Here is a 44,042-nt window from a genome sequence, read left to right on the forward strand (position 1 = left end):
GCGCCTCGGCCTCGACCGTCGCCGCGACGAGCCCGCGCCCGTCGTCGGCGGCCAGCCGGCTGCGCAGCACGCGCGCCGGACAGCCGCCGACGATGCTGTACGGCGGCACGTCCTTCGTCACGACCGCCCCGGCCGCCAGGATCGAATGCGCGCCGATCTTCACGCCGTCGACGACTACAACACCGGCGCCGATCCAGACGTCATCGGCGATCTCAATGCCGACCGTCGTGCAAGGCTGCCGGTAAATCGGGATCTCCACGGATGCATAGCCGTGGTTGAAGCCGTACAGGCTTGCATGCGAGGCGATCCGCACGCCTTCGCCGATCCTCACCTTGCCGGCGATGACGGCGTATGAGTTCACGGTGCTGTTCGCTCCGATCTCGACATCCGCCCCGCGGACGATGGCGCCGGCGGCGATATAGGAGTGGTCGCCCATCGCCAAGCGGCTGGAGAATACCGCCGCGAGCGGCGAGACGAATGTGTTCGCTCCGAAATGGCATTCCCCTTGTTTCTGCAGATCCTCCTGTACTTTTCGCTGCTCCTCACGCTGCTCCTCATTCATGCCGATCCAAGGCATATAGTCGATGTCGCGCATGCGAAATTCCATCTAGTCGTCACCCTTTCTCATCTCTTTTACCCGTAGTGTATCACCCTCGGAATTCGGGGAACATGGAGGTTTAGCCGGAATACTTGTCAAAAACGCCGCTATAGGTCTATGCTAGAGATACTGAAATCAGAAGGGCGGCGCCAAGATGAATCATTTATACGGCAGGCTGTGGATGGGTATACACTGGATTATGGAGTTGCGTACGGAGCCGGACTGGCGAGACATTCGGCGCAATGTGAATGGGCATACGTTTTACTGGGTTCGATGCGGCAAAGGCCGATTCATCGTGAACGGGGAGCGGGAGCTGGCGGTAATCGGGGGCATGCTCTTTTACTTGAAGCCGGGGCTCAAGCTGCAGATGGAGAGCGATCCGGACGACCCTCTGGTCATTACGATGGTGCTGCTCATGTTGCAGGAGCTCAGTCCGGAGCCAGCCCCTGAGGATAACGCGGGGAAGGAAGAGGCGGCCCCGAATCTCCAGAATGTCACGATGCGCGGAAAGCCGGTCGAAGAGCTGGAGCTGCCGTTCATGACGGAGCTCGAAGGCGAAGAGAGGCTGAAGTTCGACAGCCTGTTCGACCGGCTGCTCACCGCCTGGGTGCCGGGCCAGCCAGTCAGCGAGCTGCTGACCAAGGCGCATCTGCACCAGTTGTTGTACGACACCGCCCAGCTCGCCTACTCCGGGCATAGAAACGGGGAGGTCGGCCCTGATATTTTTCGCCGGATCAAGGAGGAGCTCGAACGGGAGTATGCGCATGATCTGGTGCTGCAGGAGGTCGCCGCGCGTCACGGGATCTCGGTGTCGTATCTCCGGGAGCTGTTCGTGCGTTACATGGAAATCAGCCCGAAGAGCTATCTGGATCAAGTGCGCAACGAACATGCCAAACGGATGCTGGCGTATACGATTAACCCGATAAAAGAAATCGGAGAGCGCTGCGGTTACAACGACGAGTACCATTTTAGCAAACGATTCAAGCAGATGAACGGCATGTCGCCGAGCGCGTATCGCGCGAAAATCCGGGCGGGCTTTATAGGATAGGCGAAAGCAAATTCGAAATCGACTCCATCAGCCGATGCCAGAGCGACCGGTTGTCGTATTCTTCGCGGGTGAGCTCCTTGCAGTCTTGCATGTCCCGTTCGAAAATCGCATGCAGCTCCCGTGAAGTTCCGGCATGATAGATGACCGCATTCGCCTCGAAGTTGAGCCGCAGGCTGCGCAGGTCGAAGTTGGCGGTTCCCACCGTAGACATCAGGCCGTCGACCGTCATCGTTTTGGCGTGCAGGAAGCCTTTGCGGTACAAGTAGCATTTGACCCCGGCCTCCAGCAGCTCCCCTACATAGTATAAGGATGCCCAGTGGACGAACAGATGGTCGGAATCGTTCGGGATCATCACCCTGACGTCGACGCCCGACAAGGCGGCTATGCGGAGCGCGTTCTGCAGGCTTTCATCCGGGATAAAATAAGGCGTCTGCAAGTAAATGCTCTTTTTGGCCGCGTTAATCATCTTGATGTATGTATTCTCGATGTGGCTCCATTTCTGGTTCGGCCCGCTGGCCACGATCTGCATCGGCACGTCTCCGGCCCCGGTGTGCGGCTCCCATTGCGGATAGTAGACCCGGTCCAGCTCGACCGGATTTTCCGAAGCGACGTTCCAGTCCCTCAGGAACAGCCTCTGCAAAGCATGCACGCTGCTGCCGCCGAGCCTCAGGTGCGTATCCCGCCAAAACCCGAACCGTTTGCTCCTGCCCATGTATTCGTTGCCAATGTTGAACCCGCCGAGAAAGCCGACTTTGCCGTCGATGACGACGATTTTGCGGTGATTGCGGTAGTTGACCCGCAGGTTGAAATAAGGAATACGCGATGGGAAAAAAGCCGCCTTCTGTCCGCCCGCCATTGTGTAGGTTCGGAAAAACCGATCGTTCAAGCGCCGCGACCCGATATCGTCATACAAGATGCGCACTTCGACGCCCGCCTGGGCTCGCTCGGTCAGCGCCTCCAGCACTTCCGCCGCAAGCTCGTCCCGGTTGATGATGTAATATTGCAGGTGGATGTGGTGCTTCGCTTCGCGGATGCTCTGGAGCAGCGCTTCGAATTTGGTGCGTCCTTCGGTAAAAATCTCGATGCCGTTGTTCTGCGTGAGGAGCGCCTGGTTGGCGACGACGTTCATGTAGATCGTATCTTTATACTGGCGCATTTCGGGATCCTTGTATTCCATCTGATCTTCCTGGATGCGGCGGGCTTGCGCTTGGGTGAGCGTCTGGCGAATTTCGGCCTCGCGTTTGCTCAGCTTGTACAGCTTGCGGCGGCTCAAGTTTTGGCCCAGGATGATGTAGAGCACGAACCCGAGAATCGGGATGAACAGCAGCACCATCAGCCAGGACCAGGTGGCGGCGACGTTGCGGCGTTCGAGGAAGACGACCGTCAGCGCGAGCAAAATATTGACGGCCAAGATGTAGGTCGATATGTCCTGCTGGAACAAAAACATAAGAGCACCTCGATCGATGCGGTATTAGGTATTAGGATATTAGGGAAGTAGGGCAGTAAGGCAGTAAGGCAGCTGGCTGGTTGCAAAATCAGTTTCTATTGTACACTTGTTGCGCGCTGGAATAAAGTTGAGACGCTTGACATGAAACCAAAAGGTTTCGTAATATGGAGGTAGGCCGGATGGACAAACTAGTTTATCGATAGGATGGACGTTCTGAGTGTAAGGAAGGAGAGATCAGGATGGATAATCGTACAACGGAAAATAAGCTGCCGCCGATCGTGCAAAAGGTGACGTTGAACGCGCCGATCGAGCGAGTGTGGAGTGTTGTTGCTACCTCGGAGGGAATCGCCTCCTGGTTTATGCCGAATGATTTTCAGCCCGAGCTTGGTTATGAGTTTCATCTGAATGCCGGACCGTTCGGGATGTCGCCATGCAAGGTGACGGAGCTTGACCCGCCGAATCGGCTTGCGTTCAGTTGGGACGAGGACTGGAGCGTTACGTTCGCGCTGGAGGAAAAGGACGGCGTGACCGAGTTCACGCTCATCCATGACGGTTGGCCGGCGGACGGGTCTACGCGTTTCGGTCAGCCCTACGCCGTCGTGCGCGAGACGATGTCGGGCGGATGGGTTGGCATCGTCGCCAAGCTGGCTCGTCTGTTCGAGGGTTAAGGCGATGGCTGCCCCTTTGTCCAAGCATGACGTGTTCCAGGCAATCGCCGATCCGACGCGCCGGGAGCTGCTGCATCTGCTGAGCGATCGGGAAATGCCGGTGACGGTGATCAGCAGTCACTTCCCGATGTCGCGGACGGCGGTGTCGAAGCATCTCCGCGTGCTGTCCGAGGCCGGGCTCGTCAAGGAGCGCAAGGTCGGGCGCGAGGTGCGGTTCCGGCTGGAGCCCGAGCCGCTGCAGGAGCTGAAGAGCTGGCTCACCTACTTCGAGCGCTATTGGGAGAACAAGCTGGCCGCGCTCAAACGTATCGTCGAAGCCGATCCGGAGGGTTCCTCGGACGCATCGGGCATAGCGCCGCCGCGGCAGCGGCTTGTGGCCGCCGCCGATCCGGCGGAGCGGACCGAGCCTCGATAGCGGGGGTGGCAGGTTGGCAGGTTTGTAGGTTGGCAGGTTGGCAGGTTTGACAAGTTTGACAAGTTTGACAAGTTTGGCAGGCTGGCAGGTTTAACAGGTTTGGCAGGCTGGTAGGTTTAACAGGTTGGCAGTTTGGCAGGTTTGGCAGTTTGGCAGGAAACCGCAGGAGCTCGCCTGTTTGGCGGCTGTTGCGGTGTTTTTGTGTTGTGTTGGCGGCGTGCGGTGTGATGAGCACATGTGAGGCTTAGACTGGGTGCGCTGTAAGGCGGATTTTGTTCGGACTACAGACTCCCGTGCCGCTTGTGCAGCACCATAGATGAGGATAAGGAGACGAATTTCCAGAGTAGCAGCAAGCGGCAGTCCGTAAAGCGTGGCTACTGGCCGGACAAACGACAAGGTTGTACAAAACTCGGAATCGTGCACGGGGTTACGATCGTGAACCCAACTAAACTTCTATCACCCCAATAAACGCCCTTTATCGCATTGAATTCATTTTATGATTTTACATTGCGCACATAATGAGGTAATTTGATACTATGTGTACAAAAAGCATAGGGAGACTGATACGAAAATGCCAACGCCAATCAACGTGCAGCTAGCGCCGCAGCTCAAAGCAAAACCGGATCAAACGAAGCTCGGGTTCGGGCAGCATTTTACCGACCATATGTTTGTTATGGATTACACGGAAGGCACAGGCTGGCACGATCCGCGCATCGTGCCGTACGGCAAGATCGAGCTCGATCCGGCTGCGATGGTGCTCCATTACGGACAAGCCGTGTTCGAAGGGCTGAAGGCGTTCCGCACGGAAGACGGCCGCCTGCTGCTGTTCCGTCCGGATCAGAACATGGCCCGCTTGAACCGGTCCAACGACCGCCTGAGCATTCCGCCGATCGACGGCGATTTTATTATTCACGCCATTAAAGAACTGGTCAACCTCGAGAAGGACTGGGTGCCTGCCGAGCCGGGGACCTCGCTCTATATCCGTCCTTACATTTTCGCTACCGAGGCTTGCCTAGGCGTTCGCGCGTCCTACCGCTACTTGTTCATGGTGATCCTGTCGCCGGTTGGCGCTTACTACGCCGAAGGCATCAAGCCAGTCCGCATCAATGTGGAGAACGACTATGTGCGCGCGGTGCGCGGCGGGACGGGCAACGCCAAGACGGCGGGCAACTACGCGGCGAGCATCAAGGCGCAAGAGGAAGCCAAGGAAGAAGGCTACGCACAAGTGCTCTGGCTGGACGGCGTCGAGAAAAAATATATCGAGGAAGTCGGCAGCATGAACGTCTTCTTCAAGGTGAACGGCGAAGTCGTCACACCGGAGCTGAACGGCAGCATCCTGCAAGGCGTGACCCGCGCTTCAGTCATCGAAGTGCTGAAGTCGTGGGACTTGACGGTGACGGAGCGCCGCATCTCCATCGAGGAGCTGTACGAGGCTTCGCTGAACGGGACGCTCGAGGAAGCGTTCGGCACCGGGACGGCAGCCGTTATTTCTCCGGTCGGCGAGCTGAACTGGGGCGACAAGAAGATCCTCATCAATAACGGCCAAATCGGCGAAATCGCGCAAAAGCTGTACAACACGATTACCGGCATCCAAAACGGCAGCGTAGCGGACACGTTCGGCTGGACCGTACAAGTAGAGACCGTCAAAGCCTAACGAACTGCTGCATCACCACTACCACCAGATAGATAGAAGAGGAGAATCGGAGCCATGAGCGAGTTTCAATACACATGCCGGCGTTTGACGGCGGATGGCAAGCTGTCGCTACCGCTGGACCCGGTCCAATGGGAATCGGCACAAGAAGTCGAGCTGCGCGAAGTTGTAACAGGGGACAAACCCCGGTTAGCGACCGTCGTACGCGCCGCTTGGAACGACTGGGGCGTCTATTACCGATTCGTCTGCGAGGACGATGAGATCGTAAGCAACATGACGCAGCGGGACGATCCGATCTACGACGAGGACGTAGTCGAGGTGTTCATGTCCGTGGACGGCGATTTGTCGCGCTACTTCGAATTCGAGTTCAGCCCGACGAACGTGCAGTTCGATGCTAAGATCGTCAACAACCTCCAAGATCCGAAAGGCTCGCAATTGACGGTTGATACGTCTTGGGACAGCGCTGAGCTCACTTCCTGGGTCGAAGTGGACTTGGGCAACCGCCGGACGGTGTTCGAGATCGCCATTCCGGCCGCCGATCTGCTGGACGGGAAGTCGATTCAAGCCGGCGATACGTGGCGTACGAACCTGTACCGCATCGACCGCAAGCCAGAGGGACAGGATGAATATACAGCCTGGTCGCCTACCGGAATTGTTCGGTTCCACATCCCGTGGCGGTTTGGCACATTCGTATTTGAATAGAAATGACTGGCGGGCTGCCCGGATTTCCGGTGCGGCCCGTTTCCATTTTTTATGCGTTGCCGGTGGGACTTGCCCTATGATAGCCTTTATTCTTAAGGAATTCTTAATATTTGCCGAATCCGGGCGTACAGAGCGCTCGGTACGGGGGACTACAGGATCGTAATTGGGGTGAATGCTTGCGCAGTAGGGCGAGCTAGGGAAACTCTCTTCCCGAACCCGACAACTAACCTCGGAGGCTCCTGGAGGGAACAACGAATTGAAGCGACTGGTCAAAACGGTTGCAGGGCTGCTCGCCGCTGGCGGTATAGCTGCTGTGCTGATGACGGCTGCCCCGAATCAAGCCGACGCCTATGAGGCGGAATACGGCGTGAAGGTGCAGATCAACGATGCGTTAGTGGCGTTTTCGGAGGCGGGGCCGTTCATCGATTCTACAGGGACGCTGCAAGTGCCGATCCGTCAGGTGGCGGAGAAAATGGGCTACAACGTCAGCTATGCGATGCAGGACGAGCAAGTGAGCGTTACGCTGAATGACGGGAAAAGCACGATCTCGTTGAAAACGGGAACTCAGGCAGCGAAGTTGAGCGAGAAGGCGATTAAGCTGACGGCCGCACCGCTTTTCCAGAACAGCACGACATACGTGCCGCTCCGATTCGTGACCGAAAGCTTCGGGTACATCGTGCAGTGGGACGACGAGAACGGCGTGGCGATAATTTGTCAAGACGGTCAGTATCACGCTCCGGCCTGGTACGTGCCGCCGAAGAAGACGACCGCCGATTGGATCGCCGACACCGCCCAGCAATACATAGGCATTCGTTACATGTACGGCGGCACGACGCCAAGCGGATTCGACTGCTCGGGTTTCGTGAACTATGTGTTCGACAAGTACGGCATCGATTTGCCGCGGACGTCGCGAGGGATGTACGATACGGTCGGCGCCCGCACGGTGGGGTTGGAGAAAGGCGATCTCGTCTTTTTCACGATCGGGAAGTCTACGACGCATGTCGGGATTTATTTGGGCGACCAGCTGTTCATTTCCTCGACATCGTCGGGCGGGATCAAGATCGACAGTATTGTCGACAGCTACTGGGGACCGAAGTTTATCGGCGCCAAGCGGGTTTTGTAATCGGATGGATGCAAGAGAGCTGTAGCCGCCATAGGCGCGCATACGGCTCTTTTTTATACATAAAAGTCCAAAAAACCACATAGTCCGCTCCCCGGGTCGTCCGGTAACATGAAGATGGGAAAGTGTTGCTACTAGACGGCAATCGGGAGGAGAACGGTGTGAATCGAATAGTAAAGCTTGGCGTCGTCGGCTGCGGAGCCATCGCGCAGCATCATCTCAAGCACGCGACGGGGAACGAAGGCATCGAGGTGGTGGCCGTCGCGGACGTAAGGGAGGAAGCGGCCCGAGCGACCGCCGCCAAATTCGGGATCGCTCATGCATACACGGATGCGGAGGAGCTGTTCGACAATCCGGAGGTCGAAGGCGTCATTTTGGCGTTGCAGACGCGGTTCCGGACCGAGCTCGCGCTGCGCGCGTTCGCGAAGGGCAAACACGTCCTGCTGGAGAAGCCGGCAGCGATGAACGCGGACGAGGTGCGGCGGATGATCGCAGGCCGAGGGGCGTTGTCGGCGGGCTGCTGCTCGTCGCGGTTCCGCTTCTTCGCCTCGGCGGTGGCGGCGGCCGAGTTTGTGCGCTCCGGCGCGCTCGGCGAGCTGCGCCTTCTGCGCAGCCGGAACTTGGCGCCTGCAACGCCGCCTAAGGATCCGCCGCTCGCCTGGCAATACAGCCGGGAGGCGAACGGCGGCGGCGTGCTCGCGGATTGGGGCGTGTACGATCTCGATTATTTGCTTGGCATCACGGGTTGGACGCTGCGGCCGGAACACGTTTTCGCTCGCGTGTGGTATGTGCCGCCGGCATTCGAGAGCTTCATCGCAGCCGGCTCCGACGGGGAGACGCATGTGTCCGCGACGATCGCCTGTCAGGGCGGACCGCTTATCAGTTATGAGCGGGGCGCCTTGCAGGCGGCGAAGCGCGAGCATGCGTGGCAGCTCGTCGGGACGAACGGCTCGCTTGATCTGTACCTGCTGCCGCAGGAAGAGAAGGAAATCGTGTTCCACGCCGCCTCCAAGGCGGAAGGTGTCGTGAGCCGCACGATTTGGAAGGGCACGGAGTCTTGGGCAGCGGTGCATGCAGGGCCGGTGGTTGATTTTGCGGCGAGCATCCGCGAGGGGCGGCAGCCGAGCACGAGCCTCGAGCATGCTCTCACCGTGCAGGAGATTGTGGATGCGATCTATATGTCGTCTGAGAGCGGCGGGCTGATTGCCGTTCGACCTGTGGACTATGTGGATGAGGAGGTGCGTACGCAGTGATCATACACGGCTATTCCTCAAATCTCTACGTCTGGCAAGAGCGCTACAAAATGGACGGGCTGGACGACTCGATGGAAGCGATTCTCCGCGGCTGCGCCGAGGCCGGGCTCGATGCGGTCGAGCCGCCGCCGAAGCCCGAGGTGTACGCGCTAGTCGCGGCGAACGGGTTGCGAGCATCCGGCTCGTATTTGGGGCTGGCGCTTCATGAGCCGTACGAGGCGCTTGCGGTGGACGCGGTTGTGCGGCCGGCGGCGGAGCTGCTCGCGCAGGCGGGCGGCACGGACTTTATCCTTAATCCGAACGCCAAACGGGTCGGGGCGGAGCCGGTGCAGCTCAAGAGCGAGCACGAGCTGAAGCGCCAGGGCGACAACATGACGCGGATCGCCAGGCTCGTGGAGCCGCTCGGTCTGAAGGTGTCGATGCACAATCACGCCGCCGCGTATGAGCTGGCGGACGGCGACCTGCGCTCGGTCACGGCTTATGCCGGGCCGGAGGTCGGGTTGTGCGTCGACACCGGCTGGGCGCACACGGCCGGCCACGATCCGCTCGAATGGGTACGCCGATATCCTGCACGTGTGTTCGGCTTCCACTTCCGTAACCAGTTCGGCGCCGTGCCGACGGAGCATCTGCTCGAGGGAGAGATCGACATCGCGGGGCTGATCGGCTTGCTGCGCGACATCGGCTATGCGGGCTGGCTCAGCCTGGAGCTGTGGCAGCCCAAGCAGACCGAGCCGAAGCTGCCGATGGCGGAGGATGTCCGGCGATCTATCGCTTACTTGCGGGAGTTGGTGGCCGGTTGCGGCGGAGACGGAGGCGGAGGCGGGGGGCTGGCCCGCTAACGGTGGAGAGTGGAACAGACGGATGTTTGCAGCAGAAGGGAGGGGCCTTAAATAGGGCTCCTTTTTAGTTGGTTCGGGCTTCTCTTGAGCAGGATTGGCCGGTTGGCAGGGGAATTGGTGCAACCCAACTTTCGCCATCGTTTGACAGAAACCGCCGCCGAGCGGTACGATTAAGGCTTGACATATACATGTTAGGAGGACGGATTCAACATCATGTTTGACTTCATTAGTGCGATTATTCTTGGTATCGTAGAAGGCTTGACGGAGTTCCTCCCGGTTTCGTCGACGGGGCATATGATTTTGGTCGGGCACCTGCTCGGCTTCGAGGGCGAGGCGGCCGACACGTTCAAGATCGTCATCCAGCTCGGAGCGGTCATGGCGGTGTTCATCCTTTATTTCAAACGTTACATGGCGATGCTGAAGGATTTGCTGAAATTCAAGTTTGCCGAGAAAAAGAAGCTGAACGCCATTCACCTGGTGCTGGCGATGATTCCGGCGCTGATCGTGTATCTGGTCTTCAAGGACTTCATCAAAGACGTCCTGTTCGGCCCAGGCGCTGTACTCATCGGCCTCATCGTGGGCGGCGTGCTGATGATCGTGGCATCACGGGCCAAGCGCACCATCACCTCCGAGGAAACCGACGACATCACCTACAAACAAGCATTCGGCATCGGCTTGTTCCAGTGCCTCGCGCTGTGGCCGGGTTTCTCCCGGTCGGGCTCGACGATCTCCGGCGGATTGCTGCTCGGGACGAGCCAGAAGGCGGCGGCGGACTTCACGTTCATGATCTCCGTGCCGGTCATGCTGGGCGCAACGGTGCTGGACATGTACGACAGCCGGGAATATTTGACCTCGGACGACCTGGTGCTGCTCCTGGTCGGCTTCGTGGCGGCGTTCGTCGTGGGGATGCTGGCAGTCGTGACGTTCCTGAACTTGATCAAACGACTGAAGCTGGAATGGTTCGCCCTGTACCGCTTCGTAGTGGCCGTAATCTTTTTCTTCTTCTTGATGTAGGATACCGCACATGTACCTAATAGAACGGGGGCAAACAAGGATGGCGTCGGAGGCAAGCAGGCTGCAGCTGGAACAGGCGGTACGCGTCGCGGAGCAAGCGGCGGTGGAGGCAGGGACATATGCGAGGGAGCGGTTCGGCGGTCGGCTCACCATCAAGCAGAAGGGCGATGCCGGCGATATGGTCACCGAGGTCGATCTGCACACGGACGCCTTGATCGTGGAGCGGATCCGCACCGCCTTTCCCGAGCACTCGATCGAGAGCGAGGAGGCGGGGCAGACGGGCGAGCGGCATCCGGACCGGGTGCAATGGCATGTCGATCCGCTCGACGGCACGAACAACTACGCCCTGGGCATTCCGCTGTATGGCGTCTCCATCGCGGCTCACGAGCGTGACGAAGTCCAACTGGGCGTCGTTTATGACTCGAACCAGGGCGACCTCTACACGGCCCGAGCCGGCGGCGGCGCCACGCGCAACGGCATGCCGATCGCGGCGCGGCCGGCCGCTGAATGGCGCAAGGCGACGATCTCGTGGATTCAGGGACACGGCGTAGGCAAGGCCGATGAATTGTGCCTGCACCTCCGTCATACCCTCGAATCCCGTATCAAGCGCGTGCTGCGCGTCTGGGCGCCTTCGCTCACTTGGGCGATGCTCGCCCGCGGCGATATCCAGGGCATCGTGCTGTACAAGTCCGAAGGCTGCGACTTGTACGCCGGGCTGCTGCTAGCGCAGGAAGCTGGCGCGCTCGTGACCGACTTCCAAGGCCGGCCGGTCCAGGGTTTATGCGGCCCCGAGCCGTACCTGGTGGCGGCGCATCCGGACTGCCACGACGAGCTGCTCCGCCTCGTTCAAGAAGCGGTTGCGGACGTCTCGAATCCGTAGACCGGAATAAGAGGCGGATTTTGGGAAAAGCTAACCTCACAACCTTTTCCCGAAAGCAGGTAGCTGAATCATGAGTCATGTTCCCATGGTGTTTGCTTTCCCCGAATCCCGCTCCGCCACGCTCGCCTATGAGATGCTGGCCGAGCTCGGCTATCACGTGCATCAAGCCCGGCAGGACGGCGGCCAGCCTTGCGTCCAAGTGTTCATGGAGTCGACGGAGCTGTCGTCGGCGATGGAGGTCGCGCAAGCGTACGGCGGCCAACTGGTCGAGTTTACCGACGACATGCTTCACGCCCACACGCACGATCATGAGCATACGCACAGGGACCACACGGACGCCCAGTCGGCCGTCACCGGCGGGCAGCTGTACGAGTCGGCCTACGGCATGGACATGATCCCGATTCCGGCGCATCTCGTGAACGAGTCGGACCCCGGCGATTATGATTATGAAGGCCGATCGTCTGTCACAGCTGCTTCTCATGTGCCGCCGGAGGCCGAACAGAACGATTTTGACCCTTCAGGCCACGACTACGACGGATTCGACGCAGGCGTTCACCTGTAAAATAGCATCACCACCATCCGATCATCCCAACTAACTGGGGTGATCTTTTTGTTTCCATTGACAGCTTTCTGTTGTGGGCCTAGAATACAGATAGGATTAAATACAAGTAAAATACAAGAATAAAATTTTGCGTTATTTTTTTAGCAGCACCGGGGAGAGGGGGATGAAGCTCATGATTATTGACAGTCATGTTCATATTTTGTTTTCTAGAACGCAGCCTTGGCAGCCGCTCGTCGAGCAGACGCTTCACCATATGGAAATGGCGGGGGTCGACCAGATCTGTGTCCTGCCGCATCCGCAATTTGCGGGCAATATTTTCCCGAACAAGGATGACATGCTGTTCCAGGCGGAGCAGCTGGTGGAAATTTACAACGCCCATCCCGACAAATTTTTGCCGCTGCTGTTCATCAACCCGTCGCTGCCGCCGGACTTCTCGCTGGAGCTGATGGAGCGGTATATCCGGAACGGCCCGCTGATCGGGACGAAGTTCCACATCTCGATGATCGCCGATGACAGACGGTATGAGCCGATCTATGACTATCTCGAGGAGCACGACATTCCGATGCTGTTCCATAGCTGGTACAAGACGGTCGAGCGGACTACGTTCGAATCGACGCCGGCCGATATCGCCCGCATGGCGAAAAAGCATCCGCGGATGCGCATCCTGATGGCGCACCTCACGGGAGCCAAGCTCCGCGGCGTTATGGACATCAAGCCGTATCCGAACGTTCTGCTCGACACATCGGGCTCGCAGCCGGAGGAAGGGTACTTGGCGCGGGCAATCGAGGAGCTGGGTGCGGATCGTGTGCTGTACGGCTCGGACTATCCGATTCGGGCTTTCTCGACGCAGCTCGGGCGGATCGATTCGGTGGCGTTATCGGCGGAAGACCGGGACAAGGTGCTGTACCGCAACGCGCAGCGATTTTTCACCAAGGGAGGGCGGAGCTGATGGGCAAATCGGTTAACGGTATCATCGATGTAGGCGTGTGGACCGGCAACTGGCCGTTCGTGAAGCTGCGCTATACGGAGCTCCCGTCGCTCCAAGCAAAGCTGCGATCGGTCGGCGTGCGTCAAGCTTTTGTCGCCCCGATCGAGGGTATCCTGGAGCAGGATCCGTTGCGGGCGAATCGCGAGCTGCTGGAGGCGACGCGTGGCGACGGCTTCTTCTCGCCGGTGCCGATCGTCGACCTGTCTTATGCCAATTGGCGGGAAGTCGTGGGGCTGGCGGCGAAGGACGGCAGGGTCAAAATTGTGAAGCTGCTGCCTGGCTATCACATGTACGAGGTGAACGAGAATGTGCTCGAACCGCTCGTGGAGCTGACCCAGGCGCATAAGCTGATCATCAGCATCCAGATGCGGCTCGAGGACAAACGCGGCATGTACCCGCTGCTCAAAGTCGAAGATCTCGACGTTGTCCGCGTCGTCAAGGCCGTGTCCTATTTCACGGAGCAGCCGTTTATTTTGAGCTACCCGTACATGGCGGAGCTGGCGCAGGTGCTGAAGTCGGTCGACAACCTGTTCATCGAGATCGCCGGCGTGGAGCATGCGGATGTGCTGTTGAATTTGAAGGATACGTATTCGCTCCGGCAGGTGCTGTTCGGGTCGCATGCCCCTTTTCTCATCCCGGAGGCGATTGTGGCGAAGCTGCGGCTGACGGATGTGCAACAAGCGGATGTCGATCAGGTGGCGTTCGGCAATGCGGAGCGGCTGCTTAGCTGGTTTGAGCGGTAGGCGGATAGTTGGCCGGGTGGTTAGCGGCTACTAATAATTCAAAATGGGAAAAACCGTCCGAGCGGACGGTTTTTCCCATTTCCCGGTATTTCCCGGCCCTATTCATCCTTCGACTTGCCCATCCGATACTTCGACAGCTTATCGAGGCTGCTGCGGGAGCTGCCGAGCGGTTTGGGCTGCTTCGCGGCGTTCGGATTTTGCTCGAAATAAGCGATCGAGAGCCGGTACACATTTTCCTCCACCCGCTGCATGGAATCCATCAGTTCGCCGATCGCTACAAAAGCAATACCGCCGACACATCCGGCCACCCAGCAAGCGAATGCGACGGACCAGCGAAACCCGCTCACAAACTGCCCCTCGCCGCCAAACAGCGGATACCCGTCCAAATTGCCGAACAAGAGGCCCAGCAGCAGGCCGCCGACGATCTGCGCCACCCCGGCCGTTCTCATGAAGCTTGCCATACGGACTACTCCTTTCATGCCGTAAAAGGATATTTCCCATTATGGGCAGAAGACGGTTATTTTACTATAGATCCCGCCGCTCATAGAGCAGGACGGACACCAGCCACGACGCCGTCAGCAGCCCAACGATCAACACCGCGCACCACAGTGCCAACGAACCGTCCCCCGCCGAATTCCACCAACTGCGGAACTTCTCGACAGCGCCGGACGAGCCGAACCATTCCATCGCCCGCATCGCCGCCAAGCCGCCTGCCGCGAGGGTGAACATGACGATGATATCCAGCACGTGCGCGGCACGGGGCCCGAATTGAAAGTACAGCGGAAAGTAAACGGCATAAAATACCGCCAGCGCTAGCAGGGCGATCAGCGTAGCTCCGGCTTGAAACGACGGCAGCTCGTCGGCCGCCAGCACGGCGCCGCCTACTAGCCGCCAGCCGAGCGTCAGCAGGAAAGCGAGCCCCGTGAACAGGAGCAGGCTCATATATTTGGCCGTCACGAGATCGCGCCGGCGCACCGGTAAGGAAGCGAGCAGCATGCCGTTATTGTTGCGCTCGTCCATCTTGCTCGCCGTCACGGTGAGGAAGTGGCCGAGAATGGCGGCCGGCACCGCCAGCGGCAGCCCTTCGAAGGCGCCGAGCGCGAAGCAGAAGAAACCGACGAATGCCAAGCCGAGCAGGATGAACTTCCTCGTCACCCGCAAGTCTTTCACAAGCAATTGCGCTACCATCATCGGACTCCCGCCTCCTTATCATGTTGCTGCAGTTGCTGGCGGTGCTGCTCATGCTGCTGCGTGTAGACCAGGATATCGTCGATCGTCGGCCGCTCGATGCGGATGCGGCTGTCCATCGCGTCGAGATTCAGCTTCTCACGCGGCAGCAGACCCTCAAAGCCGAGCGGCGATTGCTGCAAGCCGGCCAGCTGGCGGCGCGTCTCCGGCTTAAGCCATTCGTTCGAGCCCTTCAACAGCACATAGGTGTCGAGCAGCTCTTCCTTGCTCCCGCAAAACCGCACGCGCCCGTCGCGTAGATAGATCATGTAGTCGGCGATCCGCTCCAGATCGGTGCTGATGTGCGTGGAGAATAACACCGTGCGGTTCCCCTCCTGAATGTAGCGGCCGAGCAGCGCCAGCACTTCACGTCGGAACACCGGATCCAGTCCGGCCGTCGGCTCGTCCATGATCAGCAGCTCCGGCTCGTGGGCGAGAGTGGCCGCGAGCGCGAATTTGGTCTTCATCCCTTGCGAAAGTTCACCGATTTTGCGTCGCTCCGGCAAACGGAACTCCTCCAGATACTGCCGGAACAGCTCCTCTTTCCACGTCGTGGGGTAAAAGGAGGCAACGATCTTTTTCATTTCCCGAACGGTCAGGTGGTTGTAATACGTATCCTCCGAAAACACGAACCCGATGCGCGACTTGATCTCCTGCTCTCGCTCGCGGTACGTGTTCCCGAACACCCGCACTTCTCCGGTATCCGGTCGGACTAAGCCGAGCATAGCGCGGATGAGAGTCGTCTTGCCGGCGCCGTTCGGCCCGATCAAGCCGGTGATGAAGCCCTGCTCGACATGCACGTTCAGATCGCTTATGCGGAAATCGCCCCGGTCTTTCGTGAAGCCCTTCAATTCCACAGCCTTCATCCTTCTTGCCCCTCTCCATAAAAAAGTCGGACCAGCCCGACGAGCTCGTCGGCTTGCAGATTCAGAGCTCGCGCCTCTTGCACGACCACCTTGATCCGGTCCTCCAGTTGCCGGTGCCGCACCTCGCGGATCGCCTCCTTATTGCCGCCGGACACGAAGGTGCCTTTGCCCGACACCGACGCGACCAGCCCTTCTTGCTCCAGCTCGTCGTAAGCGCGCTTCGTCGTAATGACGCTGATCTGCAGATGCTGCGCCAAGCTGCGGATGGAAGGCAGCAGCTCGCCGTCGCGCAGAGAGCCCGTGAGAATATGATCGCGAATCTGATGTTTGATTTGCTGATAGATCGGTTCGCCGGAAGTGTGCGAGACGGATAGGTTCATCGTGTTCGCCTCCCAAGTGTATATATAGTATATATACACTATAAACGATATGGAGGTAGCTAGTCAAATCCGCGGAAAACAAAAAAGCCATCCCCGGTGGGGCTTGGCGGGATGGCCCTTGCTTTTTAACTCGCTATTGCTGAATGATCTGAATCAGGTTGCCGCAAGTATCGTCGAGGACGGCGATGGAGAAGGGACCCATCTTGGTCGGCACCATCGTGAACTTTACCCCCTTTTCCGATAAGCGCACGTACTCCTCTTGAATATCCGCTACGCCGAACATGGTCGCCGGAATGCCGTCGGCTACGAGCTTCTTCTGATACTCTTTGGCGGCAGGATGGTCGTTCGGCTCGAGCACCAGCTCGGTCCCGTCTTGAGCGTCCGGAGAAACGACCGTGATCCATCTGAACTTTCCCGCAGGAACGTCATGCTTTTTTACGAAGCCCAGCGTTTCGGTATAGAACTGCAATGCTTTGTCTTGATCCTGAACGAATAAACTGGTCACAATGATTTTCAACATTTTGGTTTGCCTCCCCTGATAGTTGCGCGTCCTTGAAGCTTACTCGATCCACCCGTGCAACAAATGCTTTAGCGGCTCGTTGTCGAAGACCAGCACTTTATACTTCCCTTTTTTTGCCGATTTTACAAGCCCTGCATCCTCCAATGCAGCCAGATGTTTGGCAATGGCTTGTCGTGAGATGGATAGACCGTGCTTCATAATGAGACGCGCCGTAAGCTCGTACAGCGTCTGCTCGTTGCGTTCGGCCAGCTCGTCCAGTATAAGCCGCCGCGTCGAATCGCTGAGAGCTTTGAATATAGCCTCTTTGTCCGCTTTCATAATTTTATTATAAGCAACTTTATGGTTGCTTTCAAGTACAGGTAACTAAAAAGTTGCTCATAGAACGATCTCATCGTATTTGGAAGACCCGCTCATCGCTGATTTATCCCCTTCGGAAAAGGCAGCGTCACAAGCTTGTATAGATTGAATGAGTTATAAGGAGAATTTGGATGGAAAGAAAGGATTGTACCCTATTTTTGTCGAAACTAATGAGTCAGGAAGCAGTAGTAGTCTAACATGCAGGGGGCGGGCAATTGGATCCGAAATTTAATCTTCAAAAATACGTTGTCAGGAAGCAAATTCTTTCACTGGTCGGCGCCAAAATCGATATTTTCGACATGGACGAGAGGCCGATTATGTTCTCGAAGATGAAAGCCTTCAAGCTGAAGGAGGACATCCGAATTTTCGGAGATGATACGATGCAAGAGGAGCTGATCAGCATCCAAGCGCGGAGCATCATCGATTTTTCCTCCGTCTTCGATGTCGTGGACGTCGGAACAGGGCAGAGGATAGGTGCCTTGCAACGCAAAGGGATGAAGTCGCTGTTTAAGGACGAATGGGCGATTCTGAGTCCGAATGACATGGAAATCGGCTTGATCAAGGAAGATAACGCGCTGCTCGCTCTGTTGCGGAGATTTCTGACGAATTTGATTCCTCAGCATTACTACGCGGAGATGTATGGAACGAAGGTCGCCGAGTTCAAACAAAACTTCAACCCGTTCGTCCAAAAGCTGGACTTGGATTTCTCCCGCGACCACAACAACCAGCTTGATCGTCGCCTGGGCCTCGCCGCTGCCATATTGCTTACCGCAGTCGAAGGCAAACAGGGATAGAATAAAAAAATGAGGGGCCGGCTGGTTTAGCAGGCTCCTTTTTTATCGAGTAAGTGATATAATGGTTTTGTGAGTTATCGCTAACACAGTAGAACTAATAGGATTGTCATCACTAAATGTCTTTTTACTAAAGGAGCCGAAAACGATGGACGTAGTGTACCAATTTGAACAAGTGGCTAGACTTCCGTTACCCGGAGACAACTGCGCCGTTGCGATCCGTCAATTGGACGCCGGGACGCTCATTCAATATGAAGGCCGGACGCTGACCCTGGATTATACGGTGATGGAGGGCCATCGGTTTGCCGTAAAAACGATCGCTCCCGGGAAGGAGCTGCTTTCTTGGGAAATGCCTTTTGGCGTGGCGTTGCAGGTGATCGAGCCCGGCCAATACGTGATCAACGAGACGGTATTGAATGCGCTGCGCGTACGTCAGTTGAAATTCGCTTTGCCGGCGGAGCCGAACTTTGCCGATCAAGTGCATCCCTATGTGCTGGACGAAGCAGCCTTCCACCCTGCTCCATCGCCGCCTGCATACCCGGATACCCGCACCTTCATGGGCTATCGCCGCTGTGAGGATCGCGGTGTGGGCACGCGCAACTACATCGTCCTGCTGGGCACTACCTCCCGCACGGGCAGCTTCGTGAAGCAGTTGGCCGCCCGACTGCAAGGCGAGCTGCCGCACTATCCGAACGTCGATGGGATCGTCCCCGCGGCTCATACGGAGGGCGGCACGGACAAACCGAACAACCTGGACCTGCTGCTGCGGACGCTGGCGGGTTTTATGGTCAACCCTAACGTCGGGGCGGTGCTGGCCGTGGATTATGGCATCGAACCGGTCACCAACCGGATGGTGGAGACGTACTTGCGCGAGCACAACTATCCGATCGACGACGTGCTGCACAAGTTTGTGTCGCTCGAGGGAGGGTTCGAGGACAACCTGACCCAAGGCGAAACGATTGTACGTGCGTGGCTGCCTGCGGTCAACGCGTTGCAGCGGACGGCGGAATCGATCCGACACCTCAAGATCGGCCTGCAATGCGGCGGCTCGGACGCCTTCTCCGGCATTTCCGCGAACCCGTTGCTGGGCTGGGTTTCGGAGGAGCTGGTGCGTTACGGCGGAGCCGCGAGCCTGGCGGAGACCGATGAGCTGATCGGTGCGGAGCCTTTCGTCCTCTCCAAGGTGCGCAATGTGGAGACGGCGCGCAAATTTCTCGAGCTGGTGCAGCGTTTCCGGGATCGCACGTCCTGGCATGGCGCCAGCGCGGAAGGCAATCCGTCCGGCGGCAACATGTACCGCGGCCTTTATAACATTTATCTCAAGTCGATCGGCGCTGCGCAGAAAAAGGACCCGATCACCCGCCTCGATTTTGCCACCGAATACGGGGAGCTTATGAAAGAAGGCGGCTTCTACTTTATGGACAGCCCGGGCAACGACCTCGAGAGCATCGCGGGGCAGGTGGCGGCAGGCTGCAACATGATTTTTTTCACGACGGGCAACGGTTCGATCACCAACTTCCCTTATTTGCCTACGGTCAAGGTGGTCACCACCACGCGCCGCTTCCAGCTGCTGTCGAACGATATGGATGTCAACGCGGGGCAGTACCTGGAAGGCAAGTCCATGGAGGAGCTGGGCCGCGAGGTGTTCGAGCTGACGATTCAGATCGCTTCCGGACAGAAAAGTGTCGGGGAGAAGGCGGGGCACGCCCAGGTACAAATTTGGCGCAATTGGCAGCAGAGCGATGCGAGTCGGTTGGAGGCTTTGCTTCATCCGCTTGTGCCGACCGGGGAGCCGATCGAGATCCAGGAGGATGCCGACGGGGCGGCGGACCGCTCCTTCCAATTCACCGTCACCCGTCACCAGGACCGCCGCGAATCCAGCGACAGCATCGGATTGATCCTGCCGACGAGCCTTTGCGCCGGGCAGGTGGCGGGTATGATTACGCAGAAGCTGAACCAGCAAGGAGTCGGACAGCCCGAGCTATCGCGCTATGTCGCTCTGGCCCATACGGAGGGCTGCGGGAATTCCGGCGGCCAGGCGGAGAAAATTCACGCGCGCACCCTGATCGGGTACATCACCCATCCGATGGTGCAGCATTGTTTGCTGCTGGAGCATGGCTGCGAGAAAACCCACAACGACTTCATGCGCCATCAGATGCAGGAGATGGGCGTGGACGCGAGCCGGCTCGGGTTTGCCAGCATTCAGCTGGACGGCGGGATCGGCAAGGTGTCGGAGAAGGTGGAGGCTTGGTTTGCGGATCGAGCGGCGGCGTCGGGGGCGGCAGGATTGGCGGGGGAAAAGGTGAGGGTCGGTCTGGAAGGACTGCGGATCGGTCTCGTTAGCGACGGTTCCGTCTCATCGGAAGCCGCGGAGCAGTTGGCGGCATTGACGCGGATGATCGTCGGAGCAGGCGGTTTGGTCGTCGTTCCCGAGAACAGCGGGCTGTTGACTACAGCTGCTTATAGTCAAGCCGTGTTCGATGCACCGTCCGACGTTAGACCTTCCATTTCCCATGGGGAGCATACAGGCCGGAATGGCTACCACATCATGGAGACCCCGACCGAACATTGGGTGGAGACGATCACGGGCTTGGCCGCTACGGGCGTGGAATTGATTATTGCCCTTGTCGGCAATCGCCCAATGCAGACCCATCCGTTCGTGCCGATGCTGCAGATGGCGTCCGAGCCGGCTATGCAGCACAAGTACAGCGACGATTTGGATTTGTTGCTAGAGGGGGATCCGAACGGTTGGGCTGGGCAGATCCTGGAGCGCAGCAAACAAATTCTGGAGCATAACTACACACCTCGACTCTTCCAGAAGGGCAATATTGATTTTCAATTAACACGCGGTTTCTTGGGTGTATCGTTGTAAAATTTGGAGAAGAAGCGAGGATCGATCTATGGAAAAAACATCGATGCACCACCGCCCGCTGGGCGGAACCGGACTGTTCGTCACACCGCTATGTGTGGGGGCTGCGCCGCTTGGCGATATGCCGGAAACCTTTCTGTACGGCGCCACGGAAGAGAACGCCTTAGCCACTTTGCGTGCCGCTTTCGAAAGCCCGATCAACTTCCTGGATACGGCTGCGGCCTATGGCCAAGGGGAGAGCGAGCGGCGGATCGGCAAAGCGATCAAGGAGTTTGGCGGCCTCCCGGCCGGGTACGTGCTCGCCACCAAGGCGGATCGCGACTTCCAGACCGGCGATTTCAGCGGGGAGCAAATCAAACGTTCCATCGAGGGGAGCCTCCAGCGTCTGGGCCTCGATCGCCTGCAATATGTGTACATCCATGATCCGGAGCATACGACCTTTGAAAATGTGATGGGACCCGGGGGACCGCTGGAGGTGCTGCGGTCCTTCCAGGCTCAAGGTGTTATCGATCACATTGGCATGTCAGGCGGACCGATCGATATGCTCATCCGGTATGTAGAGACCGGTGCGTTCAGCGCGGTGGAGACGCATAATCGGTATACGCTGCTGAACCGCTGCGCCGATCCGTTGCTGGACGTCGCCAGCCGGATGGGAGTGGCCGTTATCAACGCGGCGCCTTATGGCAGCGGCATGCTGGCGAAGGGGCCGGATGCGTACTCCCGTTATGCTTACAGCGATGCTCCGCCAGTGGTGGTGGAACGCGCTCGAGCGATCGCTCAAGTATGCCAGGACTTCCATGTCCCTCTGGCGGCCGCGGCGCTGCAATTCTCCATGCGCGACCCGCGCATCACCAGCACGGTCGTCGGCATGAGCAAGCCGGATCGCGTGGCCCAGACGCTGGAGCTGGCGAGCTATCCGATCCCGGATGAGCTTTGGGCGGCACTGGCCCCGATCGAGTACGGGATGGACGATCCGGAGGCTTCGAAGTAATACGGTATGCTGAACCAGAATTGAAAAGTGGAATAGACCCTACGTTTGACGGGATCTATTCTTTTTTTTGTTAAAGAAATAAATAGACATATTGTATCTGTGTGATATTATGGGAATTGGTATAAATATCCATAGTCTAGAGAGGGAGCGACGTATGATTACAGGAAGAAAAACAGTAACTATTTTTTTGTTTGTATTATTTTTGATTAACTCATTGGGAATTGTGATCCCAGCTGCCAAAGCTGACCCCACTACACAAGTCCTTGAATTCTCACTCCCAAGTGATTTAACGGACTGGGTAAAGGACGAAGAAGCCGGCTATATTTACGCTGTGTCAAGTGGGGCAAATAGTTTGTATTTTATACGACTAAGTGATTTTTCAATTGAAAAAACGTTAAGTGTCGGTTCAAACCCGTATTATCTTGCGCTAGACGGGCAGTTCCTACATATCGCTCTTTCCGGAGCTACTACGATTAAGACAGTTGATCTCTCTACCAAACTAATTTCCGATACCACCACTACGAGTGTTGTTCCTTATTCTGTAGCAGCCTCGTCAGATTATCTTTTTTACGGGAATAGGGACGGAGCTGTCTATAAGTATGACAAGACTGCTAGAACGAGCAGTTTATTATATAGCAATTTTTTATTTGATAGCACAGCACTGGCGTTTGATGAGTCGAGTCAAACCCTTTTTGTTGGTAACATCTCTTCCTACGGGGGGATTGTAGCTGTTAATGCAGCGACTGGGGCCAAGCTAAGCGAGGACATTAAAGACGGGATGGAGATAGGAGGTTTTTCGTATTCGCTCAAACATATATTTTTAGATGATCGTTACGTCTATTTTGGCGGTCATCAGTTTAATAAAGATAACCTGTCAGAGACCACGGGTACCTATAAAAGAGCATTTGACGACTATACTTATCTTGAGTCTGTGATCCTGGATATAACGGATTCCTATGTGATTACCACACAAGGAATATTTGATAAAGCTACTTTCAATCCAATAGTGCAATTTTCTTCTAACAAAAAGTTTGCTTTGCTCGATTCCTTCGGTCGTGTCTATCTTGCAGGTATAGCAAATTGGTATGTGGATTCAAAAAAAATTTTTAGGTACGATTATATTATTCCGCCTACGACAACGGCTCAATTTTCGACCGATTCCTATTCGATTAAAAGTGACCAGGTGTTTACAGACTGGTCCACTACGGACAATTCCCCCTACATCTATGCCATTGTAGCAAGTACGAACGAGCTCGTGATTATCAACAAAGAGGACCTGTCTATTAAACAGAAGATGTTCGTGGGCGCAGATCCAAAGGAAATAAAAATATTTGATAATAAGGCTTACGTTATCTTTAAAGGTGAGAACCATGTAACAGTGATTGATTTGAGTGCAGACACCATAACGGAAGCTTCTATTTCCAAAGTCACTACTAAAAAGTATCCTCTAAATGTTTTTCCCGATTATAATTATAGAATTTTATATTATGGAGGGTCTCCAGATGGAATTAGCGTCACCTCAGCTGTCTACACGTCTGTTACCGATGCCGTCTACTATGAAAAAAGAACATCCATTTATATTCCAAGCATCTACGCGTTAAATCAAGATACAGGGATTCTTTATGGAGTGACAGGGTCTCAACTCTATAGATATGACAGTAGAACCTTCAATTTACTAGATAACAACAATGTAGAAAACACCTCTTACAACCCTTCTCTTTTTATTGATGAAAGCAATCTGTATTATGGGGACCGCCGACTCGATGCCAATCAAACTTCCATTCAATACGGCACTTTCCCTGAAAAAGTAATATATGCCCGTGGAAGTCATGTGTTCGGTAGTGGCGCCGTTTATGATAGAGATAGTCTAACAAAGGTTTCTGATTTGTATTTGTCCGCTAATAAAGTATATGTCAGTCCAGACCATTCTATCTTTATACTAACAGACAAGCGTTTGTACAAGTTTGGAAGCGTAACGGAAATACAAACCATCATGAATGAAAGTCGCAAGCCGGCAAATGTCCAATTTATAGATAAAGATATGATTACTGGACGATTTAACGGCTACTTGACCTTTAAACCGCCTACCGATCAGGAAGGGATAACGGGTTATTCAGCCTATTTTCTTGATCAGAGCGGAAATCAATTGAAACAACTGGGCATTTTTAAAAAGGTCGATTTATCGACAGATAATCTTTTTGTATTTGAAATAGACGATACGAGCATCCCAGCAGGGACATTAAACATTGGACTATACCCGCTAGTTCGCGACAAAAACGGCAATACCCGTACGTTAGGAGTAACAATAGTTCCCCTATATGATTCACCTAATTACTTGCCTAAAGACTTTTCTGTAACGGATGTCAACTCGAACATAAACATATTTGCCGGTACTGTAACATGGAGTGCAGGAAATTCTGAGATCCCAGGTGTACGTTACTATATCTATTTTATTGATAAGCAGGGTGCCGTGGGAGACGAATTAGCAAATGTAAACGGCGGGCGGCCGACGTATTCCGTGACGATTCCTGAAAAGAATGTACCGGAAGAAGTAATTGGAATCGGGCTCTTTCTAGCAAATGACGATTTTATATCTCCATTTTATAGTATGAAGCTTCTGGAGGATAAGCGGACTCCTTCTATCCCAGAGTCCTCTATTACGATCTTTAAATACTTGATTCAATCCGATAAAATCATCGTAAATAATCTTGCGGTTGGCGATGTTATACGAGTGTATAATGAGGAGCAGATGGTAATGATTGGCGGTGGGATCGTTGCGCCAAACAATAACTCAATTACAATATTAATAGGGAATCTTGGGAATCCAGGAACTAAACTTCGTATTACACGGCAATCCATTAATAGAGGCGAAAGTACAAATACACTAGTAGTAGTACCTCCTGTGACGAATGACAGTGGGGGGAATTCAGGCGGGGGCGGAGGCGGCATTCCAGGTGGTGGAATTCCTGGAGGCGGTACTCCAAGCGGTGGAATACCGGGCAGTGGAATGCCAGGTGGTGGCGTTCCGAGCGGAAATACCTTAAGTGAACCATCAACAAAAATTATTGATAACAAAGACGGAGTATTAAGATCTTCGACGGATGTTCCATCGACATATATTTCATCTTTGATCAATGACCCGGACTTTAAGAGCAATCCGTTGATCGTAGTCAAGGCTGATGAAAAAGCGACGGTACAAAGCAGTCAATTCCAAATTGACTCGACTGCATTGGCTAGTATTGACGAAAGGTCAAAGGATGCTGTGCTGATACTGGAATCAACTCTTGGTAAACTTCAACTGCCAGTACAAGCATTGTTCACGGAGATTTCCAAAGATAGTGACCAAAAGCAAAAAGTTGTTATCTTGATTGCAAAAGCGGCAGATGAGTACAAAACCAAATTAAATGCTCAAATTACCGGCTCAACTAGTTCGACATTAGGTGACCCCGTGGAGTTCGAGATTATGGTGGAAGGAAGTGGGAGCCCACGTCTTCTTTCGAATCTCACAACTTTTATTAATCATGAAATTAAATTTAATGTGGCCAAAAACGAGAAGACTACTTATGCAGGATTGACATTTGATCCGATTGCACAAGCATATGTCCCTGTTCCAACTACGTGGGAATGGAAGGATGGGGTGCTGTACGTAACAATGAAGCGAAAAGGAAATTCTGTTTATACGGTTGTCCAAACTGATTTTGTCTTTAATGACCTGGATAGCAAAAATCCGTACAAGGACAGCATATTAGCGTTGGCAAATCGAATGATTATTAATGGCTATCCCGACGGAAGTTTCAAGTCAGCGTCTACGGTTACTCGTGCGGAGTTTGCAACGATGCTCAATAGAGCCTTAGGCATCTTACCTAAGAATAAGGCTACTTCAAGCTTTTCAGATGTTAAAACTACGGATTGGTATGCACCTCACGTAGAAGCGGCTGTGGAGTCAGGGCTCATTAGCGGCTATCCAGACGGCACTTTCCGTCCTAACCAGGAAATAAAACATCAAGAGATAACCGTCATGTTGGTGAACGCATTGAAGTATAGCGGTACTGACGAGGATTTAACAAAGAACTCGTCGACACAATATCCCGACCAATTGCCGGACTGGGCCAAGCCATCATTCGCTATAGCTTTTAACAAAGGTGTGTTGCCAGTAGACGGTCCATTCCATTTCCAGACAGACAAGAACGCAGAACGTCAAGAGAGTGCTTTGCTTCTGATGCAATTGTTAAAAATATTGGAGTTTACCAACAAATAGGATAAGAAATATGAATAGGCGCTCCCATGAGCGCCTATAGTTATTTTTTTACACTAGCCACAAGCCATTCTTCCTGGAAGAAGATGAAAAGTCGGTTCATCACCGAGGAGGAGCATGACACACTACTTTGCAAGCGGTTTCCGCAACCTCCCAACCGTACCTTCCGTAGAAGAATACTACAGAACAAATATAGATTTGGAGGCGCTCATGAACCTGACCCTGAACCAACTGACGAAGAGCTTCGGCGACAAGCAAGTGCTTCAAAATGCGGATTTCAGTTTTCAGAAAGGGAAAATATACGGGCTGCTCGGCCGCAACGGGGCGGGGAAGACGACCTTGTTCAATTGCCTGAGCGGGGAAATGAAGCTGGACGGCGGACAAGCGCGGCTGGAAGAGGATGGCCGGAGCAGGGAGCTGCGGGAAGAGGATGTCGGGTACGTGTACTCGCTGCCGATTTTGCCGGAATTTCTGACCGGGTATGAGTTTATTAAATTTTTTATGGATATCAACCGAGGGAACCTGCAGTCGACCCTAAGCATTGACGCGTATTTCGATACGATGAGCATGACGCAGGAGGACCGCCACCGGCTGATCAAAAGCTACTCCCACGGCATGAAAAATAAAATCCAGATGCTGCTGTTCCTCATCACGAAGCCGCCGGTCATTCTGCTCGACGAGCCGCTTACTTCGTTCGACGTCATCGTGGCCCTGGAAGTGAAGCAGATGCTGCGAGAGATGAAACGCGATCACATCCTCGTATTCTCCACCCATATCCTGCAGCTGGCGACCGACCTGTGCGATGAATTGGTCATCCTGAACAACGGTCGGCTGTCCTCCGTCCCGGCAGATGTGCTGAGCAGTCCGGGATTCGAACAGAACATTATTCAATTGTTGAAGGATGAATCTCATGCTGAGAACGTTTAGTACGCTGCTCGCGATTCGGACGTCCTCTACCGCCAACCGGTTGATCTTTTACGCACAGAAGCTGCCATTGATCGGAGGCCGCATCCCGGGAACCCTGTATTCCAACTTGGCAGGCAAAAAGGTGATCTCCATCTTAGCCACCATCCTCACCTTGCTGTGGGGGCTCCTATCCAAGCTGGCGTACACAGGGCTGCTCGTCTATCTTCCCGCCGTCGGACTAAGCGGTCTGCTCTCGCAAGAGGATCAGCTTCAGCTGTTTTTGCATATCTTTTTGCTGTTGAGCTTTGGGGTGGCGGGGATCACGACAGCAACAATGCTGGAGCCGAAACGCGAGAAGTTCATTGCGGTCAAGCTCATGCGGATGCTGCCTGCCGTTTACATGCGAACAACCTTGGGATACCGCTACACCACTTATCTCATTTTCTATATTCCGGCGCTGATGATCTTCTTGCCGTTGCTGGGCGCTTCCTTCTTGCAGGCATTGACTTTGGCTGTTTCCGTTACGCTGTGGCGGGTTTGGTGCGAATATTTGCATTTGAAGCTGTTCGAGAAAACCGGCATGGTGCTCATCAAAAACAACTTGCTCGTGTGGCTGGCGATCGGGCTCGGGTACGCGGCCGCATACGCGCCGTTGGTTCTCGATTGGACGCCGAACACGGGTGCTGTGCTGTTTGGGTTGCCTACGTTCCTCGTTATTTCAGCGCTTGGCCTTGTTGCGGCGGTATTGTTGAACAACTACTCCAACTACCGAACGGTAGTAGAGGCCGCGACGAAACGGGACGACCCTTTGCTGGACATCGGGCGCATGATGACCGAAGCGCAGAAAACCGCGGTCCGACCTAAGGAAATGGACGACATGCAAGTCGCGCCTCAAGCTAACATGTCCCAGAGCCGGGAGGGGTACGCTTATCTGAATGCGCTTTTCTTCTCCAGGCATCGCAGCTTGATCACGCAGCCGGTGTACAAAAGATTGGCGATCATAGGTGGACTGGGTGCGGTTGGGGCAGCTTTGGCGGCTATGGATAGTCCGTATGTTGCTTTTTTGACGTCCAGCCTGGATAAGGTTCTGCTCTATTTGGCCATGGTCGTGAATGTCCTCTCCGTCGGAGAAAGGGCGTGTCGAGCCCTCTTTTACAATTGCGACCTCAGTCTTATGCGCTACAGCTTCTACAGGGGAGCCGCGCACCGTCACTTCCGAATTCGCCTGTTCCGAATCGCAGGGCTTAATCTTGCTATTGCCGCAGCAATGGGCGCCGCTTTATCGTTGATTGCCTGGGCAGCAGGCGGGGTGGTTGTCCAGGAGCTGCTTTTGATTTGGGTGAGCTTGGCGGCCTTGTCCTTCTTCTTCTCCGTTCACCATCTGCTCATGTATTATTTGCTTCAACCTTACTCGACGGAATTGAATATGAAAAACCCTTTCTTTTTTGTGGTAAGTATGGGGGTCATGCTGGTTTGTTGGGTTGGAGTCGTTGTTCAGCCATCGTCACTTAGCTACGCGATCGCTGTTTTAGCTGTAACTGCGATTTACTTTGTCGCTGCTCTTGCACTTGTTCGTCGCTTCGGCCCTCGTACTTTTCGAGTGAAGTAGGTAGGACCGGGTGCGGTCTGCAAGTGAATTTCATCAACAGAGGTGAATCCATGAGCATTTTGAGAAATATAGCCGTCTTGTTGGTGCTAGCAGTGTTGGTAGCCGGATGCAGCGGGAAGGAAGCGAGGCTTCAGGATGGGGATAGCGGTTTGACGGAAGAAGTGCATCAAGTGATTTCGGATCATATCGTTCAGAAGTATTCGTCCGTCTACGGCGGCACCGAAAAACAGTTTGAAGTTCACCGGGTATATGGTTCGTCGGAGGAGTCGGATGGGATCCTAAGCGTGTACATGTGGTCGTATTACGGCGGCTTCAATCGATCGTCGGGTACGAAAAACCAATCCGGTCACTCCCTGCCCGCCGTCGTTAAGCTGAAGGAAGCGGGAGGTGAGTACTCGGTTGTCAAGTATACGGAGCCGGAAGACGGCAGCGGGTATCTGCCTTCTTTGAAAAAGATGTTCCCTGAGAAGTATTTGAAGTCAGCGCAACAGGGGGCGGGGAATATAGGTGATTTGCAAGTAGAGATGGATAGGAAGGTCAATCAGTGGTTAGCTGGGTAGATACCGACCTGTAACTACTCAATAGGGACGGGGATACCGATCTCTACGCGCTATTCTGAAAATTCGCCTCATTTTCATCATCCATGGTACCGCCTCGCGGCAGGGGTGTCTGAAGTCCGACTTTTCCTGACTACGCAGCACCCGATCAGCGTGCTTGGTGCTCCAGTCCGAATTCACCCACTTGCAGAGCCGATTTAGCCCCCTGCACCCTAAGAACGCCTCTCCAATTCGGTCAATTCGGACTACGGAGCTTTTCCGGGCGGCGCGGCGTGCGGTAGTCAGGATTTTTCGGACTAGGGAGCAGGTGTGCAGGGATGCAGGCAGGCGCCTCGGCGCTAGAGAAGGGTCAACGTAGCCGCCGTCGGGCTTCCCGGTTCAAGCCGGCTGTTTTCTCGGCGTACTTGGCATCCCACTCGTCTTTGTAACGGCGGTAAATAAGCGGATATTTGGCTTGCAGCCGGCGAATGCCCGCTGCGTAAGCCTCCGTCGCAGCCTCCATCTCCCTGATGAATCCCGGCGGGATTCCGTCACGGAAATCGGCAGCTTCTTCCGCATCTCCTACTTCCTCATAAAACCATTCCATGGCCTGCAGCATGACCAGGGGCATTAAATCCATATCCTTTTGCATACGATCCAACTCTTTAACGATCCGGGAGCACTCTTGCACCTCTTTTCGCAGGGCTTGTACAATTGCGTGCTTCGGATCGACAACATAGGCGAAATCCACGAACACTTCCGCTTCCCGGAATCGGCTAACTTCGGTGAACTCGCGGCATTCGGTCATCAGAACACCTAACACCATCATCCGGTCGTCAGGGTCTGCTATTCGTTTCAAAAATTGCCGTACCCTGGACTGGACCTTGCCCCACAAATTCCATTTATCCAAGTCGATCATCGCATTGACCCAGGCTACGAACAGATAGATGTCGTCCGGTTCTTCCTCCCCTGGAGCCGGAATGTCGGCGTCAATCAGCTTCCAGGCATCCTCGTGACGGCCCAGAACCTGATAGATTTGAGCCAGGAGAAAGTGGTATCGTACCGCTTCGTCCGGAAATTCGTCCTTCATCGCTAGCATGACTTCCAGCGCTTTCTCAGGCAGTTGGACGGCCATCAGCATGTTGGCTTTCATGTATAGGAGCTTTTGCCGCTCGTCAGGGGACTGGGCGGCTTGGAAGATCGTCTCCATTCGACGTTCGAATGAGTCCCATTCGCCCCGAACGAGCAAGACTTGACAAAGGGCGAGCTGCACGCCGATGGCTGAAGGCGCTATGGTCAGCGCCCGCTCCAGCAGCTTCTCCGCCTCTCCCCATCGTTCCTGCTCCATCAGGTCCATGGCTTCTTCCATAAGCTTTTCAACAGAATCTCCGTATTTCCGAAGCAGATCGTACTCCTGTCGTTTGATCGGATCCCTCAAAGTTTCATAGGCTCTGCGTATTTGTTGGAACTTCTCGGGATCCTGCTCGGGCGTATGCTTTTTGACCAGCTCAATATATTTTTTCTTAATGGCCTCCGCCGTTGCGTTTGCGCGCAGCTCTAAAGTTTTGTAATGATTTTCAATTTTGGTTTTCTTTGTTCTGCGTTTGGGTTTAGCTCGTTCCATATTGCTTGTAGCCTCCTTTACAGCTCCAGTTCAATCAGAAAATCGGTCATGTCGTCAATCAGCTGCTGCAGCCGATCGATGTCGCCCGCTTCCATGGCTTGCTCCAGGCGCTCCATTTCTCGTAAAGCACGGGTCTTAGCGGAGGACTCCAACTGATCCAGCTGATCCCGGACTCGTCCGATGAGCAGCTGCGCCTCTTCATGAAGGACGGTCGGAGACTCTTCATCTGTCCGCTCCTCGTCATCCATCTCCTCGTCCAGCCATTGCTCGAGTTCCATCAGCTCCTCTTGCTCACTGAGCAGGTCGTCCGGCTCCTCAGCCGGTGCTTGATCCCATAGCTTCTGCAATCGTTCGGCGCTTTCCTGCAAGGCTTCCTTCGATTCCCGGTTCAACGCGTCTTGTACCGTTACGGTCATGGCCTTGCCATTCGCCGGGGACTGGGCCGTCACTTCAAGAATCCCGTTCAGATTGTATCGGAAGGTGACGTCAAGGGGCTCCAGGCTTTTGTAGTTCGCCGGCAGCCCTTCGAGCAGGAACTCTCCCAGCCTGTGATTGTGCTTGACCCATTCATGCTCGCCTTGGTACACCTCAATCGATACGGCGGTCTGCCCCGGTGCGGATGTAGAAAATCGTTTGGTCCGGGTAACCGGGATCGTGGTGTTGCGCGGGATGATCGGGGCAAATCCGCCGGCCCGCGGAGCTCCAAGCCGTCCTTCCGTCAGTACCGCAATGCCCATGGAGAACGGGGCGACATCGGTGGCGACGAGCCCGCTGTCCGATAAGGCGCCTGATTTCAATCCAGCCTGGACGGCGGCCCCAAGAGCTACCGCTTCATCGGGATTGACATCCGTACGCGGAGCCTTGCCGAACAGGTCCACGATCAGCTCGCTTACTCTGGGAATGCGTGTGGAACCGCCGACCAACAGCACTTCGTCGATATTCGCCGCGTGCAAGCCGGCATCGTCCAGCACCTGCCGCACCTTGTCCATAGACTCGAGCAGTTGGGCATCGATCAGCGACACGAAGGTAGTGCGCGTCAGCTCGACGTGTAGGCCGATCGGCGTATTATGCTTGACCGTCACTAACGGAATGGCGAGCGATACGGTCTCTTGCGAGCTCAGAAGCTTCTTGGCGTCCTCCGCCTTCTCCTTAAGCAGCGCCCGGGCCCGCAGATCGTCGCGCGGATCGACGCCATGCTCGGCAATCATCCGCTCGGCCAGCCAGTCGACGAGCTTCCAGTCGAAGTCTTCTCCGCCCAGCATACGGTTACCGGTGGAGGCCCGGACTTCCAGAACCCCGCTCATCAGCTCGACTACCGAAACATCGAACGTGCCTCCGCCAAGATCATAAACAAGAAACGTCTGATCGTTCTCCAGGTTGTCCAAGCCGAAGGCAAGCGCTGCCGCCGTAGGCTCGTTGATGATGCGCTCCACAACGAAGCCCGCCAGCTCTCCCGCTTCCTTCGTCGCCCGGCGCTGCTCGTCGGTAAAATAAGCGGGAACCGTAATGACGGCCTCTTTGTCTCCCTCGCCGTGTAGCTCATCGACATAAGACTTCAACTCTTTCAAAATGAGCGCCGATATTTCCTGGGGGAGCAGAGCTTGTCCTGCGAGCAGCAATGGCTCGGTAGAGCCCATCCGACGTTTGACGGCGGCAAGGGAGCGATCGGGCATAGCAACCAATGCGGCCCTCGCGTCTTCCCCGACAACGGCTCTCCCTTGCGGATCAATGAGCACGACCGAAGGGATAATGCGCTCTCCCCGAGGGGACGGGAGAATCTGAGGCTTCCCTTCCGCTATATAGGCTACCGCCGAGTTTGTAGTCCCGAGGTCGATCCCTACGATCGGACGGAACGATTCCATTCTCCTTTCGCGATTACTCGTCATAATTATTCTCCTTCGCTAATGTGATGACCATCGCTTTGCGGATCAAAGTGCCGTCATCGGATGCAAAGCCTCTTCGGATCACTTCCACGATCTGATAGGATTTCATGGCATGGATGTGATCCGGTCCGATGCCGCCCTCCAGCAATTGCTCTCGCGACACCGTACCTACCGATTCCGCCCACCGGGAGTCGAACGGTTGTCCTTCCGCCGGAATTTCATGAACGCCTGCCGCCGCCAGTGCTTCTAGCAGCTGAGTCGACCATTGCTTAAACAGCGGCTGCCAAACCTTGCCTTCCTCCCCCTTCAGTTGCGCCTGTAGAGCGTCGAAGTCGTCCACCTGACGCATCATATCACTCTGAAGCCGATATAGCTGTTGCTGCCGCTGCTGCAACTGCTCCTGTAGAGTGGTAAGCGTAGGCTGCAATTTCATTTGTTCCGCGAGCTGATCCGATACTTTGTCCAGCTTGGCCGATAGCTCTTGGCTGGATTTGAACTGCAGCCGCGTGAGCTTGGTCAACTGCTCGCCCAGCGCGGCGCTGGCTTCCTCCTGGCGGTCTTCCAATTGACGAATCGCTTCCGCTTCCGCAGAAGGCTTGCGAGTTAAGGGCCATTTCCACATCCTAGTACTCCTCCATACTTATAAGCTGATACAATAGTTTATTTTCCCTCGGTTATCAGCGCAATTGCCGTTGAGCTTCCTTGTTCAAGCCGGATGTCTTCTCCGTATACAAGGCCTCCCATTGGTCTTGATACCGCCGGTAAAGGAGGGGATACCTGGCAGGCAGCTTGCGGATGCCGGCTGCGAATCGTTCAGGCTGCGCTTCCATCTCCAGCAGCAAGCGGGGCGGGACGCTGTTGCGTGCTTGGGCAGCCAAGTCCTCTCTTTCCAGCTCCTCGTAGTACCAAATTGCGGCTTGAACGGCAATTAGCGGAAGCGTATCCTTATCGCGATGCATGCGTTCCATTTCCTTGTCGAGCCGAGACCATTCCTGGGCTTTCTTGCGCTGCTGCTGAAGGCGCTTGTCTCTCGGGTCCATCTCATAGGCGAAATCGGCGAATACTTCTGCTCTCTGCAGATGCATGAGTTTGATTTGATGCTCATACTCTTCGTTCAAAACCGTTACCACCATGAGTCTATCGTCAGGATCGTGGATCGACTTCAGAAATTTCCGGAACCTCGTCTGGATTTTGTGCCATTGGCTCCACTTTTCCAGCTCCATGAAAGCTTGAACCCAAGTTATAAACGAATAAATATCGTTTGCCTGCTCCATACCTGCAGGTGGAATATTGGCATTCATCAGGTTCCAGGCATCCTCGTAGCGATTCAGGCTTCTATAAGTTTGGACGAGAAAGGCGTTGTAATCCGCAATATGATTTCGGTCGTCCTCCTTTATCGCCTCCAAGGCAAGCAGCGCTTTCTCGGGCATGCCGTTGTCCAGAAACAGTTTCGCCCTCCAAGTCGCTGCGTTTGCTTTCTCTTCCGGTGACGAGGCCGTTTGAAGCATGATTTCCATACGTTCCTCGAACAAGTCCAGCTGTCCCCGGCCAATATAAATATGGGCAAGGCCGAGATGCAACGCCGACGAAGACGGCGACAGGACGAGCGCTCGCTCCAGCAACTGCTCGGCCTCCGACCAACGCTCCCGCTCTACGAGGCTCATCGCTTCCTTGTACAGCTTGTGAACGGAATCGCCATATTTGCGGAGCATATCATATTCCCTACGTTTCGCCGGGTCTCGAAGCGCCTCGAACGCTCTGCGAATTTCCTGGAATTTCTCGGGGTCCGACTCTGGTGTATGCTTTTTGATCAATTCAATGTACTTCTTCTTAATCGCATCTTGGGGAGCGTTGGCCCGGAGCTCCAATATTTTATAGTAATTCTCCAGCATGAGCTTTCTGGACCTCCGTCCCTTGGCAGGGGACATGCAAGTTCCTCCTCTATTTGTCTAGCTCTATTCCATCTTATTCGTTTGGCGTAGCTTGCTTAAACTGCAAAAGCGAGAGCCCTTTCCAACGATGGAACTGGCGGCTGAAGACGCCCACGCCGGAGAAGCCGAGATGTTCGCTGTCGCAGCTCTTGCAAGGCTAAGGTACTGGCGCGGGGCGATGCCCTCCGCCTTAAACGAAGCTTCCAATGCCATCAACCGCTCCTTTCCTCCGCGACAAATGGCTAAAATCGGCGCTCGAGCGGCCGTTATTTCCTCTATTTTACCTTTCTATAATGAGGGTATCAACGACAAAAGGCAAAATGAACGATGGCGATTCGATTGACGGACGAGCAAATTGAATTTTACCAGACTCGATACTTGCATGTGAAGGGATTGCTGCCTCCGGATGTGTTGGAGTTGGCGACCCGTATTGGATATTCGCTATGAAGGGACGGAGACGACTACGGAGACGACTACGGAGTCGGTGAAACAGCTTGGTTTTGTGGCGAGAAGCCCGATTAATCCGGGCTCGGAGACCCGGTGCGAGGAAGGGCTGGCGAAATGTGGGGGGGCGGTCGGCGGGGACTTATTAGTTGGCTGGCGGGATGGAATACACCGTGCCAGTCAGCATCGGCGGAAGAAAATGCTCTCCCACCACCTCTAAGCACGAAAATCCGCGTTGCAGCAGCAAATCCAGCTCTCCCGCCACCTCTATGCACAATGACAAAATATGCAGGTTTTCCAGCCGGAACGTTCGAATTGGTTTAGAAACGCCCTCCGTTTAAAGGTAGCATGGACTCATCAGGAAATAGGAGGGTGACAAAACCATGTACAACATTTGCATCATCGGAGCCAGCTTCAACTGGACGCGGACGATTGTTTACGATATGATGGCGGTATTTCCGGAGCGGCTGCATTTTCGACTGGTCGATTTGAATCCGGAGGCGGCCGAGGTGTGCCGTCAATGGGGGGAGCTGGCAACGAAGTGGTGCGGCCGACAGGATACATTCTCGGCCTTCACTGAGCGAAGACAGGCGCTCCCCGGCGCCGATGCCGTCTTCATCGCGATCGCTACCGGCGGTTTCGACGCGATGACGAACGATCTCCTCATCCCGGAGAAATATGGCATCTACGGAACGGTAGGCGATACGGCGGGGCCCGGCGGTTGGTCGCGGGCGATCCGCAACATCCCGGTGTTCGCGGAGATGGCCCGGGATTTCGACGAGCTGTGTCCGGAGGCGTTCATCGTCAACTACACGAATCCGATGTCGGCGCTGACGGCAACGCTTGATCGGCTGTGCGGCAACCCGGTCGTCGGGTTATGCCACTCCTACATTCAGACTAAGAACGTGCTGCAGCATATATTCGGGCTGGAGGACTGGAGCGAGCTGTCGGTGTCGATTGCGGGGATGAACCATTTCTCATGGGTGACGGATTTCAAGATCGGTCGGCGAGACGGTTATGCCGCGCTTCGCGAGCGGATTGGCGGCGGCTCGCTGCTCGACCTCATGCGGATGGAGGAGCCGGACGCGAACGGGTTCGTTTCCGGGCACCGGCTTTGCGCAGCTTTGTATGACACCTATGGCTACATCCCTTACGTCGGGGATCGGCATACGGTTGAATTTCTTTCCTACACCCTTTCCAACGAGCCGAAAAGGTATACGTTTTCCGGGCCGGACGGGGTTCAAGACGATGTGCTGGACCATTACGGCATCAAACGCACGTCTCTGGAAGCAAGGCAACGGAGAGCGGCCGGGTTCAAGGGCAGGATCCAGAAGGAAATCGCAGAATTCGCGGCGGCGCTGGCGGTGGACGAGCCGGAAGCCGGGCAGCCGATCAAGAGCGAGGAGCCAAGCGCCGAGCTGGTGCGCGCCTACTTGACCAACTCGCCGATGACGGAGGTCGTCAACATGCTCAACGTCGGCCAAATCCCCGGGCTGCCGCTAGGCGCCTGCGTCGAGACGTTCGGCATGATCGACGGCCTGGGCATACGGCCGGTGATGGTCGACAACGTGCCTGAGTCTTTGCTCGAGATTATGCGGCCGCAGGCGATCAACCAGAAGTGGGTCACGGAGGGCGTCCTCACCCGCAACAAGGGACTGTTGCTGCAGGCGCTGTACAATGATCCGCAGTGCAAAGGCCTGACGCCGGACCGCATCCGGGCGATGGCCGAAGAGCTGCTCGAGGCGAACAAACGCTGGTTCACATTGTAAGCGAGATGGAGTCGGAAGCGGCGGCTTGCTTGCGATATTGAAGCGGCGTCGTGCCGGTCCTCTTCTTGAACACGCGGCCGAAGTGGACGATGCTGTCGAAGCCGCTCCGCATAGCGATCTCGATCACCTTGAGCTCGGTTTCGCGAAGCAGCTTCCGTGCCGCCTCGATTCGAGTCCGGTTCAAATACTCGATCAAGGTGCAGTCGGTAGCTTGTTTGAACAGCCGACCGAGGTGCTGCGGACTGAGTTGGAACTCGGCAGCAAGTCCGGCCAGCGACAAAGGCGTGTCGTACTCGGCATCGATGCGAGCCACGATCATCGATAACGCGGAGGGCATCTGCTTCGGCATGGGCATCGGGCTAAGAGGGGCGGAGGGCGTCGGTAACGAGGTTGCCGCCGCTTTTGCCTGCCACCGTGTCGCGAGAAGGAGCAACTCCGCCAGCAAATGCTTCAGGTAGAGCTCGTATTCTGGCTCCTGCTCCTGCGTTTCTTTTACCATTCTCCGGAACAGCTCTTCCGCGACGATACGATCGGCTAACTCCAGGCTGACGATGGGAGTGGGGTGGTGAAAAGGAGCCCACAGCGTTTCGGGCCCCGGAGTGTTCTCAGATGGCGCGAACAGCTCGCCTTTGAAATTGATCAGCAGCCGTTCGTGTTCCCGCCCATTGTAGACGGTTCGATGAATCTCGTTTTTGCCGATCAGCACCAGATCCCCGGCCGCTACTGAGTAAGCGCGATCTCTGATAAAATAAACAAGAGCGCCTTCGAGCAAATAATAGAGCTCATAGGCTTCGTGCAAATGGTGGCTTTCCGGGTCGCTCTGCCTTGTGCGCCGGGCGTGCTCCAGCGAGAAATGGTCGGGCCCCGCGCGGTAGGCGGATATGATCTCGATGCTCAGACGGAACGCTCCTTTCGCAGGAAGAGTGACGGGACAGGGGGGACGATGATGGTGGGGGAACAGGTAACGACAGCATCAGCGCCAATGCCAGGACCAATACCAATGCCAGCATCAACGCTAACACCGGCACCAACGCTAACACCAGCATTACCGCAAGCGTCAGCGCAAAGACCAACGCAAAAGCTAGTGCCAGCACCGGCCCAAAAACCGACTCCAACGCCATCACTTGTACCTGCATCAAATCTGGTTTCTTACGGCAGCTTGGACAGCGACCTGCTCGTCAACCATCTGAAGCGGACAGTCACGCCGAATCCCGCCAAGGGGCAGACGCATTACCATAGCAATTACGAAATTTTTTACCTGGTATCCGGCTCGCTGACTTATTTCGTGGAAGACCGGACTTATGCGGTGCGGGAAGGCGACTTGGTATTCATCGATGAAAATGTCCTTCACCGAACATCTTACCGGGATCGGATGGAATATGAAAGAGTTTTAATCACGTTCAAGGCGTCCTACATCGATCCTTCGTATATGCTGTACTCGCCGGTTCTATTCGAGCCGTTCCGGCAGCCGCATCATGTCGTCCGACTGAGCTTGCAGGACCGATTGTTCGTGCAGGAACTGCTGGACAAGTTAGTTCGGGAAGTCTCTCTCCAGGAGACAGGGTACGAGATGTATGCGAAGCAACTGCTGAGCGAGCTGTTGCTGGCCGCCGGCCGAATGATGAGACGCACGCCGCAGACTTCTTTCGGTCATCCAAGTCCCGTCCATGCGAAGCTGTCGAGGATCGTGCAATTTCTCAATCAGCACTATGAAAGCACGTTGTCGCTGCAGCAGGTGGCTGGGCATTTCGGGATAAGCGCCGCTTATCTCAGCCGGACGTTTCGGACGATTACCGGCTTTCATTTCGTTGAGTACTTGAATCTGGTGCGCGTTCGGGAGGCGGGGCGGCTGCTGGCGGGCACGGACCTGAAGCTGGCGGAGGTCGCGGCTAGAGCGGGCTTCGAGAGTTTGAACCATTTCGGCCGGCTGTTCAAACGCACGATGCGGATGACGCCTTTGCAATATCGGAATGGTTGCGGTAGGGGAGGGGGGGCCGGGCAGAGGGGCGGTTCATGGCCGGTTGACAGAGGCAAATGATTGTGGCAAAATGGAAAATTAATACGAAGTCGATGAGCGGAAAAGTATTCGTCGGGGGAAGTTGCAGCGAGCCGGGGGTGGTGGGAGCCGGTACGAAGCTGATGGAGAAACGGGTCCGGGAGACGGCTGTCCGAGCTGCGTGAGGCAGGTAGGATGGCCCGGCGACAGGCCGTTATTCTGTTCGAGGTGGCGGTGGTTCCCTGCGGCGTTTGCGCGAGGCGGGTGGATACACGGCACGAAGAGTGGTACCGCGGGAACAGCTCCCGTCTCTTTCTATACAGGAAGAGGCGGGGGCTTTTTTGATTTGGGCGTGGCGGTGACGAATCTTAGGCAAAAGGAGCGTGGGTTAGCGATGATGATGGTGAATCCGATTCGAATGGCGATTGCGGAAGCGTTGGAGCAGCAGGTGGAGCGGCTGCTGCGAGAGGCGGGGCAGGCGCGTCCGGCCGGGATGAAGGTGAGCGTGGAGCGGCCCGCGCATCCGGAGCACGGCGAGTATGCCTCGAATGCGGCGATGCAGCTCGCGAGGACGCTTCGCCGGGCGCCGCTGGCGATCGCCGCAGAGCTGGCCGCCGGGCTGGAGCGGGACGGCCGTGTCGGCGGGCTTGTGCGGCAAGTGGAGGTCGCGGCGCCGGGGTTTCTGAACATGCGGCTCGATTGGCGCGTATGGGCGGACGGGGCGGTGGCACAGCAGGTTCAAGCACCGAGCTTAGGGGACGCCATCCCGCAGCCGCACAAAGCAGTCATCGAGCACACCTCGATCAACCCGAACAAAGCGGCCCACATCGGGCATCTGCGCAATTCCTGCATCGGCGATACGCTGGCCCGGCTGTATAAGCGGGTCGGCTATCGGGTCGAGGTGCACAACTATATCGACGACTTGGGCAATCAGTTGGCCGATACGGTAGTCGGGCTGCTGCATACCGGAGCTGAGGGCGAGTACGCGCGGTTTGGGGATTTTTGCTGGGACACGTATGCTGCCGTCAATCGCGCTTATAAGGCGGATCCGTCGCTTGCAGAGGAACGGATCCGGGTGCTGCACGAGTTGGAGGAGGGGCGTTCCGGGACGGCATGGCTGGGCGAGCTGGTAGCGGAAAAAATCGTGCGTGAGCATGTCGAGGAGATGAAGCGGTTCGGCATCGAGTACGATGTACTTGTGTGGGAAAGCCATCTCGTGCGCCAAGGCTTCTGGCAGGCGGCCTTCGACATGCTGAGCGGGACGCCGGTGTTCCGTCAGGAGACGGAAGGCAAGCTGGCCGGCTGCTGGGTGTTGAAGCAAGGGAGCCGAGGGAGTCGGAGTGAAGGCGCAGGCGAGGGTGAGGTGGCGGTTCTTGAGGCGGCAGAAATGGAGGAGCAAGAGCAAGAGCATGGGCTGGAGCAGGAGCACGTGTTGGAGCAAGAATCTGAGACAGGGCATCACGTCGATAAAGTGCTAGTCCGCTCAAACGGCATCCTGACCTATACGGCCAAAGACATCGCTTACCATCTCTGGAAATTCGGCCTGCTGAAAAAGACGTTCACCTACAAGCGGTTTGGCGACAAACTATGGTCTACCGCCGGCGTTAAGGCTGCTCGGAAAAGCTTCGGTCAGGCCGATCTCGTCCTGAACGTCATCGACCATCGCCAGGAGTACCCGCAGGCGATGGTGAAGCAGTCGATCGAAGCGCTCGGCTTCGATCGGCAGGCGGAGCGACTGCGCCACGTCAGCTACGGCGTCGTGTCCCTCAGCCCGGCGACGGCGGCCGAGCTCGGCATCGACACGTCGGACGGCAAGAGCTCATACGCGATGTCCGGGCGCCAAGGGATCGGCATCAAGGTCGCCGATCTGCTTGCCCATATGGAGCGCGTCATCGACGAGAAGCGGTCGCGGCGCTCGGGGTTGTCCAGCCGTGCAATCGCTGCTGCAGCGATCCGGTACTACTTGCTGCGGTACAACTTGAACACGGAGGTGGTGTTCGATCTCCACAAAGCGATGGAGATCTCCGGCAATACCGGCGTGTACTTGTTGTACGCGTACGCGCGGGCGGCGAGCTTGGCAGCGAAGGCGGGGGCAGCCGGCGCCGCAGGCGTAGGAGCAGGCGTGGGCGGAGCAGACGCAGGCGCGGAGGCAAGCGCCGATGGCGGAGGTGGCGCAGGCGCGGCGAGCACGGCTGGCTCGAGCGGAGGAGCTGTCGCAGGCGTGGAAGCGAGCGTGGCAGGCGAAGACGGCGCTGGCACGGTAAACGCTGGCGGCAGGGACACCGCTGAGGGCCAGCCGCTGCCGCTGGCTGCGCTCGCCGACGAGGCCGCGCTCCAGCCGGCCGAACGCGCGCTGCTGCGCCAGCTCGCGTACTGGCCGGACACGCTGGCCGCCGCCGCCGAAGAGCTCGCTCCGAACTTGGTCGCCGCCTACGCGCATGAGCTTGCCACCGCGTTCAGCACGTTTTACGCTGCGTGCCCGATCCTGCGGGCGGCGGATGCCGAGCGGAGAAGCTTCCGCCTATGGCTCACCGCCCGGTATCGTGAGACGCTCGGCGACGCGCTGCAACTGCTCGGCTTGCCGACCCCGTCCCGCATGTAAACGGCAAAGCCAGGCCGCTTCGCTACTCTGGGCCACAATCAGCACGCCCAGTACGTCGGGCCTCTCTCCTTGCGGAAATCGGACTGAGAACCCAAGTAAACAGACTGAGAACCAAAATTCCTTCTTTTTCGTGGAGGAAGTGCATCTGAGAACCTAAGTACTCAATTCAGGAAGCCAGCTTCGCGAATTGGATACTTAGGTTCTCAGATTGGTCGAATGCGGGTCCGTATGCGAAAATTGGTTCTCCAATAGCGAAATTCGGTATCCAGATCACCCCCCGACCGCATCTTCGACGCACCTTTACATGCCGATTCAACTGTCACCTGTAGCGCCGCTTGGCTCGTGCTCAATCATTGCGCAGGCCGATCAGATTCCTCACTGGCGGACAAATCACTCTTTGTATGCGTTGCTGAAGCTATTGGAGTCGTAGACGTGGCTAATCTTGCTTCCTAATCGGTAAGTTTCGTGTGCTATTCGAGATCAACCACAATAACCACTATGGTCAAATTTACCAAATTGCGATAAAGTAGTAATAAACGAAACCCTATGGAGGCAGTTTTATGCTACATATAGAAGCAATAAAAGAGACCATTCCACATCGCTACCCCTTTCTCTTGGTCGATAGAATCCTGGAAGTTCATGAAGGGAAACGAGCGGTTGGAATCAAAAATGTGACCATGAATGAACCCTATTTTCTTGGTCATTTCCCCGACTATCCGGTTATGCCTGGAGTCTTAATTGTAGAAGCACTCGCGCAGGTTGGCGGTATCGCCATGTCCAGTGGAGCGAACAGCTCGCATAAACTTGGATTCTTGACCGGCATTGATGCATGTCGCTTCAAACGCCAAGTCAAACCAGGCGACCAACTGATTCTTACATTCGAGATCACCCGAGCTAAGGGACCAGTCGTCAAAGGAAAAGGAGTCGCCACGGTCAACGAGGAGCTGGTCTGTGAGGCTGAAATTATGGTTGCCTTTAACTGATGGGGGAAAGCAATATGAAACGTTTCTTTTAGTCCTATTGTTAGTATGGATTTCTTTTAACTACGGGCTGTTCCTCTGTGGCGGCTACTTGAATATGAAGTGATTGCACAAAGTACGGCCATCTATTGAATTACGGCGAGCTTTCTCATATTGGGCGTGGTATGCGCCTGGTTTAGTAGGTAGGGAACGGGAACCGAAGAACAATTGGATGGGGTGCACAAAATGAAAGTGGTTCTTGGTGCAGGGCGGACTAAATATGAGGGATGGCTCAGTACGCAGGAAGAGGAGTTGAACCTACTTGCTTCAGAAGATTGGAATCGTTTATTTACAGAGGAGAGCATTGATGCGCTCTTGGCGGAACATGTGTGGGAACACTTGACTTATGAGGAAGGGGGCGTGGCTGCAAATCATTGCTTTCAGTTTTTGAAGCCCGGTGGTTATATTCGATGTGCAGTCCCCGATAAAAATTTTCGTAACGAATGGTACCAGCAAATGGTTCAAATAGGAGGCCCCGGTCCTGCAGACCATCCGGCGGCATCTCATAAAATCGTTTATGATGCCAAAACATTTGTACAAGTATTTGCAAAGGCCGGGTTTGAAGTCTCGTTGTTGGAGTATTGCGATGAAGACGGAGATTTTCATTATACGCATTGGAATGAGGCGGATGGCAGGATAGGACGGTCTTTTCGTTTTGATACAAGAAATTCTAAGGAAAGCCTCGGAATGGTCTCGATCATAGTGGATGCTAAAAAACCGCTGATCATAAAAGCGTGACAGCCATTGAAAGTCATTTCTGTCGACAAGGAAGGATGTCCATCGTGCTGTTCCGAGAAGCTGTTACAACCGATATCCCGCAATTAATTAGATTTCGGAAGATGTTGCTGTCGCAAGAGGACAATAGCAGTATGGATGAAGCTTTTAGAGATTACTTTGATTCCTCAATAGCGGACAAGTCACTAGTTGTATGGGTTGCTGAAGATGACGGAGTCGTAGTGTCCACTGTATGTTTTTCCCTGTGGCGACTTGCACCGCGATTTGAGAATCCTTCTGGTCTGGTTGCGTATATGGCAAATGTTTTCACACTCCCAGATTACCGTCGACAAGGGCTAGCGTCCAAGCTTGTTCGGGAAGCCATTGACGATTTAAAGGCACAAGGAATTCTGAAAATCTTATTGCACGCGTCCGATATGGCAAAACCGATGTACGAAAGTCTTGGCTTTGTTGAAAGTAAGAACTACATGTCTTTAAAAATTTGATGCTGAACGGGAATTCCTTCAATAGAGCCAGAAGCTATTGAATCGGATGTAGTAAAGCAGGGAGCTGCGATTTTGGGATAGACCGTCCGTAAGGGCGGTCTTTCTGCGCATTTATTTACATTATAGAAAGTTTAAGTGTTTTACAGCGATAAAGCGTAAGAGGACGCTTGCTAAGCGAGTTTGGGGGATTCAGCATCCATGGCGCCACTTCGCGGCATCGCTGTCTCTAGTCCGACTTTTTCGGACTGCGTGGCGGGAGTGAAGCGTGAAGGGTTTTCTAGTCCGAATTGTCCCACTTGCAGAGCCCCTTGGCCCCCCC

42 protein-coding genes and 1 riboswitch are annotated in these 44,042 nt (G+C 55.4%); of the genes, 29 read left to right on the top strand and 13 right to left on the bottom strand.

Translation table 11 applies throughout. The annotated features are described in order from the left end of the window. On the bottom strand, positions 1-607 hold a 607-nt coding region (locus tag PKO02S_RS18700), incomplete at its 3' end, for an acyltransferase (protein WP_164821541.1). Between the two features lie 145 nt (positions 608-752). Between PKO02S_RS18700 and PKO02S_RS18705 the strand changes: the two genes are divergently transcribed. Next, on the top strand, positions 753-1,646 hold the full coding sequence (locus PKO02S_RS18705; RefSeq protein WP_127585366.1) for an AraC family transcriptional regulator: 894 nt from the start codon (positions 753-755) through the stop codon (positions 1,644-1,646). Here PKO02S_RS18705 and cls read toward each other — a convergent pair. Beyond that, a complete protein-coding gene (gene cls, locus PKO02S_RS18710; protein ID WP_127585367.1) occupies positions 1,636-3,093 on the bottom strand; it encodes a cardiolipin synthase in 1,458 nt (485 codons plus the stop codon). The two genes, PKO02S_RS18705 and cls, sit on opposite strands and share 11 nt — an antisense overlap. A 239-nt stretch (positions 3,094-3,332) precedes the next feature. Here cls and PKO02S_RS18715 point away from each other — a divergent pair, with 239 nt between their 5' ends. The 12 genes from PKO02S_RS18715 (at position 3,333) to PKO02S_RS18770 (ending at position 13,928) form a co-directional block, all read left to right on the top strand. Continuing rightward, the gene (locus tag PKO02S_RS18715; protein WP_127585368.1) at positions 3,333-3,761 is read left to right on the top strand and encodes an SRPBCC family protein; all 429 of its coding nucleotides are present in this window, start codon (positions 3,333-3,335) and stop codon (positions 3,759-3,761) included. 4 nt (positions 3,762-3,765) lie between these two features. After that, positions 3,766-4,176 carry an ArsR/SmtB family transcription factor gene (locus PKO02S_RS18720; RefSeq protein ID WP_127585369.1) on the top strand — a complete coding sequence of 137 codons (411 nt, stop codon included), beginning with the start codon at positions 3,766-3,768 and terminating at the stop codon, positions 4,174-4,176. A 571-nt stretch (positions 4,177-4,747) separates the two neighbouring features. Next, positions 4,748-5,830, top strand: coding sequence for a branched-chain amino acid aminotransferase (locus tag PKO02S_RS18725; protein WP_127585370.1), 1,083 nt, complete (start codon positions 4,748-4,750; stop codon positions 5,828-5,830). 54 nt (positions 5,831-5,884) lie between these two features. Beyond that, positions 5,885-6,529: a carbohydrate-binding family 9-like protein gene (locus PKO02S_RS18730; RefSeq protein WP_127585371.1), complete on the top strand. Its 645-nt coding sequence runs from the start codon at positions 5,885-5,887 to the stop codon at positions 6,527-6,529. A gap of 101 nt (positions 6,530-6,630) precedes the next feature. Then, positions 6,631-6,781, top strand: a riboswitch (cyclic di-AMP (ydaO/yuaA leader). A gap of 4 nt (positions 6,782-6,785) precedes the next feature. Continuing rightward, positions 6,786-7,652, top strand: coding sequence for a C40 family peptidase (locus PKO02S_RS18735; RefSeq protein ID WP_246067120.1), 867 nt, complete (start codon positions 6,786-6,788; stop codon positions 7,650-7,652). 158 nt (positions 7,653-7,810) lie between these two features. Continuing rightward, a complete protein-coding gene (locus PKO02S_RS18740; protein WP_164821542.1) occupies positions 7,811-8,902 on the top strand; it encodes a Gfo/Idh/MocA family protein in 1,092 nt (363 codons plus the stop codon). Continuing rightward, on the top strand, positions 8,899-9,741 hold the full coding sequence (locus PKO02S_RS18745; RefSeq protein WP_127585373.1) for a sugar phosphate isomerase/epimerase family protein: 843 nt from the start codon (positions 8,899-8,901) through the stop codon (positions 9,739-9,741). The genes PKO02S_RS18740 and PKO02S_RS18745 overlap by 4 nt, the downstream gene beginning before the upstream one ends. A gap of 213 nt (positions 9,742-9,954) precedes the next feature. Then, entirely contained in the window at positions 9,955-10,755 is an 801-nt protein-coding gene (locus PKO02S_RS18750; RefSeq protein ID WP_127585374.1) for an undecaprenyl-diphosphate phosphatase, read from the top strand. A 40-nt stretch (positions 10,756-10,795) separates the two neighbouring features. Beyond that, positions 10,796-11,635: an inositol monophosphatase family protein gene (locus tag PKO02S_RS18755; protein ID WP_127585375.1), complete on the top strand. Its 840-nt coding sequence runs from the start codon at positions 10,796-10,798 to the stop codon at positions 11,633-11,635. Positions 11,636-11,705: 70 nt separating this feature from the next. Beyond that, the gene (locus PKO02S_RS18760) at positions 11,706-12,197 is read left to right on the top strand and encodes a hypothetical protein (RefSeq protein WP_127585376.1); all 492 of its coding nucleotides are present in this window, start codon (positions 11,706-11,708) and stop codon (positions 12,195-12,197) included. A gap of 172 nt (positions 12,198-12,369) precedes the next feature. Continuing rightward, entirely contained in the window at positions 12,370-13,146 is a 777-nt protein-coding gene (locus PKO02S_RS18765) for an amidohydrolase family protein (RefSeq protein WP_164821543.1), read from the top strand. Continuing rightward, on the top strand, positions 13,146-13,928 hold the full coding sequence (locus PKO02S_RS18770; protein WP_127585378.1) for an amidohydrolase family protein: 783 nt from the start codon (positions 13,146-13,148) through the stop codon (positions 13,926-13,928). The genes PKO02S_RS18765 and PKO02S_RS18770 overlap by 1 nt, the downstream gene beginning before the upstream one ends. Before the next feature lie 98 nt (positions 13,929-14,026). Here the strand turns inward: PKO02S_RS18770 and PKO02S_RS18775 are convergent, their stop codons facing one another. The 6 genes from PKO02S_RS18775 to PKO02S_RS18800 form a co-directional block, all read right to left on the bottom strand. Then, the gene (locus tag PKO02S_RS18775; RefSeq protein ID WP_127585379.1) at positions 14,027-14,389 is read right to left on the bottom strand and encodes a hypothetical protein; all 363 of its coding nucleotides are present in this window, start codon (positions 14,387-14,389) and stop codon (positions 14,027-14,029) included. A 64-nt stretch (positions 14,390-14,453) separates the two neighbouring features. Beyond that, positions 14,454-15,119: an ABC-2 transporter permease gene (locus PKO02S_RS18780; RefSeq protein ID WP_127585380.1), complete on the bottom strand. Its 666-nt coding sequence runs from the start codon at positions 15,117-15,119 to the stop codon at positions 14,454-14,456. Continuing rightward, positions 15,116-16,021 (bottom strand): ABC transporter ATP-binding protein, encoded by a 906-nt coding sequence (locus tag PKO02S_RS18785; protein ID WP_127585381.1) that lies wholly within the window; start codon positions 16,019-16,021, stop codon positions 15,116-15,118. Before PKO02S_RS18785 ends, PKO02S_RS18780 begins: the two co-directional genes overlap by 4 nt. Then, positions 16,018-16,401, bottom strand: coding sequence for a GntR family transcriptional regulator (locus tag PKO02S_RS18790; RefSeq protein ID WP_127585382.1), 384 nt, complete (start codon positions 16,399-16,401; stop codon positions 16,018-16,020). The genes PKO02S_RS18785 and PKO02S_RS18790 overlap by 4 nt, the downstream gene beginning before the upstream one ends. A gap of 133 nt (positions 16,402-16,534) precedes the next feature. Then, a complete protein-coding gene (glxB, locus tag PKO02S_RS18795; RefSeq protein WP_127585403.1) occupies positions 16,535-16,918 on the bottom strand; it encodes a methylglyoxalase in 384 nt (127 codons plus the stop codon). Positions 16,919-16,960: 42 nt separating this feature from the next. After that, positions 16,961-17,239, bottom strand: a complete 279-nt coding sequence (locus PKO02S_RS18800; RefSeq protein WP_127585383.1) for an ArsR/SmtB family transcription factor — start codon at positions 17,237-17,239, stop codon at positions 16,961-16,963. 254 nt (positions 17,240-17,493) lie between these two features. On the opposite strand from PKO02S_RS18800, the gene PKO02S_RS18805 reads away from it, so the two are divergent. The 7 genes from PKO02S_RS18805 to PKO02S_RS18835 all read left to right on the top strand — a co-directional run bounded on the left by PKO02S_RS18805 (position 17,494) and on the right by PKO02S_RS18835 (position 29,259). Continuing rightward, a complete protein-coding gene (locus tag PKO02S_RS18805) occupies positions 17,494-18,072 on the top strand; it encodes an LURP-one-related family protein (RefSeq protein WP_127585384.1) in 579 nt (192 codons plus the stop codon). A gap of 145 nt (positions 18,073-18,217) precedes the next feature. Continuing rightward, entirely contained in the window at positions 18,218-20,941 is a 2,724-nt protein-coding gene (locus PKO02S_RS18810) for a UxaA family hydrolase (RefSeq protein ID WP_127585385.1), read from the top strand. Positions 20,942-20,969: 28 nt separating this feature from the next. Continuing rightward, a complete protein-coding gene (locus PKO02S_RS18815; protein ID WP_218033944.1) occupies positions 20,970-21,929 on the top strand; it encodes an aldo/keto reductase in 960 nt (319 codons plus the stop codon). 154 nt (positions 21,930-22,083) lie between these two features. Next, positions 22,084-26,187 carry an S-layer homology domain-containing protein gene (locus tag PKO02S_RS18820; protein WP_127585386.1) on the top strand — a complete coding sequence of 1,368 codons (4,104 nt, stop codon included), beginning with the start codon at positions 22,084-22,086 and terminating at the stop codon, positions 26,185-26,187. 207 nt (positions 26,188-26,394) lie between these two features. Next, complete coding sequence (locus tag PKO02S_RS18825; protein WP_127585387.1) at positions 26,395-27,111, top strand: ABC transporter ATP-binding protein; 717 nt, start codon at positions 26,395-26,397, stop codon at positions 27,109-27,111. Next, positions 27,095-28,699: a hypothetical protein gene (locus tag PKO02S_RS18830; RefSeq protein ID WP_127585388.1), complete on the top strand. Its 1,605-nt coding sequence runs from the start codon at positions 27,095-27,097 to the stop codon at positions 28,697-28,699. Before PKO02S_RS18825 ends, PKO02S_RS18830 begins: the two co-directional genes overlap by 17 nt. A gap of 50 nt (positions 28,700-28,749) precedes the next feature. Further along, entirely contained in the window at positions 28,750-29,259 is a 510-nt protein-coding gene (locus PKO02S_RS18835) for a hypothetical protein (protein ID WP_127585389.1), read from the top strand. Positions 29,260-29,605: 346 nt separating this feature from the next. Here PKO02S_RS18835 and PKO02S_RS18840 read toward each other — a convergent pair whose 3' ends face one another. From PKO02S_RS18840 to PKO02S_RS18855, 4 genes are read right to left on the bottom strand one after another with little or no spacing between them, the layout of a single operon-like run. Beyond that, complete coding sequence (locus tag PKO02S_RS18840) at positions 29,606-30,859, bottom strand: J domain-containing protein (protein ID WP_127585390.1); 1,254 nt, start codon at positions 30,857-30,859, stop codon at positions 29,606-29,608. 17 nt (positions 30,860-30,876) lie between these two features. Further along, a complete protein-coding gene (locus PKO02S_RS18845; RefSeq protein ID WP_127585391.1) occupies positions 30,877-32,745 on the bottom strand; it encodes an Hsp70 family protein in 1,869 nt (622 codons plus the stop codon). After that, a complete protein-coding gene (locus PKO02S_RS18850) occupies positions 32,735-33,364 on the bottom strand; it encodes a nucleotide exchange factor GrpE (RefSeq protein ID WP_127585392.1) in 630 nt (209 codons plus the stop codon). Before PKO02S_RS18850 ends, PKO02S_RS18845 begins: the two co-directional genes overlap by 11 nt. Before the next feature lie 55 nt (positions 33,365-33,419). Next, positions 33,420-34,670 carry a DnaJ domain-containing protein gene (locus PKO02S_RS18855; protein WP_127585393.1) on the bottom strand — a complete coding sequence of 417 codons (1,251 nt, stop codon included), beginning with the start codon at positions 34,668-34,670 and terminating at the stop codon, positions 33,420-33,422. A gap of 91 nt (positions 34,671-34,761) precedes the next feature. Here PKO02S_RS18855 and PKO02S_RS18860 point away from each other — a divergent pair, with 91 nt between their 5' ends. The 3 genes from PKO02S_RS18860 (at position 34,762) to PKO02S_RS18870 (ending at position 36,886) form a co-directional block, all read left to right on the top strand. Beyond that, complete coding sequence (locus tag PKO02S_RS18860) at positions 34,762-35,016, top strand: hypothetical protein (protein ID WP_127585394.1); 255 nt, start codon at positions 34,762-34,764, stop codon at positions 35,014-35,016. 87 nt (positions 35,017-35,103) lie between these two features. Further along, positions 35,104-35,337, top strand: a complete 234-nt coding sequence (locus tag PKO02S_RS18865; protein ID WP_127585395.1) for a hypothetical protein — start codon at positions 35,104-35,106, stop codon at positions 35,335-35,337. A 163-nt stretch (positions 35,338-35,500) separates the two neighbouring features. Beyond that, complete coding sequence (locus tag PKO02S_RS18870) at positions 35,501-36,886, top strand: family 4 glycosyl hydrolase (RefSeq protein ID WP_127585396.1); 1,386 nt, start codon at positions 35,501-35,503, stop codon at positions 36,884-36,886. Here the strand turns inward: PKO02S_RS18870 and PKO02S_RS18875 are convergent. Continuing rightward, entirely contained in the window at positions 36,876-37,685 is an 810-nt protein-coding gene (locus PKO02S_RS18875) for a helix-turn-helix domain-containing protein (RefSeq protein WP_127585397.1), read from the bottom strand. The genes PKO02S_RS18870 and PKO02S_RS18875 overlap by 11 nt on opposite strands. A gap of 360 nt (positions 37,686-38,045) precedes the next feature. Here PKO02S_RS18875 and PKO02S_RS18880 point away from each other — a divergent pair, with 360 nt between their 5' ends. The 6 genes from PKO02S_RS18880 to PKO02S_RS18905 all read left to right on the top strand — a co-directional run bounded on the left by PKO02S_RS18880 (position 38,046) and on the right by PKO02S_RS18905 (position 43,723). Then, positions 38,046-38,924 (top strand): AraC family transcriptional regulator, encoded by an 879-nt coding sequence (locus tag PKO02S_RS18880; protein ID WP_164821544.1) that lies wholly within the window; start codon positions 38,046-38,048, stop codon positions 38,922-38,924. Between the two features lie 2 nt (positions 38,925-38,926). Further along, positions 38,927-39,067: a hypothetical protein gene (locus tag PKO02S_RS32455; protein WP_164821545.1), complete on the top strand. Its 141-nt coding sequence runs from the start codon at positions 38,927-38,929 to the stop codon at positions 39,065-39,067. A 212-nt stretch (positions 39,068-39,279) separates the two neighbouring features. Then, complete coding sequence (argS, locus tag PKO02S_RS18885; protein ID WP_246067121.1) at positions 39,280-41,484, top strand: arginine--tRNA ligase domain-containing protein; 2,205 nt, start codon at positions 39,280-39,282, stop codon at positions 41,482-41,484. A 560-nt stretch (positions 41,485-42,044) separates the two neighbouring features. Further along, positions 42,045-42,467: a 3-hydroxyacyl-ACP dehydratase FabZ gene (gene fabZ / locus PKO02S_RS18895; protein ID WP_127585399.1), complete on the top strand. Its 423-nt coding sequence runs from the start codon at positions 42,045-42,047 to the stop codon at positions 42,465-42,467. A 222-nt stretch (positions 42,468-42,689) separates the two neighbouring features. Next, positions 42,690-43,241, top strand: a complete 552-nt coding sequence (locus tag PKO02S_RS18900; protein ID WP_127585400.1) for a class I SAM-dependent methyltransferase — start codon at positions 42,690-42,692, stop codon at positions 43,239-43,241. A 35-nt stretch (positions 43,242-43,276) separates the two neighbouring features. Further along, positions 43,277-43,723: a GNAT family N-acetyltransferase gene (locus PKO02S_RS18905; protein WP_127585401.1), complete on the top strand. Its 447-nt coding sequence runs from the start codon at positions 43,277-43,279 to the stop codon at positions 43,721-43,723. Positions 43,724-44,042 lie beyond the last annotated feature (319 nt).

This window comes from Paenibacillus koleovorans NBRC 103111 (assembly GCF_004000845.1).
Classification (GTDB): domain Bacteria; phylum Bacillota; class Bacilli; order Paenibacillales; family NBRC-103111; genus Paenibacillus_AA; species Paenibacillus_AA koleovorans.

What these genes read in the sequence shown, in the direction of transcription:
- PKO02S_RS18705 (WP_127585366.1), top strand. Translation starts at nt 753, where the DNA reads ATGAATCATTTATACGGCAGGCTGTGGATGGGTATACACTGGATTATG.
- cls (WP_127585367.1), bottom strand. Translation starts at nt 3,093, where the DNA reads ATGTTTTTGTTCCAGCAGGACATATCGACCTACATCTTGGCCGTCAAT.
- PKO02S_RS18715 (WP_127585368.1), top strand. Translation starts at nt 3,333, where the DNA reads ATGGATAATCGTACAACGGAAAATAAGCTGCCGCCGATCGTGCAAAAG.
- PKO02S_RS18720 (WP_127585369.1), top strand. Translation starts at nt 3,766, where the DNA reads ATGGCTGCCCCTTTGTCCAAGCATGACGTGTTCCAGGCAATCGCCGAT.
- PKO02S_RS18725 (WP_127585370.1), top strand. Translation starts at nt 4,748, where the DNA reads ATGCCAACGCCAATCAACGTGCAGCTAGCGCCGCAGCTCAAAGCAAAA.
- PKO02S_RS18730 (WP_127585371.1), top strand. Translation starts at nt 5,885, where the DNA reads ATGAGCGAGTTTCAATACACATGCCGGCGTTTGACGGCGGATGGCAAG.
- PKO02S_RS18750 (WP_127585374.1), top strand. Translation starts at nt 9,955, where the DNA reads ATGTTTGACTTCATTAGTGCGATTATTCTTGGTATCGTAGAAGGCTTG.
- PKO02S_RS18755 (WP_127585375.1), top strand. Translation starts at nt 10,796, where the DNA reads ATGGCGTCGGAGGCAAGCAGGCTGCAGCTGGAACAGGCGGTACGCGTC.
- PKO02S_RS18760 (WP_127585376.1), top strand. Translation starts at nt 11,706, where the DNA reads ATGAGTCATGTTCCCATGGTGTTTGCTTTCCCCGAATCCCGCTCCGCC.
- PKO02S_RS18765 (WP_164821543.1), top strand. Translation starts at nt 12,370, where the DNA reads ATGATTATTGACAGTCATGTTCATATTTTGTTTTCTAGAACGCAGCCT.
- PKO02S_RS18770 (WP_127585378.1), top strand. Translation starts at nt 13,146, where the DNA reads ATGGGCAAATCGGTTAACGGTATCATCGATGTAGGCGTGTGGACCGGC.
- PKO02S_RS18775 (WP_127585379.1), bottom strand. Translation starts at nt 14,389, where the DNA reads ATGGCAAGCTTCATGAGAACGGCCGGGGTGGCGCAGATCGTCGGCGGC.
- PKO02S_RS18780 (WP_127585380.1), bottom strand. Translation starts at nt 15,119, where the DNA reads ATGATGGTAGCGCAATTGCTTGTGAAAGACTTGCGGGTGACGAGGAAG.
- PKO02S_RS18785 (WP_127585381.1), bottom strand. Translation starts at nt 16,021, where the DNA reads ATGAAGGCTGTGGAATTGAAGGGCTTCACGAAAGACCGGGGCGATTTC.
- PKO02S_RS18790 (WP_127585382.1), bottom strand. Translation starts at nt 16,401, where the DNA reads ATGAACCTATCCGTCTCGCACACTTCCGGCGAACCGATCTATCAGCAA.
- PKO02S_RS18800 (WP_127585383.1), bottom strand. Translation starts at nt 17,239, where the DNA reads ATGAAAGCGGACAAAGAGGCTATATTCAAAGCTCTCAGCGATTCGACG.
- PKO02S_RS18810 (WP_127585385.1), top strand. Translation starts at nt 18,218, where the DNA reads ATGGACGTAGTGTACCAATTTGAACAAGTGGCTAGACTTCCGTTACCC.
- PKO02S_RS18815 (WP_218033944.1), top strand. Translation starts at nt 20,970, where the DNA reads ATGGAAAAAACATCGATGCACCACCGCCCGCTGGGCGGAACCGGACTG.
- PKO02S_RS18820 (WP_127585386.1), top strand. Translation starts at nt 22,084, where the DNA reads ATGATTACAGGAAGAAAAACAGTAACTATTTTTTTGTTTGTATTATTT.
- PKO02S_RS18825 (WP_127585387.1), top strand. Translation starts at nt 26,395, where the DNA reads ATGAACCTGACCCTGAACCAACTGACGAAGAGCTTCGGCGACAAGCAA.
- PKO02S_RS18830 (WP_127585388.1), top strand. Translation starts at nt 27,095, where the DNA reads ATGCTGAGAACGTTTAGTACGCTGCTCGCGATTCGGACGTCCTCTACC.
- PKO02S_RS18835 (WP_127585389.1), top strand. Translation starts at nt 28,750, where the DNA reads ATGAGCATTTTGAGAAATATAGCCGTCTTGTTGGTGCTAGCAGTGTTG.
- PKO02S_RS18840 (WP_127585390.1), bottom strand. Translation starts at nt 30,859, where the DNA reads ATGGAACGAGCTAAACCCAAACGCAGAACAAAGAAAACCAAAATTGAA.
- PKO02S_RS18845 (WP_127585391.1), bottom strand. Translation starts at nt 32,745, where the DNA reads ATGACGAGTAATCGCGAAAGGAGAATGGAATCGTTCCGTCCGATCGTA.
- PKO02S_RS18850 (WP_127585392.1), bottom strand. Translation starts at nt 33,364, where the DNA reads ATGTGGAAATGGCCCTTAACTCGCAAGCCTTCTGCGGAAGCGGAAGCG.
- PKO02S_RS18855 (WP_127585393.1), bottom strand. Translation starts at nt 34,670, where the DNA reads ATGTCCCCTGCCAAGGGACGGAGGTCCAGAAAGCTCATGCTGGAGAAT.
- PKO02S_RS18860 (WP_127585394.1), top strand. Translation starts at nt 34,762, where the DNA reads ATGGAACTGGCGGCTGAAGACGCCCACGCCGGAGAAGCCGAGATGTTC.
- PKO02S_RS18870 (WP_127585396.1), top strand. Translation starts at nt 35,501, where the DNA reads ATGTACAACATTTGCATCATCGGAGCCAGCTTCAACTGGACGCGGACG.
- argS (WP_246067121.1), top strand. Translation starts at nt 39,280, where the DNA reads ATGATGGTGAATCCGATTCGAATGGCGATTGCGGAAGCGTTGGAGCAG.
- fabZ (WP_127585399.1), top strand. Translation starts at nt 42,045, where the DNA reads ATGCTACATATAGAAGCAATAAAAGAGACCATTCCACATCGCTACCCC.
- PKO02S_RS18900 (WP_127585400.1), top strand. Translation starts at nt 42,690, where the DNA reads ATGAAAGTGGTTCTTGGTGCAGGGCGGACTAAATATGAGGGATGGCTC.
- PKO02S_RS18905 (WP_127585401.1), top strand. Translation starts at nt 43,277, where the DNA reads ATGTCCATCGTGCTGTTCCGAGAAGCTGTTACAACCGATATCCCGCAA.